This window comes from Shewanella mytili, from assembly GCF_046765975.1.
In the GTDB taxonomy this organism is placed as follows: Bacteria; Pseudomonadota; Gammaproteobacteria; order Enterobacterales; family Shewanellaceae; genus Shewanella; species Shewanella mytili.
Genome location: NZ_JBKOUD010000007.1, coordinates 114,919 through 167,776 on the forward strand (window position 1 = coordinate 114,919; position 52,858 = coordinate 167,776).

The following is a 52,858-nucleotide window of genomic DNA, read 5'->3' on the forward strand; positions in this document are numbered from 1 at the left end:
ATGCAAGGGAATGGCGTGCAACTGCAGACCACTGGCGCACCCTTGATATTTACCGTAAACCTGATTACAGTGTAATTCTGCAAAAATGAGTTCTTTTGCTAAAAAAGCTAAGGATATTCTATAGTTATAAAGTATAAGCCTCAGGGCTGATTAAAGTAAAAAAGGAGTGTGGCCTATGTCATACAAAGTAGACGGACATGAAATCACAGTAAACTTCCCTGTAGATTCAATTTCCATCAATAAAAATTCTATCGCCTTTACTGACAGAAAAGGCAAGAATAAAAGAACCTTCTCAAAGCGCAGTGAAGTCATCTCATTCATGAAATGGCTGGTCAGCGCCAACAAATAAACCGCGTTATCGCCCTTTCGGTAAATAATCCTCTCACCTACCGAATGCAGCACGCAGATTGGACCGATAAACACGTTCGGCAATCGGGCAAACATTACATTTGGCTCAGGCTGTCATCCGAATTCGGATAACTGCCTGACCAAATGGCAATTACCAACCATTCCGCATTTTTCAAAAATTGGCTCACATAAAAAATAACCGCGTTTTATACTGGACTTCCTGTTAACCACCGAGCCTACAATTGCACAAACCTGACTGCCACGATGCCATGGCACTGCTTATCCAGGAGATCCGGCGGCAAATTCCATTTCATCTGCCGGAAACGACGCTCTGTGCCGGGGATTGTCGCGGCTGCTCCAAAAAAATGCTGGAAATGCTGGATAGTGAAACCAGTTACTGGGAGTCCATGTTAACCCAGCAAATGCCTACCCTGCGGGATATTAGAAACCTGCAGGTGCTGGCACAACGCACCCATAAAATCCTTAAGAGAAACAAATTGTTGTAACGGGTAATCACTCACCAAACTTGCGCCGATACCTTGGCAACATGGAAGCGTTGCCCAATAACCCTCCCTGATGCAAATACAGCACGGGTTGTTGTGGGTGGCGCTTTTTATAATCCAGTAACAGCAGCCAACCTAAGGGATCATAAAGCAATTCAAATGCAATGCCCGTATGGCAAAGTTGCTGCCATATACGATAAAACTCTGGATACAATTTGCCAAAGTGGTACTTTTTCTTTGGGGTCAGTAACGTGGGGTAACATTCTGCCGTTTGGGATAACATGGCAAACTGCTGCTGCAAATAGTCATCACCGCCGACCACCGCACATGTAAGAACTTCTATATCCGCCTGTTGCTCGTAAAAATATGTGGCCAAATACAACGCGGTAGTACCAGTGCCCGATGGTAAAAACACCTTCAAACCTTTAATGCCAGAGCCCGTTGCCCATTGGCCGATTTCCTGAGCCAGTTGCCGCACACCATATTCGGCCTGCTGGCAACGTCCGCCTTCCGGTATGAAAAGTGCGCCCGGCAGACAAGGTAATATCTGTTGCTGCAGATATTCTCCCATGCCGAGTCCTTGCCTGAGCTGCGCAGGAAGCGCAATCACCTCTGCCCCCAAAGCCAGTGCCGCCTGATAATTTCCCGCCGGTGCCGCCTGTAGCCATTGCGGCAGATGATCCACATAAAAGCGTAACTGCCAGCCTTTTAATGCCGCCAGCGCCGCCATGGAATACAGCGAATTTGCCTGAGCTGAACCATACCCCACCAGCATTTGGGTACCGGGGAAATCATGCTCCAGGAAATAACGGAATTTACGGGCTTTGTTGCCACTAAATTGAGGATGTAACAGGTCATCCCGCTTCAGATAAAAATGAAACCCTGAAAACGTAAACGACATTACCGGAGTATGCGCCAGCTGCACGATTCACCGCCCTGTAACCACATGAAAAAGCCCTAAGGCGCCATTGTAAATGCCATGCCAAAAGGGGCAAATAGCAAACAGGCCATTAATTGGTGAATTTGCCCATTTATGGGAAATGCCATTCTAAAAAATCAATTTATTTAATCTAAAATCAATTAGTTACAAAGTGGCATAGTTATCGCATAACTCAGATAAGATTTGTATTGAACACTACCACGGGAACACAATATGGCTGTTTTGCGTTTACTTTTTAATATTGCTTGGTTCATCCTCGGCGGCTTTGTTATGGGGCTTGCCTGGTGGCTGGCAGGATTATTGTGCTTTATCAGCATCATCGGCATTCCTTTCGGCCGCGCCTGCTTTGTGATTGGAGAACTGGCATTTTGGCCCTTTGGTCAGGAACATGTCAGCCGGGAGCAACTGCTCGGTCGGGAGGATGTTGGTACCGGTGCTCTGGGGATGATTGGCAATATCATTTGGTTCCTGCTCTTCGGGATTTGGCTGGCAATCGGCCATATCACCCATGCATTGGCATGTTTCATCACGGTTATCGGCATCCCGTTCGGGATCCAGCATTTGAAACTGGCATTATTGAGCCTGACACCGATTGGGAAAACCGTGGTCAGTGCCCGTTGAACCTGCCATATTCCACACCTTGCCACTTGCCTTGAAGCAGATTTTCCCTCCGGTAAGTGGCAAATGACAACTACTTGCAAACATAAGCAATTTTTTTGATCTTGATCAGCATAAAAGGCCGTTCCCAATGGCAGGAATGGCTTTTACCTCTCACACTAACCCACTATGATGACGATTACTTTTCTCGGTCTGTAGAGGGACTTAAATGAAATATCCGGCATTATTACTGGCCATCTCCGCCGTACTGGGCTGTGGTGTGGCCAACGCTGCTGAACCCATCGAGATCATTCACCCGGCAAAGATGACTGAACCTGACAAAGTGGCGTTGGGTAAAATGCTCTATTTCGAACCTCGGCTGTCCAAGTCAGGCTTCATCTCCTGCAACTCCTGTCATAACCTGTCCATGGGCGGTGTGGATGCCCTGCCCACCTCCATAGGCGATCGCTGGCAACAGGGGCCGATTAACGCGCCAACCGTGCTCAATGCGGATTTTATGCTGGCGCAATTCTGGGATGGCCGGGCAAAAGACTTGCAAGAACAGGCCGGAGGCCCCATTGCCAATCCCAAAGAGATGGGCTTTACCCATGAGCTTGCCGTTGAAACCGTGGCTTCCATGCCGGCATATCGGGAACATTTCCGCAAAGTATATGGCAGCGACAAGATTGATATCGACCATATTACCGATGCCATTGCCGCCTTTGAAAAAACCCTGGTGACACCCAACAGCCCGTTCGACAAATACTTGGCCGGTGATCAACAAGCCATCAGTAGCGATGCCAAAGCCGGTTACGACATCTTTAAAAACCGTGGCTGTGTCGCTTGCCATAATGGACCGGCTGTCGGTGGCACCATGTACATGAAAATGGGCCTTATCAAACCGTTCCACACCAATAATCCGGCGGAAGGACGTAAAGGCGTTACCGGTAAAGAAGCCGATAAAATGGTGTTTAAGGTTCCCACCCTGCGTAATATTGAGCTGACATATCCCTATTTCCACGATGGCAGCGTATGGTCACTGGAAGAGTCGGTAAATACCATGTCAGATCTCCAGCTTGGGCAAAAATTCACGCCGGAAGAAACCACCCAAGTGGTGGCGTTTTTAAAATCACTCACCGGGGAGCAACCACAAATTACCCTGCCCATCCTGCCACCATCAACGGCTGCAACGCCCAAACCACAGCCGTTTGCAAACTAGCCAACGCCCCTGTCACTTGGACGCCATTCATATGGCGTCCTTTGCTTGGCTTATTGATTGGCCCATTATTTAGCGCTGCCAACACAGATGTACTGAATCAATTCATGAGTAGGGGCGCCTCACCACTTGGCCGTTTCCCTTCACGCTTTCAAGTGATTTTTTCAATCACCACCTGTGCTCATGAATCTTATTTTTCCTTTAAAAAAAACCTCAAATATCCATTCATTTTTCGCTGATATTTATTGCCAACATTTTACAGCATGCTCAGCGATAAATTTTAATGCTGTATTTTTGACGCCAAAAAAATGACTTTAATTGACAAAAATTAAAATAAATACTCTATTTTTAAAATCAGTTTTTAATATATATTTGGCATTTTTCAATTAGTTTTTTGTTATTAATTAAACAGTGTAATTATTTGTATTTTAATAATTTTTTTATTTTATCTCTTGATAAAGTCATACTTTTTTGTTTTATAAATAAAATTCACAAAACAATGATTGCCATTGAATAAAAAGCAGATATAAACTCGAAGAAAAATAATAAACAAAAAGCCACTCTCACATGGAAAAAATTATGAAATTAAAAACTGTAATTTCTGCCATTTGCATCGCTGTTTCATCGCAGGCTATTTCAGCCGAACTTTACGATAACCACAAAAATTATCCCGGCGGTTCTCAGGTATCCTTCAATGGTAATATCTATGAGGCCAAGTGGTGGGCCAATCCGGATCAATCTCCCGGCGCCAAGGTTGCCAATCCCTGGGAAACCCCGTGGGAACTCATAGCGGAAGGAGATGGTGCCACCCCGCCACCGGAGCCGGAGCCACAACCGGAAGAACCTGTCACACCACCTGCGCCGACACCGGCACCAGAAGGTGACTATGCCAATTACGCAGAAGGCACCCGTTATCAGGGCGGCGACATTGTATTGCATGAAAACAAACTGTATCGCTGTAAAAGCGGCGTGACCGTTCCATGGTGTGCCGGTGCCGCCTGGGCCTATGCGCCAGGCACTGGTACTGCCTGGTTTGAAGCCTGGGAGTGGGTATCAGAAGCGGACCTTAACGATGATCCCGTCACACCTGAACCCACGCCGACGCCTGAACCGACCCCTGAGCCAGAGCCGGAAAATCCATCTACCACGGATGGTTACCGCATCAGCCAAGCACAGCTGGATGCCACCGAAGCCTCGTTGACCGATGGTCCGGTACTTAGCGCCGTTAAAGAAGCCATTCGCACATTGGATAATGCCCTGGTTGAGCAGGTCACACCGCTGGCGGACACCAATCCTGACAACGTCAAACGGGTTGAAGGCATTATCAACGAGGCAGACTGGAATTATATGTTCCCGAAACGCGCGCCGGAATATACCTATCGCCATTTCTTGCAGGCTGTTGCCAAATTCCCGGCATTTTGCGGCAATTATGATGATGGCCGTGATGCCGAGGCCATCTGCCGTAAGTCCTTAGCCACCATGTTTGCCCACTTTACTCAGGAAACCGGTGGCCATACTGCCCATTGGGACGTTCCCCAATGGCGTCAGGGATTGGTACATGTGCGGGAGATGGGATGGAACGAGCAGATGCGCGGCGGTTATAACGGCGAATGCAATCCTGATGTATGGCAGGGGCAAACCTGGCCTTGCGGAACGTTTGCCAACGGCGAATTCAAGTCTTACTTTGGCCGGGGCGCCAAGCAGCTCAGTTACAACTACAATTACGGTCCGTTCTCAGATGCCATGTTTGGCACTGTCCGTACCTTGCTGGATAAACCCGAGTTGGTGGCCGATACCTGGTTAAACCTGGCCTCTGCGGTATTTTTCTTTGTTTACCCCCAACCGCCAAAACCTTCCATGCTGCATGTGATTGACGGCACCTGGCAACCCAACAATAGTGACCTGGCCAATAATCTTACCCCCGGGTTTGGCGTTACCACCCAGATCATCAATGGCGGCGTGGAATGTGGCGGTACGGTGGAAGTGGCACAATCCCTCAACCGTATCGATTACTACAGCAATTTTGCCCAATATCTGGAAGTCCGTGTGCCCGCCACTGAGATCCTGGGCTGTAAAGGCATGAAGCAGTTTGATGCTGCGGGGGCCGGTGCCACCAACATTTATTGGGAAAAAGATTGGGGCTGGTCTGCCGACACCCCTGACGGCGCGGCCTATGCCTGTAAACTGGTGAGTTACCAGACGCCATTTACCGCCTTTAAAGCCGGTGACTATGGCCGTTGTGTACGCAAGAACTTCCCCGATGTGCAGATAACGGAATAACCCTATCCTGGGATAATGAAAAAGCCAGCAGTGTTAATGCTGGCTTTTTCATGGGTATACAACAGCGGTTATCTACGGCTTCAGCGCTTTTTACAGGTTCCATAATATGTCACCCGGTCTTTTCCCCGAATGCCGTAATTCCAGGTAAACTCTTTGGTATGGGGGTTGATGGAAATCGTGTTGTCAATTTTAAACAGGGCACCGGTTTCATAATCAAATGACAGAAAATCACCTTCACGTCGCAAATCCCCGGTGTGTTGTGAGGTTTTTCCCTTCAGGTTGGTGAACTCGATTGTGCCTTCTTTGGCACTGTGGATCACCACCACTTCGCCGGGTTTGCCTTTTAAGGATTTATAATCGCAGTCATAAACCTTATCGCCAGCCCAAGCGGCACCACATCCCGTCGACAATACCAGCAACAGCAACATTTTTTTCATCATTCAGATCTCCTGACTGGGTAATAGCAGTACCCGAAAAAAACCATTACCGCATCTATATACGGCCAGATAACGCTATTGATACTAGTCACGATAAAAAATATCTGCCAACTTATTAAGATAAAAATAAGTTATGCCCCTACCCCATTGATATCCCGATGAAGTTCTTCATACATCAATTCCCGCATCCGAAATTTCTGGATTTTGCCGGTGACGGTCATGGGATACTGCTCCACAAACTTGATATATCGCGGCACCTTGAAATACGCGACTTTTTCAGTAAGGAAGTGGCGTATCTCGCTTTCAGACACTGAGCTGCCAGGGCGCACTTTAATCCAGGCGCACACCTCTTCACCGTATTTGTCACTTTGCACCCCAAACACTGCCGCATCCTGAATGTCATGGTGGGTATACAGCTTTTCTTCGATTTCCCTAGGGTAAATATTCTCTCCGCCCCGGATAATCATGTCTTTAATGCGCCCAACAATCTGTACATACCCTTCATCATCCATCACGCCCAAATCCCCCGAATGCAACCAGCCTTGGGGATCTATGGTGGCTTCGGTTTTGGCCGCATCATTCCAGTAACCTTGCATGACGCAATATCCACGGCTGCACACCTCACCGGGCTGGCCCACAGGTAAAATCTCTCCGAATTCATCCACAATCTTGACTTCGGTATGGGGCAATGCGCGCCCGACCGTTGTGACCTGTTTTTCAAACGCCGAGTCTATCTCGGTAATATTGTTGATGGGACTGCATTCGGTTTGCCCGTAGGCAATCACCACTTCGGTCATGTGCATCAGGGCATGCACCCGTTTCATGACCTCCTCAGGGCAGGTAGCACCAGCCATCACGCCGGTACGCAGACTACTCAGGTCATACTGGTCAAAGTCCGCCAGTTCCAGTTCCGCAATAAACATGGTGGGCACCCCATGCAATGCGGTGCAGCGCTCTTGTGCCACCACTTGCAAGGTAATGGCCGGGTCAAAGGCATCTGACGGGAATACCGCGGTGCCGCCTTTTGCCACACAAACCAGATTGCCCAGCACCATGCCAAAACAATGGTACAAGGGCACCGGAATGCATAAACGGTCATCCGCGCCAAAGCGCATGGCCTCCGCCACCAACATGCCGTTGTTGAGAATATTGTGATGCGTGAGCGTAGCGCCTTTGGGATTGCCGGTAGTGCCCGATGTAAACTGGATATTAATGGCATCATGAGGGGATAAACGGGCCCCGATGCCTTGCAAATCGGCATATTCCGTCGCACCGCCCAAATCGCATACCTCCGGGAAATTCAACATGCCGGGGGTTTTGTCACTGCCGGTTCGGATCACGCAGCGCAGCTCAGGCAACCGTTTGGCCTGCAATTTTCCAGGCTCGGCAAAGGCTAGCTCTGGCGCCAACTCCTGCAGCATGGAAAGATAATGGCTGGATTTGAATTGATCGTGGGTGATCAATGCCTTGCATCCCACGTTGGTCAGTGCGTATTCCAGCTCCTCCGGACGATAGGCAGGATTGATACACACCATGATGGCCCCGATACGGGCTGTGGCAAATTGCGTCAGGCACCATTCAATATTGTTAGGTGACCAAATTCCCACCCGGTCGCCGGGGCCAATCCCCAACGCCAGCAAACCAGTGGCAAGCCGATCGATTTCCTGCAGATAGCGGGCATAACTCCAGCGAATCTGCTGATGGTGCATGACCACCGCCGTGTTATCCGGAAAACGGGCACAAATATCATCAAGATACTGGCCGATGGTTTTATCAATCAGTGAAATATCGCCATTTCCCCTATAGTGGCTTTGGGAAAGCGGCAAGCAATTTTGCGGGTTACTTGTTGTATTGGCAGACATCTATGCCTCCATGCGCGGTGTTATCGTAATCGGAAGAGTCTGTCTTCTGAAACTCACCAAAGACGGCTGCAATGGCCAGGCTCATCGCCCAGCGCTTGGCAATAAGCGCCACCCCAGAACAATTTCAGAACTCACCTGACTGTAACGAATGATTTGTGCTAATAACAAGCAACACTAAAAGTTTTTAGACTAAAGAATGAGCCCTTTACGCAGGGTAAAGCCAGCAAAAGTATTTCTTTTAAATTCTTTTATTTTCAAATGGTAAACTTAAAAAACAAGCGAAAATACTGGCTTTATTGAAAAGCGTTGTCATGCTGCCGGTTTATGGGGTTTTTAGCAGGATACCAAGACATTGGCCTTCACCTTTGTGGTCAAGCAACCATAATATTCAACATCCTTGATATTATGGGAACTATCGACTATTCGTCATGGGTGTGAAAAATCCATCAACAGTTAATCCTGCAGGAGCGCATATGAAAACCAACGTTTTATCCCTTTTAGCGATAATGGCTGCCACAAGTTTGCTCTGCAGTGGCGTGGCGCAAGCCAAAGACAAGGAGCATCAAGCTCATGCCAGCGGGCATAAAAGCCTACCGCCCGGATTGCAAAAAAAAGCAGCCAAGGGACAGCCGTTACCCCCAGGGTGGCAAAAACGCTACAACAAGGGCGACATTCTGGAAACGGATATCTACCATCGCGGCGAGGTGACCGCACCGGCCAATCACGATGGCATCATTACGCTGAATGTGGACGGACAGCTATTCAAACTTGAAGAAAAAACCCGTAGGATCATTGATATCCTGACGGAATAGATCGGTGGGGCAACATACGTGACGCTTGTATGTTGCCCCCAAAAATCTCTCAACGGCCGTCTATCATGCGGCCAATACCGCCCAATACCGAGCCTTCGCCCCTGTCACTGCCACCGGCAGACGGTGCATGAGCCAAAATGCGATCCGCCATCCGAGAAAATGGCAAACTCTGCAGCCACACATCTCCATGACCGGACAAAGTGGCTAAAAACAACCCTTCCCCGCCGAACACCATGGACTTGAGCGAACCTGCACGTTGAATGTCGTAATCGATGCCACTGGTAAAGCCCACCAGACAACCGGTATCCACTCTCAGGGTTTCACCGTTCAGCTGTTTGCGGATCAGCGTGCCACCGGCATGAATGAATGCCATGCCATCGCCTTTCAGGCTCTGCAGAATGAATCCTTCGCCGCCAAAAAAGCCGGTGCCCAGACGTTTATTGAATTTCATGCTGACCTGAGTGCCCAAAGCCGCCGCCAGAAAGCTATCTTTTTGCAGGATGAGTTCACCGCCCACATCGGCCATATCAATGGCGAGTATGGTCCCCGGGTACGGGGCAGAGAAAGACACCCGCTGTTTACGGTTGCCCTGATTGGTGAAATGGGTCATAAAAATGCTTTCACCCGTCAACATCCGTTTGCCGGCGCCCATTAACTTCCCGAAAAAACCGGACTCAGGTTCCGAGCCATCACCCATCCTGGCTTCAAAATCAATGCCTTGCTCCATGTAGGTCATGGCACCAGCCTCAGCGATCACCGTCTCCCCGGGATCCAGCTCCACTTCCACCAACTGCATGCTTTCGCCTATGATTTCATAATCCACTTCATGGCAGCGTTTGCTCATATATCCCGTCCTCTTGTTACACCACTTAATTGATGATTCGGTTATCCGTATGCACTGGCACATACGGTTATCATTATCAGGTCACACATGGCGGCAAATGAGTGTGGCCACTGACATCATTATGGATTTTACCCCCAACATCAAACACTCCACGACAAAAACTTACCCATGGCGGCACTGGCCGTGAATTTGCCATAGGAATGCAAACACCCCGGTAAGTTCACCCAGCAGATGTGCAAACAAACCCTAATCAAACATCAGAGGCCTGCGCCTTGATAATCTGTGGCACAGGTAACGTCTTGCCAGGTTACAGATGACGGCACTTTATTTTTGGCTTATGCTAGATTGGATTTGTCGGGTAGTTGTGATGTCATCGCTTGTTCATCGGCCACTTTACCCCGATGATGCATGGAAAACTTATAACTCCGTCAACAGGAATTTTTCGGATGAAAATTGAGTACTCTCCCATTGGGATCATTCACAGCCCCTTCAAACAGCAAGCAGGCACCCCCGTTCAACCCTCCCGGGCCAATAATGCCGAAGGGCGTATCGAGCTGTTACCGCAATTCGTGGAAGGGCTCACCGATATCCATGAATTTTCCCATATTGTATTGCTGTGTCACCTGCACCAGTGCAGCGGCAATTTTCAGATGAAAGTCACCCCCTACCTTGACGATGCTCAACACGGCTTGTTTGCCACCCGCTCACCACGCCGCCCGAACCCCATCGGTTTGTCTGTTGTGGAACTCCTGGGAGTGGAAAATAACCTCTTGCATATTCGCAATCTGGATTTGCTGGACGGCACACCGGTACTGGATATCAAGCCTTATGTGGGAGAGTTTGATCAACGCCCCGGCGCCAAATTCGGCTGGTTTGAACGGGCCAAAAAGATTGCCACGGCAGATGACCGCTTTTGTGAGACTGAGCAGCATTAACCGTCACCAATAACGTGATGCCGCCGCATCAAAAAGGGGAGCATTAAGCTCCCCTTTTTACATTGGACTCACATCAACAATTACACCAAGATGCTGACAACGCCTTGCGTTTTCTCCCGCCATCAGCATCTACGGGCAAACATACCCGCAAGCATTGGTTAGAAAGGTGCGTCAATATCAACCACATCCACCAGTTTGTGGTTCACGAACTCTTTCAGCCCCAGACCCAACAGTTCACGGCCATAGCCTGAATGACGAATGCCGCCAAAAGGCAGATCCGCTTTCACCATGGTGGGATGGTTAACAAATACCATACCGGTGGAAATGCGATGGGCCACCTGCTCACCCCGTTTCACATCGGCGGTAAACACTGAGCCACCCAAGCCAAAAGGTGAATCATTGGCAATGCGCACGGCATCGTCTTCATCCTTGGCCCGCAGGATCATGGATACCGGCCCAAAGAATTCCCAATAATATGCTGGGTTATCCGGTGTCACATTGGTCAGGATGGTTGGCTGAACAAAGGCGCCCTGTGTTGGCACTTTAGGGCCCACTTCGGTAGCAGTTGCCCCGTGAGCCACGGCTTGGCGAATTTTCTCTTTCACTTCATCCGCTGCCGCTTGGGATGACAACGGTGCCAATGTGGTGGTTGCATCCATGGGATCGCCTGCTTTCAAGCCTGCCACCCCTTCGGTGTACTGACTCAAGAACTGATCGTAAACCTTATCCACAATAATCATGCGCTTGGACGATACACACACCTGCCCGCCGTTCCAGTGACGACCAAACACGGCCCACTTGACGGTTTTGGCCATTTCGGCATCTTCCAGCACCACAAAGGCATCTGCGCCCCCCAATTCCAGGGTGGATTTCTTCATGGCTTTACCTGCCTGGGCGGCAACAACCGCACCAGCACCTTCAGAGCCGGTCAGTGCTACACCATGCACGCGAGGATCATTGATGATTTTTTCAATCTGGGAGCGGGTAGCGTACAGATTCTGGAAAGCTCCTTGTGGCAAGCCGGCATCACGCATCAAGGCTTCAAAAGCGGCAGCGGCTTGAGGCACGTTGGATGCGTGTTTCAAAATAACCGTATTCCCGGCAGACAGTTGCGGCGCCAAAATACGGGCAATCTGGTAATAAGGGAAATTCCAGGGTTCAATGGCCAAAATGGTGCCTAACGGTTCATGCACCAATGTGGCTTGCCCTTCAGCAGGATCTGCCACCGGCAACTTTTCTGGCGCCAGCAGTTTTTCGGCGTTCTTTACATAGTACTCAATAATTTGTGCTGACAGTTCCACTTCACCTTCAGCTTCACCAATCACCTTGCCCATCTCCAGGGTAAGTATCTCGGCATATTTGCGCTTGTTGTCGCGTAAAATGGTGGCTGCACGCTGCAGTATTTCAGCGCGCTGGGCAAACGATGTTTCTTTCCATGCCACAAAAGCGGCATGGGCATCAGCAAGGGCTTGCTCTACTTGTTCATCGGTTGCATCTGGGAATTTTTTTACCAACTCGCCAGTGTAAGGGTTAACTGTTGCATAGCTCATAAATAAAACCTCCTAATACACATCCGTATTTTACGGAGTATGATTCCGTTACCTTTGGTAATCATTAAAGCCTCACTCAACCTTACTACTATCCCTCTTTAAAAGCTACTGTTTGAATAACAATAACGCCCATAAAATATACCCATGAAAAATGTACATAATTATAATGTTGACAATTTGTTAATTCTGTATTTTTACTCAGCATCCTTTTAAAAAACCTTATTGAAACAACCCATAGAATATAACTGACACATAAAATAAACCCATGAAAATCATGCCAACTTGTTGGATGTTTTCAATCTAAAACAAAAAAACAGACAGGAGAGACAAAAAATACAATATATTGATTTATATTCATTTTTATAAACTAAAATATAATGTCGATATTATTCCACAATAATGTTGTGAGTATTTACGTGACAATTTTACATTCATACCCAGCACCACAAGGAAAATACAAAAATGTTTGGTCAACATTTTCGTTATCCGGTTATACAACATTTACTTGTTTACATTAGATTAATAATGCTGTCACATTGGGTGTCATGATTAAAAATACAATCGGAATACTCTATAACCTTAAGTTATTTATTCTGTTTGACTTATAAAAAATTCCGTATGAATAAATGAAGAATAAAAACCTTGTTAATAATATTGGCATCACCCATTTGGCAGATATATCCACCACCACCCATTACCCTTAATAATATTTAAGATAAAACAGATACCAATCTTCATCTATTTTCCGGTACCCCACCGTATTATAAGGAAGCCCGCTTAAAGCCCGATCCAGGTGAGTGTATCGTGGCAAGGGATTGTGCGGACGATAAACATACCCTTTGGTACTGATGCCATTGGGCGTTGAGATGACCGAGCTCACAAACATCACCCCATGGGCGCCCCATGTGCGAATGCCCCCCTCCAGCGACAATTGTGTAAAGTGCTGCCGATATTGCTGCCAGCGCACCTTATCAATGGCCTTGTCAGGATCCATGAATTGGCTGTTAATGGAAAAAAGTTGGCCATCCTGACGAAACATGGCCATAAGTTGCATAAACCCTGACTGCTGCTCGGTAAGCGACGTTATCAGTTGTTGATCTGTCCGATGCCGTTTCACGGTAAAACCATCCGACATGCGCACAAACAACCACACCGCCAGCAACAGTGCCGCAACCATTAATAACCGGGTTATCCATTGCATCATACCAACATCCTTGTGGAACACAGCGACCACTTGTTACTCATCCTAAGTGAAATTACCGGGGCTGAAAGTTAGCGTTACAACTTTGGCTGTAAAAAATTGTAACCAATTGTAAATAATTCGGTCATACCAATAGACCAAAAAATAATCAATCAAATCAAGAAGAATGTTTTATCAGACAATGGCAGGAAAGCACCAGCTAACAAGCATGATCCAACGCTTAAAAACTGCAATTAAGTGATCTGAATCACTTAATAAGTCAGTGTATTTCCATTAGTTAATGTTCACTTTTATGGCACAAAAGTGACAATGGGAAAGTGCCTGTTTATGACCTTTTTTTGATGGCATTCCCCCATGAATGTGTTGTTTTTTTGCTCATTAAACCGTTTTTTTATCTGTGGTTTTAGGAACTTATTCCATTTTTCAGCGACTTGACAGAACACCTTGAAAGATAAAGAATCCTGCCACCTATTCTTGGACGAATGAGATAGATTGCCGTCATGCTGCTTACCCCTTCGGTAAGTTCCGGAGCCACCTCTGAGGTAAATTCCCGTGAGGAGACCCCCGTCGATGTACTGCTTATCGGCGGCGGCATAATGAGTGCCACCCTGGGTACATTTCTACAGACTCTGGAACCCGACTGGTCTTTGACCATGATTGAACGCCTGGATGGCGTTGCACAGGAAAGTTCCAATGGCTGGAATAATGCCGGTACCGGGCACTCAGCGCTAATGGAACTTAATTACACTCCCCAACAACCCGATGGCAGTGTCAACATCCAAAAGGCGATAGACATTAACGAAGCCTTTCAGATATCACGCCAGTTTTGGGCGTATCAGGTCAGCCAGAATGTGCTGCATGAACCCCATAAATTCATTAACAGCGAACCCCACATCAGCTTTGTATGGGGCGATGCCAACGTGAATTTCCTGCGGACACGCTACCGGGCACTGCAGTCGCACACGCTGTTTTCCGGGATGGAATACTCGGAAGACCACGAACAAATCCGCCAATGGGCCCCACTGGTGATGGAGGGACGCGACCCCCAACAAAAAGTGGCCGCCACCCGCACCGATAACGGTACGGACGTGAACTTTGGCGAAATTACCCGCCAGTTGGTGACATCACTGCAACAAAAGCCCAATTTCAGTTTGCAGCTCAATACTGAAGTGCGCGATTTGCAACGTGCCAGTGACAACAGCTGGACAGTGACAGTGGCCGACACCAAGGATCATGGTAATAAACGCACCATTCGCGCCCGCTTCGTGTTTATCGGTGCCGGTGGTGCGGCCTTGCGTTTATTGCAAAAATCCGGCATCCCGCAAGCAAGGGAATATGCCGGTTTTCCGGTAGGCGGCCAGTTTCTGGTAACCGAAAACGAAGCGGTTGTGAAGCTGCACTCGGCTAAAGTCTATGGCCGCGCTGAAGTGGGCGCACCGCCCATGTCCGTGCCCCATCTTGACACCCGCATTCTGGAAGGCAAAAAGGTGCTGCTCTTTGGTCCATTTGCCACGTTCTCCACCCGCTTTTTGAAAAACGGTTCATTGCTGGATTTGATGAAATCCATCAATGCTTCCAACTTGATGCCAATGATGCGGGTCGGGCTGGATAATTTTGATCTGGTGAAATATCTCATCAGCCAGGTACGGTTGTCTGACGATGACCGTTATGAAGCCCTGAAACAGTATTATCCCGATGCAGCGAAAGCCGACTGGCGCTTATGGACCGCCGGACAGCGGGTGCAGATTATCAAGCGTGATCCGCAAAAAGGTGGCGTATTGCGCCTTGGCACAGAAGTGGTCAGTGATGAACTGGGTACCATTGCCGCCCTGCTGGGGGCGTCACCTGGTGCCTCTACAGCGGCGCCCATCATGCTGCAATTGCTGGAAAAGGTATTTCCGGAAAAAGTGGCCTCGGCCTCATGGCGCAGCAAACTGCAGCAGATCATTCCGTCCTACGGCACACGCCTGGATGGCAATGAAGAGGCAACAGAGCAGGAATTGGCATACACCTGCAAAATGTTACAGTTGCGACGCCAAGTACGGGAAACCATGGCCAATATACCGGAGCCGGACAACCGTTACGTGATGCCGGCCAACAATATGGCGGATATCGCCCTATAGCGAGAGGTGTCGTTAACGGATAATCACCTTAACAATCGTCACCTTAAAAATAGTTGCCTTAAAAATGCCAAAGGGTTGTTTGCTGATGCAGACAACCCTTTTTGCTATAACGTGCAACACATTTACCTTAACCCAACGCCCACATGCCGCAAGGCCGCGACTTACACAAAGCGGTGCCGCAGCCTTAACGATGGCAATTCATCCCCTACCACCAGGTGGCATAAAATCCTATCAGGATAAGGGTTATCACCAAGGCCGAGATGCGATAGCCGCCATGGGTGCTGAAGTCGATGTCATGCAGCGGGATGCTGTGTTCATGATCTTTGCCCTTGCCTTCCAGCAGGGAGATGATCACCGCCAGCAGCAAACAGCAGACAAACACATAGCCGACCCGGTCCATAAACGGCACCTGCGGTAACCAGAATTTGGCCACAGCAGACAATACGGCAGAGCCAATGGCGGCTGCCAAAGCGCCGTTTGCCGTGGCTTTTTTCCAGAACATCCCCAGCACGAACAGCACCACGATGCCAGGGGTAAAGAAGCCGGTAAATTCCTGGATGAACTGGAATGCCTGTTCTGATTTGCCCAGTAGCGGCTGGGCGGTGATCAACGCTACCAGCAAGGCAACCACGCTGGCAATACGCCCTACTTTCACATAATGATGCTGGGTCTGATGCCGCCGCATCTGGGCATATAGATCCATGGTGAAAATGGTGGAAATACTGTTGGTCATGGAGGCAAGGCTTGAGAGGATGGCGGCCACCAATGCGGCAAAAATCAGCCCTTTAAGCCCGGTCGGCATCATGCCCATCAGCAGCGGGTAGGCTTGGTCCGGCCGCTCCAGCGGCGGCAACAGCAACACGGCTGCAATCCCCGGCAGCACCACCAGTACGGGCATCAGCAATTTCAAGAATGCGGCAAAGGCAATCCCGCGACGGGCCTCTTTCAAATCCTTGGCTGCCAGGGCCCGCTGGATAATGTACTGGTTGCAACCCCAATAAGACAGGTTCATCACCCACAGACCGCCGACGAGCACGGAAATCCCGGGCAAACTGGCATAATGAGGGTTGTCCGGCGTGAGGATCATGTCGAATTTTTCCGGCAGTTTCGTCATCAGGATATCAAACCCGGCAATAATCCCCTGGCCATCGCTGACCATCTGTAACGATACATAAGACAGGAACAAGCCCCCGGCCACCAGCAGCAATACCTGAATGATATCCGTCAGCGCCACCGCCTTAAGGCCACCATACAGGGAATAGGCAAGCGACAATAACGCCAACAGGCCCAGACTGGCCGTGATATTGAGCCCCGTCAGGGTGTTAATGGCCAGCGCCCCCAACCACAATACGGCGGTGAGGTTAACAAACACGTACACCGCCATCCAGAACAGCGCCATGGTCAACCGTACCCGGTTATCATAGCGGTGCAGCAAAAACTGCGGCATGGTGTAAATCTTGCGCTTGAGGAAAATCGGCAAGAACCAGGCGCCCACGATAATCAAGGTAATGGCAGCCATCCATTCATAGGATGCAATGGCCAACCCAATGGCATAACCGGAGCCGGACATGCCGATGACCTGCTCGGCCGAGATGTTGGACGCCACCAAAGAGGCCCCGATTGCCCACCAGGGCAGACTGTTTCCGGCCAGGAAATAATCGCTGGTATTTTTATCGTGCCCGGGTTTGTCCCGCGATACCCACCAGGCCAATCCTAACAGGATGACCACATAGGCCGCCAGAATGGCAAAGTCCAATGGGGCTAACAACATACAGCTTTCTCCTTGGAGTTTTTAAGGTTGAGCAACAACCTCGGCACCGGCCGCAGGCTGACAAACAAACACATCAGCCGTCAGGCCGCTGTGTTTAGGGTAATTGGTGGCAATTTGACTTTTGACTTCGGTAATCAGCGCCACGGGCATCAACGCCACCACGCAGCCGCCAAAACCGCCACCGGTCATGCGGACGCCCCCTTGGGAGCCCACAATGCTGTCCACCAGGGTGACCAGATAATCAACCGGGGGCACCGTAATGGCAAAATCATCCCGCATGGATGCATGAGACTGCGCCATCAGTTGGCTCATGGTAGCCATGTCACCATGCGCCAGCGCCTTGGCGGCCTGCAGCGTTCGGCAATTTTCCGTTACCACATGACGCACCCTGCGAGCGGTAACATCATCAAGCCTGGCGGCAATGTCACCGATATCCTCCGGGGTTAAATCCCGTAACGCCCCAACGCCATAGTGGGCCGCGCCAGCCTCACATTGGGCCCGGCGGGCGTTGTATTCGCTCCCCACCAGCCCACGTTGTACATTGGAGTTAATAATCACCAAAGCCCACTCCCGGGGAAAAGCCACCGGGGTGGCGCTCAAGCTGCGACAATCAATCAATAATGCGTGATGTGGCTGACCCTGCGCGGAAATCAGCTGGTCCATGATGCCGCTGTTACACCCAACAAAGCGGTTTTCCGCTTGCTGCCCCGCTTTGGCAAGCTGTAAGCGGCTTAAGGCGCATCCGGCTATGGTGGACAGCATCAGCCCCAAGGCAACTTCCAGTGAGGCTGACGAGCTCAGCCCGGCCCCTTTGGGAATATTGCCGCTGATCAGCAAATCGCATCCCACCAACGCCGCCCCCTGGGATTGCAGCATCAGCACCACACCGCGCACATAATTGGCCCAGGAATATTCGCCATGGTGCGTAATGGCATCATCCAGCAGGATGTCATCCCACTGCTGGTGATAATCGGCGGCCACCACCCGAATGCGGTTACTGCCATTAATGCGCCCCAGCACGTGGGTGGAAAAATCAATGGCGCAAGGCAGCACAAAACCGTCGTTATAATCGGTATGCTCGCCAATCAGATTCACCCGGCCCGGGGCCCTGACATGATAAGTGGCCCGCTGGCCGAAGCAGGACGCAAAAGATTGTTGCAACGCGTGGATGGCCAAGCTCATAAGCCACCTTTCGCCGCTTTGTAGTGAATGGGCGACTGCTGACGCAGCCGTTCTGCGGCCTGCTCAGGCGTCATGTCACGCTGGGCTTCGGCCATCATCTCGTAACCCACCATGAATTTTTTAATGGTGGCCGAGCGCAGTAACGGCGGATAAAAATGGCCATGCAGTTGCCAGTGACAACGCGCCGAGGCGTCGGCGTAATCGGCTGTGTAAGGCGCCCCATACCATCCCATGGAATACGGGAAAGCACATTGAAACAGGTTGTCGTAACGGATGGTGAGCTGTTTTAGGATGTCTGCCAAAGCCAACTGCTGTTGGGGCGACAACGCTTCCATGCGGGTGACATGCGCCTTGGGCAGCACCAGGGTTTCAAAGGGCCAGCAGGCCCAATAAGGCACCACCACCAGCCAGTGTTCGTTTTCCAGCACGGTGCGGGCGCCATCATCCAGCTCCCGCTGGGCATAGTGCACTAACAGGTTACGCCCATGCTGCGCCAGGTATTGCCGCAAGGCGGCATCGGTACGGGCCGGCAAGGTCGGAATGGCCGAGCTGGCCCAGATTTGCCCGTGAGGATGGGGGTTGGAGCAGCCGTTAATAACGCCTTTGTTCTCGAATATCTGCACCCACTGATAGTGCTGGGACAACTCCCGGTACTGGTTTATCCATTCGCCAATCACCTGCTGGATTTGCTCAACAGACAGCTCCGGCATGGTCAGGCTGTGATCCGGGGAATAACACAATACGCGGCTGGTGCCCTGCACGGAGGCGGCAACAAATAAACCATCATCATTTTTGCTGTCTGCCGGGCTATCCGGCTGCAATGCCGCAAAATCATTGGTGAACACATAAGGGGCTTGGTAACGGGGGTTGCTATCGCCATTCACCCGTTGATTTCCGGGGCAGAGAAAACAGTTGGCATCATAAGTGGGCACTTGCGCCAACGCCGGGGTTTCTCGCTGTCCGAGCCATGGGCGTGCCGCCCGGTGCGGTGACACCAGCACCCAGTCACCGGTTAACGGATTATAACGGCGATGGGGATGCTCTTTGACATTAAATGTTGACATATAGGCTTATTTTCATACCACGTTTACTGCGCTCATCGTCATCAACCGGCAAAACTCGCCCCGTTGGAACACAGCAGTTAACAATCGCCACCCTTATCGGTGCATGCTTGATATCCGGCAGGCGTGATGCCCGGACAAAATAACGCCGGATGATACCATTAAATTCAGCAGATGCACGGTTAACAACTCAACGATTGCTGAATAATGCTGCCGCGCAGGCTTAAAGGCCCACCAGCGCGACGTCAAAATGCGGGCAACGTTACCGTGCCCTTAAAGGGGCTGGGCGGTCATCCACAAGCCATAAAAAAACAGCAAGGCTCACGCCTGCTGTCCATACACATGCCCCGCTTAACGCCCCTGGCCAGATAGCCCAAAAGGCTGTGGTTATCACAGCCTTCAGCCCCGGCATCAGTGGCGGCGGGCACGCCCGTTAACTTTCGTCCTGATGATCTTCAAAGTAGGAGTCCGGGATCAGGTGCCCCAGCTCATGGGATTTGGTTTTGAGATAAAATTCGTTGTAACGGTTTTTGCCCACCTGCAATGGCACCCGCTCGACCACTTCAATGCCAATATCTTTCATTGCGGTCATTTTGCGGGGGTTATTGGTCATCAGTCGCACCTTGTGCACGCCGATTTTCTCCAGCATGGGGGCAATCATGTCGTATTTGCGCATGTCTGCCGGGAACCCCAGTTGCTCGTTGGCCTCCACGGTGTTCGCCCCCTTATCTTGCAGGGCATAGGCACGAATCTTGTTCAACAGGCCAATGCCGCGGCCTTCTTGTCGCAGGTACAAAATAAAGCCCCGTCCCTCGGCGGCAATGTTTTGCATGGCGGTTTGCAACTGAAAGCCGCAATCACAACGCAGGCTGAACAGGGCATCGCCGGTCAGGCATTCAGAATGGATACGTCCCAGCATCGGCTCATCGGCATTCAGCTCACCAAAAGTCAATGCCACATGTTCCTTGCCGGTTTCGGTATCTTCAAAACCGTGCATGGTAAAAATGCCCCAGGGAGTGGGCAACTTGGCGGTGGCAATATATTTAATTGACATGGATTAACCTTAACTACTGCTCTCATTCTATGAGACGGTTAATGTCTCTCAAGGCAGAGACTCACATACTTATGGATTCAGGCGGGTCATTTTAGGCGGTTTTATGGCGGATCGGAATACCCAGAAGCCTCAGTCTCAACATGAAAGCACTGTCATCACCGCCTACCTGGCACAACCGGCAGGCCGGGGAGTATAGCAAGTTGACGCGGAGACAACAGTGATTTACGGATAAAAGCGCCGTTTTCCTGCGGGGAGACCTATCCCTGCGGATGCTCATGCAGATGGTGCACCACCTGGTTGCTTGACCCCCGGTACAACAAGGACGGGTCGGCCAGCGACTGATCAAACTTGCCGTCAATCAGTACATCGATATAGGGTAAAACGGCACGCTGGGCGGGACTCAGCTCGCTGAGCTTATATCCGGTCCACAACCAGATATCCTTGCCCTGACACTCGGCGCGCACCCGTTTTAACAACTGCAGGATGGCCGGAACATTGGCCGGAAACAGCGGATCGCCACCGGATAATGACAACCCCCGGCGGTGAATGCGGGTATCGTTCAAATCCTGAATGATTTGATTTTCCAGCTGCTCATCAAATGGATGGCCGGAACGGGGATCCCAAGTAGACTGGTTATAACAACCACGGCACTGGTGTTCGCAACCGGAGACAAATAATGTACAGCGGGTACCGGGGCCATTTACCACATCTACCTGATAATAACGATGATAATTCATAAGGCTACCCTCAGGTGCGCCTTGGTGGCGCACCTTTGCTTTGTACTTACAGATGTTTTACCCGACGTTTGACTTCTTCCTGTTTGCCCTGGTTAAACGGCCGCGCATCCGGACTGCCAAGATACCCGCATACCCGGCGGATAACCGATACCCGCGCCGGATCGTGGTTACCGCATTTCGGGCAGACAAAGCCTTTGCTGGTACAGCTGAATTCGCCGGTAAAACCGCAATCGTAACACTCGTCAATGGGAGTGTTGGTGCCATAGTACGGCACCCGGCTGTAGCTGTAGTCCCACACGTTTTCCAGCGCTTCCACGTTATGCTGCATGTTGGGATATTCGCCGTAGCAAATAAAGCCGCCATTGGAGATTTCAGGGTAAGGCTGTTCAAAATCGATTTTATCGTAAGGGTTCACCGATTTTTCCACGTCCAGATGGAAACTGTTGGTGTAATAGCCTTTGTCGGTAACACCGGGCACCAACCCGAAGGTTTTGGCATCCAGTTTGGCAAAACGGTTACACAGGTTTTCGCTGGGGGTGGCGTACAGGCTGAAACCGTAACCGGTTTCCTCTTTCCAGCGTACGGTGGCCGCCTTGAGATAAGCCACCATATCCACGGCTTTCTGGCGCAGGGTTTCGCTGTCATAAACATGGGTAGCGGTGCCATACAGGGCATTGATGGCCTCATGAATACCGATGTAACCCAGCGAAATGGACGCCCGGCCGTTTTTGAAGATGTCCGCCACGTTGTCATCCGCCTTCAGGCGTACGCCACAGGCCCCCTCCATATAAAGAATGGGTGCCACCCGGGCCTTGACGTTTTTCAACCGGTCAATACGGCTATCGAGCGCCTTGCGGGCCACATCCAACCGTTTATCCAGCAGCTGATAAAACGCTTTTTCATCACCCTGGGCTTCCAGTGCAATACGCGGCAGGTTAAGGCTTACCACCCCAAGGTTGTTGCGCCCTTCGTGCTGCAACTGGCCGTCTTGCTCGTAGGCTCCCAGGAAACTGCGGCAACCCATCGGCGTTTTGAAAGAGCCGGTCACCCGCACCACTTCATCGTAATTGAGGATATCCGGATACATGCGCAATGTGGAGCAGCGCAGTGCCAGCTGTTTTACATCGTAATTGCAGTCACCCGGCTTGTGGTTGACACCGTCGCGAATGGCAAAAACCAGTTTGGGGAATACGGCGGTTTTATGGTTTTTACCCAAACCTTCCATGCGGATTTTCAAAATGGACTGCTGAATGAGCCGTGACTGCCAACTGGTGCCAAGCCCGAAGCCCAACGTGACAAAAGGCGTCTGGCCATTGGCGGTGTGCAGGGTGTTGACTTCATATTCCAGCGACTGGAATGCATCGTGGCACTCTTTTTCCGTGCGCTCTTCGGCATAGGCGGCCGCGTTTGCAATGCCCCACTTTTGCGCCACTTCCATATGCTTGTCATAGCTGTGGGTCACAAAAGGTGCCAGCACTTCATCAATGCGGTTAATGGTGGTGCCGCCGTAAATATGGCTGGCCACCTGGGCAATAATCTGTGCGGTAACCGCCGTTGCAGTTGAAATGGAGCGAGGGGTTTCAATTTCGGCGTTGCCCATCTTGAAGCCGTGATTGAGCATGCCGCCCAAGTCAATCAGCATGCAGTTGAACATGGGGAAAAATGGCGCGTAGTCCAAATCATGGTAATGGATTTCACCCCGGTCGTGAGCTTCAACCACTTCCTTGGGCAAAATATGATGTTTGGCATAATGCTTGGCCACAATCCCCGCCAGCAGATCACGCTGGGTAGGAATGACTTTGCCGTCTTTATTGGCGTTTTCATTCAGCAAAGAGGTGTTGGTCTGTTCCACCAGACCGCGAATTTCCAGACTCAGTTTGCTACCGGTTTCCCGGCAGATGTCCCGGTCATGACGGTATTCAATGTAGGCTCTGGCGACAGCTTTATACGGACCATCCATCAGCAGGTTTTCAACCCTGTCCTGCAGCTCCTGGATGACGACTTCCGCCTTGTCTTTTACCGCGGCAGAAACCACTGCAGCCACGGTTGCTGCATAGTCGACGTCGTTAATACCACAGTGCGTCGAGGCTGCCAGCACCGCATCCCGAATTCTGCTTTCATCGAACTGAGTACGGCACCCATCCCTCTTAATCACTACTGGCATAATCTTCACTCCGTTTTGTTATCACTATATATAGTGGTAGTTTTTTAACCAAATACTATATGTGGTAAGATTAGGCTACAAAACGGGGTTGGGGATATTGATCTGGATCATGTTATGAGAGTGCACCGGTCACTTGGCAAAAATTCTTGCTGTAACCCGCTGATTGTAACTAATTGCTACTTGACCCCATGGGCCGTTAGCGATAATGCACCGCCAAGATGAACGGAAAATGAAGCCGTCACTGCCATGACGAATGCTTGAAGCCAGTGCTGAAAAACATGCGCACCCAAGCCGTGTTCCCCCGGTGGCAACTACAATCCCAATGCCGCTTTGATCAGGGGCTCGGCCTGCTTGACCGCATCTTCGCCGGCGGCAATGGCCTCCTTGGCCCGATGAAACTCCATGGTGCCGATTTCCGACACCTTGGGCATCAGGCAGATATCCGGCGGGTCGCCAATCAAGCGCGCCCTTTTGTGCCGCTGCTCCAGAATGTCCATGGACTGGGACATCACCGCCAGCATGCCCGGCTCGGTTTTGTTGCCAAGGGAAAACTTGTTGGTGAGGCCGGCGATATAATCCTTTCCTTTGGCCAGCAAATCCATGAAGCCTGACTCATTATGCGCAGAAGTTTTGACAACCGTGTCGGCATCCACTGTCTCGCTGGCAGCTTTCTGGCTGTTAAGGTCCACCGGCAACACCTGGATTTTTTCCCGGCGGTAACCATGCAAATCCACCCCAATCACCAACTGGCAGCCCATGGCCCTGGCCACGGAAACCGGAATGGGATTGACCACCGCACCATCCACCAGCCAGCGATGCCCTTGCCTCACCGGCGACATGAAGCCCGGCATGGAGCAGGAAGCACGCACCGCCTGGCGCAAATCCCCCTGCCGAAACCAGACCTCCTGACCGGAGTACAAATCCGTAGCCACGGCAATAAACGGTTTTTTCAGATCTTCAATCAGCAACTCGCCAATACGGTTTTGAATGGCATCAAACACCTTGTCGCCGCTGATAAGCCCGCCACGGCGCCAGCTGATATCCATCAGCCCCAGAACGTCCCAGCTGGAGAAACTGCACACCCACTCTTCAAGCTCTTCCAGGCGGTTATTGGCATAGGCGGCCCCCACCAGCGCCCCCACCGAGCATCCGGCAATCCTATCCGGCGCTATGCCCATTTGCGCCAAGCCTTTGAGCACACCAATATGTGCCCAGCCTTTGGCAGCACCACTGCCCAAGGCAATACCGATAGAGGGTAACGCATCTTGCATCTGTGTCTGGCTCCTGTTCATCAGGTGGTGATTAAAGACTCAAGCCCTATCGCATACTATGGGGCAAATCGAGACAAACTCAAGCACTGCCCTAGGGGCTGACCAAGAAAAATCTCGGTTATCACGACAGTAAAACTGCCCAACACCATAAAAATCGCTATAATATGCCCCCGCTGAATTTTATGGAGACAACCTTTGCAATTTTCCGATTTTTCGTTGGATAAACGCCTGCTGCAATCCCTGAACCATCTTGGGATAACCCAGCCTACCGAAATCCAGGCCAGTGCGATTCCCGTTGCCTTGGCCGGACGGGATCTGATGGCGTCATCCAAAACCGGCTCCGGTAAAACCCTGGCGTTTTTACTGCCGGCATTGCAAAGGCTGATGTCCACCCGAGCCCTCAGCAAACAGGACCCAAGAGTGCTGATTTTGCTGCCCACCCGGGAGCTGGCCAATCAGGTATACAGTCAGCTGCGGTTACTGGTGGCCAACACCCAATACAAGGCCGTCAGCATTCTGGGGGGGGAGAACTTTAACGATCAGGCCAAAGCCCTGGCGCGCAATCCCCATTTCATTGTGGCAACCCCCGGGCGAATTGCCGATCACCTATTGCAACGCCACCTCTACCTTAACGGGCTGGAGCTGCTGATTTTGGATGAAGCGGATCGCATGCTGGATTTAGGTTTTGCCGCCCAGTTGCGCATCATTCATCGGGCAGCGGATCACCGCCGCCGTCAAACCCTGATGTTTTCGGCCACACTGGATCATGAACACATTCATGAACTGGCCGCCGAGTTGCTGAACAAACCGGAACATGTGGCCATCGGCTCCAGCCACGAGCTTCATCAGGACATCTGCCAGCGGGTATATCTATGTGATCATCTGGATCATAAAGAAGCACTGTTGCAAGCTCTGCTGCAACAGGAAACCCACAAACAGGTGATTATTTTCACCGCTACCCGGGATGATACTGAACGGCTGGCCACCAAGCTTACGCAACAAGGTTACAGTGCACTGGCACTGAGCGGCGACCTGAAACAAAGCGCACGCAACCAGATAATGGACCAATTCAGCCGCGGGCAGCAGCAAATCCTGGTGACCACCGATGTGGCCTCAAGGGGGCTGGATTTACTTAATGTGTCGCTGGTGATCAACTTTGACATGCCCAAATTCGCCGAAGAATACGTGCACCGCATTGGCCGTACCGGCCGCGCTGGTGCCAAAGGCGATGCCATCTCTCTGGTGGGGCCTAAAGACTGGGAAGCCTATCTTCGGATTGAAGCGTTTTTGGGCCAGTCACTGCCCCGCACGGTAGTGGAAGGACTGGCACCCAAGTTTACAGGGCTGCGCCCGCCCAAAATCTGGTCGCAACCTAAGCCTCGTGCCAAAGCTGCCACCCAGGTGAAAAAAGCGTCGAAAAAACCAGGCAAGGCGCCCTCCCGGGATAAACGTTTTCTCACTGCGGTTGATGCGGGAGATGCCCCCATCCGCCGTAAACCTGCGCCGGCAGCAATGCCGGACAATCAAGAATCTGAAGAATGAAACGGCAATGGCCGTTACTGGATGCAAGGATATTTATGCGAGTTTGTGGTGTTGAGTTAAAAGGTAGCGAAGCGGTAATCTGCATGGTGAGTTACAAGGGCGACAGTTACAACGTGCCCGAGTGCCGCCGACACTCGTTTACCCTGAGTGATCATGAAGGCCAGGAAGCCATCCGCGAATTTCACTTTGCCTTCCATAAACTGCTGGAAGACTACCACGTGGATGAAGTGGCCGTCATTGCCCGGGAATACAAAGGCAAACAAGCCGGCAGTGCCAGCAGCTTCAAGCTGGAAAGCGCCATACAGTTGGGTAATACGCCGGTGGTGATGATCACGCCCCAAGCCATCCGTGCCCAGAATAAACGCAACCCGCCGTTGGTGGATTTTGCCGTGCTGGAGCTGCGCAAATTCCAGCAACCGGCGTTTGAAGCCGCTTATGCCTATTTAACCCAGAAACGTTTTGCCAAAGACTGATGGGCATTGATTATCTGGCCCATTACAGTGATGCTGTACGCGCCCAGGTTGCGGCGCTGCAGCAACAGGGCCGGTTATCCGCCTGGCTGCTAAGCCGCCATCCAAAGACCCACCAAATCCGCTCCGACCGGGCGTTGTATGATTTCACCATGGCGCTCAAAAGCCGCTATCTGCGCCAATCGCTCCCGTTAGCCAAAGTGTGTTTTGATGACAAGATAACCCTGAGCCATCAAGCGCTGGGGCTGCACAGCTATGTGCCAAGGCGTCAGGGTAACCGCCTCAAAAGCAAAAATGAAATCCAGATTTCCTCCCGCCTGAAACGAGTACCAGAAGCATTTTTACGCATGCTGGTGATCCATGAACTGGCCCATCTGAAAGAAAAACAGCACAACAAAGCCTTTTACCAATTGTGCTGTCACATGGCGCCGGATTATCACCAACTGGAATTTGAATTACGGGTCTACCTGCTGTTGGCCGATGCCGGCAGTGACCCTTATAAAGAGACCCTCAGGCCGCAGGCAACGTAGCCTTATATCCCCATTACCGGGCAACCGTTGCGCTTTGTAATCTTTTTTCCTTTAAACTTAAACGCTTGTGTGAACTGTACACCTGCCGGGTTTTTCCATGACCGTCCACAAGAAACCCATCCATTTCCACCGACATGAATGTTGAGAGCGGATGGATTTCCAACCGGCCAAGCTCGCCAAGATTGGCCCCAAGCAGTGCCCGTTTACCATTGGCATAAAACGTTGAGTCCTGATCGCGACATTCCCCGTCAATATACAACTTGGCACCCTGACGCCAGTGATTCATGATTTTTACCTGATGATTTCCCAAGGTGAACTCAAATACCTTATACACGGTCACGCTCCTGTGTTATTCCTGCATTCCTGAAAACATTGCAACAGCAACTGCCCGCCTATTTAGCTTCATCCGCAATGATTTTGTCAAATCGGCTATCCCCGTGTAACGTGGCAAAATCCTTCTCGTCCTTGGCGGCTTCCGATAATGAAGCGCTATGTTCAATGGCCAGGGTAAGATCGGAAATCGCCTGATCCTCTGCCCCCAGACGGCTATAAGCACAGGCCCGCTGATACAGTGCATTGGCATTTTGCGGGTCCACTTCCAGTACCCGATTGCAAATGCTCAGTGCCCAGTGGTATTCATCCATTTCCATGGCGGCATCCGCCATATAGGTCAGGGCTTCCAAATCCCCCGGGCGGATTTTGAGGATTTCATTGTAAATATCGATTTTCTGTTCCGGTGTCGGTGAATGCTGCGCCCGGATCCACAGGTTATGAATTTCGTTAATACGCTCAATTTCTTTGTTGTTTTCACTGATAATGCGGGATTTTCGTTTCAACTCCCGTTCCATCTCCTGAAACTTCTTCTCATAGCGTTCAGCAATATCATCCAGCTTCTGGTTAGCCATGCGCTGGGTATTCACCCGAATGTCCCGCAATGACTGCCAGCCAACCAGTGCAATGAGCGAAGCGGCAGCCGCAATCAGGTAAAAGAAGTAGGTCACGGTGACATTGGCGTAATTCATGGATTTGTCCGCCACGGCCAGCTCCCGGTCGGTGATCTGACGAATGACGCGCTGTTCCAATGACTGCTGATCCTGTCGCAGGGATTTGAGCTCATCGAGCACGTAACGCTCCATCAGCGGTTTATCGTAAAGGCTTTGCTTGGCATAGGATGAAGGCGCCTCCGCCGCCATTCCCTGCCAGGGTATCAATAACAGTAGCAGTAAGAGTGCCAGGCGCATGCAACCTCCGGTGATGTGTCCACAATCACCTCAGACTAACAAATCCTTGTTGTGCCTGACAAATCCCGGGGCTGAAAGTAACAAGGGCCGCCAATGGCAGCCCTTGTATCCCCGGTGTGCACTTACCCCAGGTTCATGACCCGTTTGCGCATGGCCACCAGTTTTTCAAAGGTGCGTTTGTCTTGCGCTGACAAGTGACCTGCCATGGGGATTTTGGCGGTCATGGGATTTACCGGATGCCCGTTGATATGAAACTCGTAATGCAGGTGCGGGCCGGTAATTCTGCCGGTGGCCCCTGACAAGGCAATCACCTGCCCGCGGCTGACACGCTGCCCTTTATGCACTAGCGCTTTGGAGAGGTGCAGGTAACGGGTGGTATATTTGCTGTCATGTTCAATCACGACGTACTTGCCGGCATAAGGGTGATTGGTCACCCGGGTAACCACGCCGTCACCGGTTGTGACCACTTTGGTGCCGACGGGGGTGGCGAAATCCGTACCGTTATGGGGTGAGGTGCGCCCGGTCACCGGGTGATGACGATGACGGTTAAAGGCCGAGCTGATACGGTATTTTTTCAATAATGGCAAACGCTGGAAGGCCCGAACCAGACTCTGGCCGTTTTCATCATAGAAGTTGCCATCGCTGTTCTGGAACGCGGTAACGTGATGACGGCCCATATTGAGGCTGACGCCCAAGATACGGCTGACGCCGGTGGACTCACCCGCCACGAACTGATCGTTCAACAACACGGAAAAACTGTCACCGGCGCGCAAATCTCGGGCAAAATTCAGTTTGTCTTTCAACAACATTTCAATGCGCTGGATTTCGGCAGCACTTAAGCCCACTTTTTCGGCAGAACGGTAAAAAGAGCCATGAATGCTGCCACTGATGATGCGATCCTGCCAATCGCCGGGCAGGTTGATTTCCTTGACTTCATAGCCCCCTTCCGGATAGCGGCTGAAGACCACCTGCCGGGCGGCGTTGAAATGCAACTCCAGTTTGCTCAGGTTTCCCTGATCATCCAGCCAGAAACTGATGCGGTTACCGGGCATGAGGGTGTCAAGCGCCAGCACATCCAAATCCGCTTCCAGCACTTTGTACATGGTTTGCTGATCCACCCCGGCACGGGAAAACAGCGCGCTAAGGGTGTCGCCGGGGGCAATGGTCTGTACAAAGGAAGGCGCCATGATGGCAGGTGCCATCACCGTGGTGACAGGCTGGCTTAGGATACTGTCCACATCCAGTTGCAAAGGAACCCGTTGCGGACTGAACTGCTGGCTGCTGGGCCACAAAACAGCGGCGCCAATCAGCAGCACGCTGGCACACAATAAGGATTTGTGAATGGTCGGCAGCGCTTGCAAACGCATCATAGGATTCACGCTCAACCATGACATTTTCTCTGTTTGCACCCGTCTTCTCCCGTACAACTGCCGATAAAACCCCTGAAAAATTAGGGAAACGTCAACGTTATATCAAAAAAAAGCCCGGACACAAGCATTACATGCCAAACCTGTCACATTCGGTACAAAATTAGCGGATTCAGGCGTGCATCTTATGGAATGACCACCTGAATGGTACTGCCGCGTTGCTGTTTGTGGATGTCGATGCGGGCGCTCATCTGCTCTTTCATTTCCGACACATGGGAGATGACCCCAATCGTGCGGCCACCGGCCTGCAAATCGGTTAATGTGCGGATTGCCAGTTCCAGGGAGTCCTGATCCAGACTGCCAAACCCTTCGTCAATAAACAGGGTATCGAGCCGGATCCCACCGGCATAAGCCTGCACCACATTGGATAACCCCAGCGCCAACGCCAAGGCCGCCATGAAACTTTCGCCGCCGCTCAAGGTGGCCACCGGCCGCACCCTGGAGCTATAGGCATCTTCCACTTCCAGCTCCAGTCCGGAAGCCTTGTTACCCTTGGCACGCTCCTCTTTACGCAATAACCGGTAACGGCCTTTACTCATCAGCGACAAACGGTCACTGGCTTGCAGCAACACGTCATCAAGCAATACGCTCAACACAAAGCGTTGCAGGCTCAATTTGCTTTGGTTGTTGCCATTGGCCACATCCGCCAATGTGCCCACCACGGCGTATTGTCCATCCAGTGCCTGCAAGGCCTTGGCTTCTTGTGCCAGCTTGGCGGCAGCCTGCTTGAGATTGGCCATTTGCGTATGCAGCTGCTGCCACTGGGCCTCTGCCTGCTGCCATTGTTGCTGTTTGCCATCAAGGGCGGCTTGCAGCTGGCCAAGCTCGGGTTTTACCTGCGCCTGCAGTTTTTGCTGCAAGGCATCCAACTGACCGGTCAGCTGATCCCACTGTTTATCCCAGTCCCGCAGTTGCTGCTCCATGGTCGTCATGGCATGGCCATCGCGGGTTGCCTGCGCCAACGCTTCAAGGCTGGCAAACTCCGCTGCCTGCAGTTGCGCTTGCAATTGGCTTTTGGCCTGTTGCTGGCGCTCAATGGCTTGGGTCAGTTGCTGCTGGCAGTATTGCAATTCGCTGTCTGCTTGCGTCGCCGCGGTGCCGGCTTGCTGATAATGCTGCTGCACCTGGGCCATTTTGGCGGTAAGTTCGGCCAGCACCTGTTGCTGCTGGGTTTGTTGCTGCTGCACTTGCTTTACGGCTGCCGCCGGTGCCAGTGCTTGCAATGCCGGGGGCAATTGCCGCTGCTGCTCGCTGAGAATGCCTTGGGTGGTACCCAGTGCGGCCGACAGAGTGGAGGTTTGCAGCTGGCATGCGTCCAGTTGCTGCTGCAGCTGTTGCAACGCCAGCTCTGATTGGGCCAGGCGCTGCTGCTGCGCTTCATGTTCCGTGGTGGCATGGAGCGCCGCTTCCAGTGCCTGTTGATTACGCTGCTGCGCAGCCTGCAACTCGGCCAGGCTTTGCCACGGGCACTCGGCCAGCAGTTGTTGCTGCTCATGCAGTTGCTGTTGCAGCGGCTGCAATCTGTCCCGCAGGCTTTTGTATTCGCTGCGCAGATCATCATAAGCGCTACGTGCCTGTTCCAGTTGCTGCTGCGCCTGCTCCAGCTGTTCACTGCTCGGAAGGGATACTTCGCTTTTGGCTGGATCAGGATGCTGACAGCTGCCACATACCGGACACGGCTGCTGTGGTTGCAGCTCTCGGGCCAGAATGGCAGCCTGGCCCTGATGCCAACGCAGTTGCAACTCCTTATAGTGCGTTTCTGCCTGCTGTTTTTGCTGTTTAGCCTGCAAGCCCGCGCTTTGGGCACGCTCAAGGGCCTGTTGCAGCTGTTGCTGTTGCGCTGTCAGCGCATCCCGTTGCTGCCATTGCTCCTGCTGGCGGCTGAGCGCAAATTGCTGTTGCTGTAGCCCGCTCACGCTGGCGGCATGTGTTGCTAACTGGCGGATGGTGGCTTGCAGTGCCAGCCGTTGCTGTTGCTGTTCGGTCAATGCCTGGCGCTGGTGCTGCGCTTGTTGCTGTGCGGTGCCAAGCTGCTGTTGCTGCTTGTGCAGTTGTTGTTGCTGCCGTTCCAGCTCCGCCAGTAAAGGTTGCAACTGCTGCAATTGTTGCAACTGCAGCTGCCCTTGCTGCTGTTGCTGCTCCATTTGGGGTAACTGCGCCTGCGCTGCCGATGCCTGTTGCAGATGTACCTTGGCCTGATCATGTTGCAGCTCTGCCTTGTGCAATGCCTGCTGGGCCTGGGTTAACTCCTGTTGGCGTTGTTGCAGCTGCATAACCGCTGGGTTGAGTTTTTCCGCCCTCCGGGCTTGCGATAGTTGCTGCTGCAGCAACTGCTGTTGGGGCGCTTGGTGACTTAAAGCCGCTTTTTGCTGTTGCAACCGCTCACAGGCATCAAACTCCAAGGCCAGCGCTTTAGCCGCTTCCAGTGCGGTCAATGCCTGTTCTTTGCCATGTTGCGCCTGTTGTTTTGCCTTGGTGGCCGCTTCATATGGCGCACTGAGGGCGATGATGCCTTGCTCAAGGGCTTCGGGAGTTTCCACCCCAGCGGTTTCCAAAATGCCCTGTTGGCGCTGCTGCATGTCCCGGGCATTGGCTTTAATCTCCAGTGCCTGCTGTTTCAAGCGCTCTTCAATACGGCTGTAAATGTGGGTTTGAAACAGCTGGCTGAAAATTTTCTCCCGCTCTTTGGAGTCGGCCAGTAACAATTCCCGAAATTTACCCTGGGGTAACACCATCACCTGCCTAAACTGATCCACATCCAGTCCGGTAAGGTCTTGCACCATGGCGGTAGCGTCAGTGACCTTATTGGCCACCAGCAGCTCTTCGCGGCCATCGGCATGGATGCGCCACAATTGGGCCTCGCTTTTTTGTGGCGTAAAGCCCTCGCCCCGACTTTTGGCCCGCATCTGCTCCGGTACCCGGCGAATGCGGTAGCGCCGCTGTCCCAGCTCAAAGGTAAACTGCACCTGAGTGAGCAGCTCGTCATCAGCATAATCACAACGCATCTGACTGCCTTCGCGCTCGTTACCGGTGGTTTTACCGTAAAGGGCAAAGCAGATGGCGTCGAGAATGCTGGTTTTCCCCGCACCCGTAGGGCCATTTATCAAAAACAACGGATTATCGCCCAAGGCGGTAAAGTCAATCTGCTGGGTATCGGCAAAAGGGCCAAAAGCGGCCAGCGTCAGCGTCAGGGGTTTCATTGCAGCTCTCCTTTGTGCAATGTTTCTATCAGCGTGGTGATGGCCTGCTGCTGGGCTTGATTCATGGGCTCCCCGGCCACCTGACTGAAAAAGTCGCCGAACATCTCCAACTCCCCTTTTTTAATGCGCTCACGGCCTGAATTGTCCTGGCGCTGACGGGCCATCAATCCGGTACGTTCCAGATGCAACACATTGGGATAACGGCTGCGAAGACGCCCCATGGGATCCAGTAATGCCTGAGTATCGCTAAGACGCACCATCAGGTAGTCATCGGTGGCGGGGTCATTATCCGCCTGTTGCAGCAATGCTTCCAAAAACCCTTCGATAATCCGGACATCATGCTTGGGTGTGATGGGTAACAGGCTCACTTTGGCGCTTTGGCCCGGGTGCAGTTCCACCAGGGTGACCGATTTTTTTTGCCGAACTTCACTGAAAGAGTATTTGAGGGGTGAGCCGGAATAGCGGACATGCTCACTGCCCCGATATTGGGGGCCATGGAGATGCCCCAAGGCGGTGTAATCGAATGGCTCAAACAAGCCGGGGTCAATCCTGTCTGCCCCACCTATGCTCAGCGGCCGCTCGGATTCCGACTCACTGCCACCGTCCAGAAAGCAATGTGCCACCACCACTTTGGGCAATCCTTGGCTGTCATGGGCGCTCACTTGCTGCAGCAGCTTCTCCATGGCCTGTTGATGACTGCTGATGCTGTCATCCTGCAACAGATGCCGCACCATTGCAGGCTCTGCATAAGGGATGGGATAAAACCAGCAGTCCTTGATGCGCAGCCCTTGAATCTGAGGCTGCAGCGGGCCGCTGATGTAAAGGCCGCTCTGCGCCATTTGCGAGGCGCCAAATCCCAGCCGTTCATGGCTATCGTGATTGCCGGCAATCAGCAATACCGGAATATGCAATTGGCCGATGAAATCATCCAGGAAATTATTCAGCAGCGCCACCGTTGCCGCGGCGGGAATGGCACGATCATAAATATCCCCCGCCACCACCAAGGCATCCACCTGATGTGTAACGGCCAAGTCGCGAATTTGCGCCAGCATGTGCGCCTGCTCGTCCAGCAACGGCTCGTTATGCAGTTGCCGCCCCAGATGCCAATCAGAAGTATGCAGAAATTTCATCAGCCGTCCCTGTCATTGCGCGGTGATTAAAAGAAGTCCCAATGATATTGTTCGGCCAACAATTTAAGGCTCATGGCCAGTGACATGGTCACCACCAGGGGACGGATGATTTTGGTCCCTTTGGTGACCACCAGCCGGGAGCCCAGCGTGGCGCCTACCGCTTGCCCCGCCAACATCACCAGCCCCAATAACCAAACGACTTTGCCACCTAATGCGAAAAATAACAGCGATGAGATATTGGTGGCAAAATTAAGCACTTTGGCATGAGCTGTGGCCTTTGCCAAACCAAACCCCGCCAGCGTCACACAGCCCAGGGCAAAAAAGCTGCCGGTGCCTGGGCCAAAAAAGCCGTCATAAATCCCCACCCCCAGCGCTACCGTAAAGGCAAAGGCTGTAGGCTGCAGCACTCTGGCACGGTCACCTTCCGTCAGGTTTTTCGCAAACAAGAAATAGCAGCCAATGGCAAGGATCAAAAACGGCAATAACAGCTTCAGCACCCCGGCATCTACCATCTGCACCAGGATGGTGCCCACCGCCGCGCCGCACAGGGCGCACACGATGGACAACTTCATTTGACCGAGCTTGACCATTCCCTTGCGCACAAAATACACGCTGGCAAAAAAGCTGCCGCCACAGGCCTGCAATTTATTGGTGGCCAATGCGGCCGCTGGCGACAACCCCACCCACATCAAGGTGGGAATGGTGATCAGGCCGCCGCCACCGGCAATGGCGTCAATGAAGCCGGCCACCAGTGCCACCGTGAATAAAATGAGTGCTAGTTGTAAAGTGAATTCAATTTCCATTTTCAGTCGTTAAGGTTTCAGGCAAGTAAAAAAGTGCAGGCGGTTTTGCGCAAGCGATAAACACAAAAAGGCCGGGTGTGATGTCAAAAGCCACCCAAGGGGTGGCTTCTCATAACAGGCATCAGACGAGATTAATAGTGGCAGTGTTCGTCACACTCATGCTCATCATCTCCGGCAAATTCATCACCGTCTTGATGTTGCATCACGCCCCAACCGTCTGTCATGCCATCAAACTGCATGGCAAAATCATTAAGGGCCGTTTCCTTGGCCACAATGGCATCGTAACCCGGCACCATTTTGACTGACGCCGTGATTTCCCACTTGTCGATATCTTCATTGAAGTTCAGTTCAACTTCATGTTCAGCGGCAGCGGTTAAATCTTCCAGGGCCGATTCCGCATCGCGTTGCTCAGCAAACACCAGGAAAAAATCCACCACCAGCGCTTGGGACAGATCCATTCCGGCGTCCTGCATGGCCTGCAGCATCTGGCCATTATCATCATCAGGGAATTGCATTGATATCCTCTCTTAAACAGCCGCAACCACTTTGACCTGTTGCCCTTGATAGGACACCAGATCGCCTGCCAGCAGTTTTTTACGTTTACGGGTTTCAACTTCACCATTAACACTGACCAAACCTTCAGCAATAACATGCTTGGCTTCAGCGCCATCGCCGCTCAAGCCTTCGGCCTTGAGCAGTTTGTAAAGTTCAATGAAGGCTTCATCCGGCCTCAGGGAAAATTCAGATACGTGTGACACTTAAGGTTGCCTAATCAGAAAAACTGGGGAGATTATAGCAACCGCCGGTGCAGGCCGTCACCACGATTGGACAGCAATTCGGTAATCTTCGGCCAGCAGACCGAAATAACATTCATCCTGCCACTCGCCACGGAGCTGACAATGCTGCCGTAACACCCCTTCCTGCTGAAAGCCGCATTTTTGCAGCACACGGGCCGAGGCAACATTGGGCAGCACGCAACGCGCCACCACTTTATGCACTTGCTGGGTGGCCATAAGCCATGGCAGTATCAGCCTCATGGCTTCGGTGGCATAGCCCTTGCCTTGCTGATGGCCCATCAGCAGATAGCCCAATTCCCATTGTTGCAGCACATCATCAGTAAGACACAGACCGATAAGCCCGATAAAATCCCCGTGCAAAGATTCTATCACCAGCGCCTGCCACTCGCCTTCAGCCAAGCCAGGGCCTTGAGTACATAGGGCGAATCTTGCGGCAATAACGCTCTGTGGCTCAACTTCCCGGATATAACGATTTACCTGTACATCTTGATTTATCTGAAGAAACACCGGCCAATCCTGCGATGTTATCCAGCGTAAGTGAATGCGCTCACCGCAAAGGGACTCATGTGATGACACAACATGCCTCCATAAAAACGGCCATGCACATGCATGGCCGCGCTATGCCAAACGGCAAATATTAACTTTTACAATACATTAGGCTTTTGCTGGCTGGCAATCCAGCGGTTGATTTTTGCCTCAAGCACCGCCATGGGCAAGGAACCCGAGGTCAACACCTCATCATGGAAAGCCTTCAAGTCAAAACCATCGTCCAGCGCCTGCTCAGCCTTGTGTCGCAGCTCCAGTATCTTGAGTTGCCCCACTTTGTAAGACAGCGCCTGCCCAGGAATGGCCATGTAACGTTCCACCTCGGCGATAATATCGCTCTCAGCCAGTGGCGAATTGTCTTTCATATACTGAATGGCCCGTTCGCGGCTCCAGCCTTTGGCATGCATGCCGGTATCGACCACCAGCCGCATGGCCCGCAGCATCTCATCAGACAGTTTGCCAAAATACTGGTAAGGGTCCTGGAACAATCCCATTTCGATACCCAAGTATTCGGCATACAGCGCCCATCCCTCTTCAAACGCGGTATAGCTGCCAAAGCGCTGAAACTCCGGGATCCCTTGCAGCTCCTGCTTGATGGAAATCTGGAAATGATGACCCGGTGAGGCTTCATGCAGCGACAAAGTGGTCATGCCCCATTTGGGCTGGGCCTTGAGATTGAACGTGTTCACGTAAAAAATCCCCGGACGGGAGCCGTCCACAGCCGGCGCCTCATAGGAGGCGCCAGCCGCGGATTGCTGCCGGAAAGCTTCTACCGGTTTCACCACATAATCAGCTTTGGGCATGACATGGAAATACCGGGGCAATACGGCATTGATCCGCTGTTTTACGTCGCCATAGGCCTCGATTAATGCATCTGGCGTCTTGAAAAAGTACTGGGGTTCTGATGACAGGGCAGCAAAAAAAGCCTTTAAATCACCCTGGAATCCCACCTGACGGCGCACCCGGTCCATTTCGCCCAAAATCCTAGCGACTTCCTGTAACCCCATCTGATGGATTTCCGCCACCGGCATGGTGGTGGTGGTGTGGTAGTTGGCCAGATGCTGATACCAGGCTTGGCCGTCGGGCAAATCCCAAAAACCCGTGCTGTTACGGGCGGCCGGCAGATACACATCGTGGAAATAATCCCGCAAGGAGCGAAATGCCGGTAATAACTCCTCACTTATCATGCGCCGATAAGCAGCCGTAATGCTGGCCTGCTCCGCCTTGGAAAAGGAGGCCGGGAACTGTTTTACCGGGGCAAAGAAAATACTCTCTTGCGGTTCGGCCACCAACTGCGCATCCAATTGGGGAATAATGCGCTCCACCAGCACTTTGGGCAGTACCACATGGGCCGCAATCCCTTCATCCATACGCTGTTTGGCCAGGGTTAACCATTGCACGAATCCGCTGACCCGCTGCTGCCAATTGGCGTAATCTTCGAGGGTATTAAAGGGTTGGGCACTTTCAGCACTGCCCAGCTGCACCATGGTAATCACCGTGCTGTAAAACTGCGTTATCGGCATTAAATAATCCGGAAACCTGTCGCCCGCAAGCGCCATTTGCCGGTCATAAACAAACATGTCGTAACTCAGCTGCAATTGCGGCGATAACGCCTGGCGATCCAACGCTTGAACCTCAGCCAGATAGTGCTGGTTAAGGCGATGGCGGGCCTGACGGTACTCATCCGTCAAGTTGGTATCAAATTCAGCATTATACCGGTTAACCCCCACAAACGTGGCGTATAACGGCTCAAGCTGCAGATAATCCTTGAAATAACCCTCGGCAATGGCCTGATACTGTTGCTCAGGATTTTGCGCTTGAGCCTGCATGCCGGCATCTGGCACGTTACTGCCGCTTCCCGCTTGATAGCTGCAGGCCGTCATGCCCAATACGGAAATCATGACCGTTGATAACAAAAAACCACGTTTCATTCTGTTAATTCTCCCAAGGCTGCTCCCAAATGTGCCAGCTTCACTATACTTTGCCAATAGCCCTTAATGAGCCATTATCCATGATCTATTCATTCAGCAACTCCGGTTTTCGGGATCCGGAAACCGGCGTCTACAACCAAACATATTTCATGGAAGTATTTCACCGGGAATGGTATCGGCATTTACGGGAACAGCAAAGTCTGGCGCTGGTGTATTTATTTCCATTAGTGCCCGGCATGGTCAACCATCCCCATCTATTGGATTTTTTTGCCGGCAGGGTGCAGTCTTCTTTGCTAAGGGCCACCGATATACTCGCCAGAATCAATCAGCAGTGCTTTGCCATTGGCCTTTTCAATGTGGATGAAACCGGTACCCACACGGTGATTGACCGAGTCACAAGCCAGCTGCAGGCATTTTCAGCTGAATATCAACAACATCATGGCGTGGCACTGGATTACCACATGGCAGCCTGTTTATGCCGCCCTTCTGCCGATAAAAAACCGGAAGAGATGTTTAAACAGGTAGAAAGCAGCTGTGCCACGGGTGAATATAAACTGGCTGCCGACAAAAAAATCCCCGTTACTATTCAATAAATCCAGCTTCAGTACAAGTGCGGCACGCCCATAAAAAAAGCCCCTTACGTTATATATAGTAACTTAAAAGGTGTATATTGTGTATTAAGGTAGAGAAATCTGCCTTTTTATTGACCGAGGCGCTATATAGGAATATAGTGTATTGTATGTTTAATGTGTACACGGAAGGTTGGTTTGTCATCAGTAAAAGTCAGAGCGACGATTGTCGAAGACAACACAGGAATTAAAAGCCAACTGCCTATCTTGCTAACTGAGCAAGGAGAGTTAAGGACGGTCACGGACTACCTACTCAAGCTAGAGGCGGACGGTGTGAGTAACTCCGTCATGAATGGATTTCTTCAAGCAGTGTCCTTGTTGCTGGATTACATGGAAGCCAATAGAGGGATGTTTGACCATCCGAAGTTGCTTTTCCAGACCTTTTCTAAGCGGTTGTACACAGGAACGATTGGTGAGGATGGACTTGACCCCTCTGGTTTGTATTGGGTGCCAAGCTCAACCAGTAACGTGAATAAACATATTCACCGACTGACGGCATTTACCGACTGGTTGGCAGACAAGCAAAGCACTGTGTCAATGAACCCCTTGCGTGATGCCACCCCTCATGAGCAGCGATTGAACTACGCCGCATGGTATCGAAAAAACCAAAATGACTTCCTTGGTCATATTGAAGATAAGACCGTCAATAAAACCATCCGTAAGGCACGAACTATTAAGGGGCGCACACCACTCACCAAAACCGAAGATGATGCTATCGCCTTTCCTGAAAAGCATTGGGAAGATTTTTATATGAATGGCATCGGTGGAGCGAGCGATCCACGCGTGGCACTCAGGGACAAATTAATACTCCTGCTCATGCACGGTGGTGGGTTACGCGAAAGTGAAGCTTTAACACTTTGGGTGACAGATGTGTTTGAAGACCCCTATAACCCAGATAGTGCAATTGTTCGAATTTACAATGAAGTCGATGGCAAAGCGCCAAATGACCCTGAAGTTCGTTCTAAAAATCAAAATAGAGAGACGTACTTAAAAGAAAAGTATGCGCGTATCCCTCGCCAGCGTATGAAAGGCACCGCGCATCTTGGTTGGAAGAACCGTGTGGCTGACCATAAAGACAACTACATACAGGTTCAGTGGTTTCCCACCGACTATGGCAAAGTGTTTATGTCACTTTGGAAAAACTATCAAAAGTACCGCGTCAGCATCGACTGTCACCATCCTTATGCGTTTATTTCGTTTCATCACAGCGCGTTAGGCAACCCTTACACCATCAACGCTTTCCATGATAACTACGCCAACGGCTTGAGGCGCATAGGTTTAGAACCAAGCAAGGCTGAAGGTAAAGACCCTCACGGGCATCGTCATAATTACGGTAGACGATTAGAACGCTCTGGATTGAACCCGTTGGTGATTCGACGCTGTATGCACCATAAGTCTTTAGATTCACAAATCCCCTACACAGGCAAAGGTCAGCAGGAAATCTCTGATGAACTGACCCAAGCCACACTGCAACTGGCAAACCCTAACTCCAAAGTCAAAGCATTGGATTGGAAAACACTCGCAGAATATGGTTTTGATGACATCGACCCGCAGGGTTATTTCACTGGTAAACATCCCAAATTGAGAGGTAAATAATGGCGCGAGTTAAAGGCAAAAAACAGGACGGACGTTCATCGGATTTAACCTTCTCTTGGATGATTACCACGTACGGTGCGGAATGGCAGCAATGGCAGGAACTGGCAGCAGAGTGGATGGCGACACAAAAATCTGGCGTTCAGCACAAGCGGAAGGCGTTAAGCACCTTCTTTGAGTCCTATGTTGCTGAATATGCACCCTATGCCATTGGCAATATAGATTTGTTTTTTAAGGGCTACCAAGGGCATCAATGCTCTGGTGAGGAGTTGACAGCACTGCTTGAAACTACACTAAACGACCCTGCTACGCTCCAAAAGGGCGTGAATTATCCATGTAATTTCATCGATTTTGTTATTGAAAAAATATTCTCGGAAGAAGATGACAATGGCTATCTAGTGCCGCTGTTTCAAAATCCGATCAACAAAATCAAAAGACAAAACTCCGCTACCGAAACTGTGCGTAACCCTTTGCCGTATCGCTACATTCAGGATTTGCGCCAAATCCTTTGTCCACTGCCTGACAAAGTTGAACTGACCGTCATTGAGCAAAATCTTAAAGAGGGTGAAACCCTGCTGCCTGCCTATCACTATCGCCACTTCAAGCACTGGACATGGGCGCAGCAGCAGACAGGTCAAACAAATGTAGGTCGCAGTAATGGTGATTGGTTTGAAGTGGAGCCTGAGCTGATTGATAAATCCGACCCTGATTGCGTGTGGCGCAGCAAAGAAGTGACTCGCTATATTAAAGGTGATGGGAACAAGAAAATAACCGTTCACCAACTTTGGTCGCCCGTCAAAGCGATGGTTATTTTCATGAAGCTCCATCTGCCTCTACGTACCTATCAGGTGCGGATGCTCGACAGTGGTGAAGCGGATACATGGCGTTATGACCAAGGTCAATGGGTAGTGAATACCAAGCATGATTTTGCACTTGGTAGTGAAAAACGCCCGTTCGGTAAAGGTATCTTCCGCCGCATTCACGACACCATGACAGGACTGTATTCTACAGGCTTGTATATAAACACCAACAAGACCGCTGACCAGAACAAAAACGAACTAGAGCGTGGTTACATCATCCCTTGGCAAAACGAGGAAGTGCTATATTGGCTAGAAAAACTGCGTAATTGGCAAGAAAAATACAACCCGATTGCAAAGCCCACCGATTGCACCACACTGCTGAACAAGCACACTCATGATAAGAAATCGAATACGCAGCTAGAAAGCATGGGCGAGATTGCGTTTCTGTTTCGTGATGCATCAGAAAAAGGCGAAGATAAGCATAAGCCAATAGTGTTTAGTGGAATTCCAACTTTCTGGTATCAACTCCTATTGACGCTAGAAAACCAACTGGCAGATCAAGGAAATACACTTGATAACGGCGAGCGCTTAAAACTAGTTGTGGATTATCCAGAGGAAACCAAGGAAGGCAATAAGACTGCCACACTCTTTCCTCTGCACAGTTTGCGTGTCTCACTCATCACGGCGTATACGATGGACACGCGATTGCCATTACCTGTGATTTCTAAATTACTGGCGGGACATACGCGCCTGTTGATGACCATCTACTACAACAAGATTACACCGTCTGTGATGGCAGAAAAAATGGACGAGGCGCATGAAGAGCTAGACGCGAAATCCAAACAATCGGTGCGCAACTTCCTCAAAGACGCCTCGATGGAGCAAATCCAATGCAAGATGGTGTATCACAGTGAGGACAGCATTCAGGCGGCACTGGTCAATCGTAATCCGATTGGTTGGGAAGAACGTTCGTGTGGTCTGTGTTTGGTTGGTGGTAACACCGTCAAATCGGATGAAGTCAGCACTCTTGGCGGTTGTTGGAACGGTGGTGAGCTGATTCAAGATTCAAAAGTCGTCGCAAATCGTATTTATGGTAGCGTGCCACATGGTCCTGAAAACTGTCCTCGCTGCCGCTGGTTTATTACTGAAGCTTATTATCTTAAGCCACTCAATGCCCAGTTCAATCAACTGAGTTACAAAGCGCATCAAGCCGCTAACCTATCTATGGAAATCGAGGGTGAACTGGAAGCGTTGAAAGACGAGCAGTTCTTCTGTGAAGAGCAAGGCAAAGCGTTTATCAAGCATGATGAACTACAAGTCCTACAGCGACGCTGGGAAAAACAGCAAGTCGAAGCCGATGAATACGCAAAAGATTGGATTGCGTGCTTTGAGGTTATCAACAAAATCATGCGTGTCGAAGAAGCCAGAAATGACGATGACACCAAAGATAAACTGATTGCAGTTGGCTCTGAGCAAGATGTGAGTCATGCCCTGAAGTTTATTGAAACCGACTCAGAGTTGCTGCATCTATCACTGCTTTGTGACGATGCCGAATTCTACCCTGATTTGCAGGACGAACTGCGCAAAACCCCTGTGATTCAAAAGCGTTCAATGCAACTTAGCCGTGTGCTGATGAAAAAAGGCTTTGAACCAATTTTCATGGAAATGGACGACAAACAACAACTCATCGCTGCCAATGCCATGCTGCGTCATATGGCAAAAATCGCTGACCCTGACGACAAGCTCGAAGGCTTCCGCAAAGTGGCGAGCTACATCGAAGCGGGTGAATACCTGACTGATAACAAGCTGTTCACTCAGGGTATTCATGCACTGACTGATAAAGCCATTAATCTAGATGGCATAGCACTACCGAACTTATTGGAGGACTAATGGAACTTGATATTGGTGTCATTCTGGCTGACTTAAAAGATGGCAAAGTACCTCGCACGCAGCAAAACCTCGATAAACTCAACGACACGCTGAAAGCCTATGCGGAATCAGGTCAGCGCGACTTCTCCATTACGCAAATTGGGCGAGTTTCTGCCGAAAATGGCGGATTGGCGTATGAGGCTTTGCGTGCAACCCGTAACAAGCACTACCGAACACTCATCGAAGCATGGGCGGCAAAGTACAATACCAGTATCAAAAAACCGCTATCGAACACCTCACGGTCTAAATCCATCCCTGCGGATAATAAACTGTTAGAGCGCATCCCAGACCCTGCGGTACGCGCCTTGTTTGGTCAAATCATTGCCGAGCGTAACCGTTACCGCAAAGAGGTTAATTTGCTCAAGCAACACGCCAATATTACCATCGACAAACGCCCTGTGCGCCAGTTTGACACCACCGCAGAGCCAAGCGTGGAAGTACTGCCATCCCTATCAGGTGTACTCACCGAATCAGAGAAAAAAGCCTTAGCGTATGCCATTTCTGACGAATGCATGGAAAAGAACGACTGGCAATATACTCAGGCAGGTCAGGTAAAAGACATGGAATACAACAGCGAAGTATTCCCAAGAGGCTTTGTCACAGGGCTTCGCAAGCTATTGGGTGAGGTAGATGATTGATGGCAAGTGGGCAACAGAAAGCGCAACAAAACCTTGATGCATTTGAGGTCTGGAAAGCCACACAAACGGACGATGACTTTAAACAAATCGTATTCAGAGGTCAGCTTAATCGTATTGAAGTGGCAAAGGGTATCGGTTGTGGAAAATCAGCGTTAAACCAAAATCCTGCCCTCAAAAATGCACTCAAAGCCTTAGAAGATGAGCGAGACTATAAAATTTTCTGTGTAAATGGCTGTTTATCACAACGATACACGGTCACCGTACATGATCATAAACTGCGTCATAGCAGGCTTCCAATCTCGCAGTGGCATTGTCCACTTTTTAGCAATCTGGTGTAAAGCCAGATACAGCAACTTCAGCACCGCATCATCACTTGGGAATGACCTTCTAGTCTTGGTGATCTGACGCAGGCTGGCATTGAGTGATTCGATGGCGTTGGTGGTATAAATGACTTTGCGTATCTCCGGCGGGTAGTCGAAGAACACGTTAAGCCTTGTCCAATTGTCGCGCCACGATTTGCTGATGCTAGGATGCTGGTTATCCCACGTTTCGGCAAATTGCGCTAATGCCTGCTCAGCCTGTTGCAACGTGGCCGCACCATAAATGGTTTTAAGGTCTGCCGCGACGGCTTTACGCTCTTTCCAGCTAACGAAGCGCAGGCTATTGCGGATTTGATGCACGATGCACAGTTGTACCTGCGTTTTAGGATAAACCGCCTCGATGGCATCCGGGAAACCTTTGAGGCCATCGACACAGGCAATCAAGATATCTTCCACACCGCGGTTTTTCAGCTCGTTCATCACTGACAGCCAGAACTTAGCACCTTCGGTCTGTGCTATCCATAAGCCCAGTAGCTCCTTCTCACCATCGGTGTTCACGCCAAGGGCCAGATAAACGGATTTGTTTTGGATGCTGCCGGAATCGCGGCTGCGCACCACTAAACAGTCCAGATACACTATCGGGTATACCGGGGCTAACGGCCGCTGCTGCCAGGCTTTAACCTCGTCCAGTACGGCATTAGTGACCTGAGAAATAAAGGTCGGCGAGACGTCAATGCCATAGGTTTCTTCAAAGTGGGCCTGGATATCTCGGGTAGACATACCTCTGGCATACAGCGAGACAATACGCTCATCAAAGCCACCGAGCTGTTTCTCGCCTTTCTGGATGAGCTTAGGCTCAAAGCTGCCATTGCGGTCACGCGGTGTTTCAAGCTCAATGTCGCCGTGAATACTGCGAACTGATTTTCGGCTTTTACCGTTACGGGAGTTGCCGCTGTTTTTACCGGCGGCATCATGTTTGGCATAACCAAGATGCTGCTCCATCTCGGCTTCAAGCGCACGTTCGGCAAGCTTTTTGGTCAACTGCTTCAAGATACCTTGCTCACCAAGCAAGTCTTCAGGGGATTGGTAGTCAGCTAATAACTGATCGATAAGCTGGTCTGATATTGGCATTCGTCATTCCTTTAAAGTTCATGAGAAGAATGCCACTTACACAGATTTTTTTACACTCTCAGTATTTAAAAGCCAGTATTCGGGCGAAGGCAGAACACCCGTTCCGGATCATCAAATGTCAGTTCGGCTTTATCAAAGCACGCTATAAAGGGCTAACGAAAAATGACTCACAGTTAGCCATGCTATTCACCTTGGCGAACCTGTTTAAAGTAGACCAGATGTTACGACGACAGCCAAGATCTGCCTGAAATCCGGGAATAGCCCGGAATTAGGTCGAAATTCGGCCTGAAACGGCAGTATATTGGCGAAAATTGAACAGTTAGCGTTCAAAAATCAGGCGATACCTAAATTGCAGGACTTGTTCGCAGTTTCCCTAAGCCTATCGCTTAACTAATGAGTGTCCGTTTTAATTGGGGGCTATTACACTTTATAGGTTGTAATTATCATTCCGATTTTGTTATCGTACGCCCATATCTTCACACCGTGGACATTAGCTATTGAGAACATCGTCGTGCTCCCATAGCAACATCAAAGTGGTTATTGCCGCCTTGATGATTTTGTCACAGCTGCTGTTAGCTACTTTTGACGTCTTTGCCGACACCACTATCAGCGATGCAGAAACGGTGGCGCATCATGTTGCTTGCACCTCGGACCAAACTATCTGTCAAGACAATGACGAGACCAGCAGCGATTGCGATCATTGCTGTTTATGTCACGGCCATCTCCCCCATTTAGTGATTCTAACGCCGCATCTGTTTCCAGCTGCGCAGTTCACTCCCACCAAACACCCCATGTTAGCCTCAGTGGCTGACTCAGCCGTTAATTCAGGAATCGAACGCCCGCCTAAAGCCTAATCCTTTTCATTGATTTTTTTATTAATTGATAAGGAATTAGCAAATGTTTTCTATAGGTAAACAGCAACGCCGTAATTGGCGCGTGCTTGTTGCCGCTTGTGCATTTATGCCGATGTTCAGCTTTGCTGCAGCAGAGGTATCAACACTTAAACAAGCACTAGCGCTGACATTACAGCAATATCCCGAGCTACAAAAATTTTCTTGGCTCATTAAAGCACAGCAAAGCGAGCAAACCATTGCTGCGCAATCTCCCGAATACCGCGTCGATGTCGGTGTCGAAAACCTATTCGGTACAGGTGCGGCAGCGGGTGTCCAAGGTGCGCAAACCACGCTGTCACTCTCATCGGTGATCGAGTTAGGTGACAAACGAGCGCTGCGCAAGCAACTCGCGGCAGCAAACTTAGCCGCGACAGAAGCAGCGCAATTAACTCAAACACTTGAGGTAATGAGCACGGTCACTCAGCAGTATATTCACACGTTAGCTCAGCAGCAGCGCGTCACACTCAACCGTGAATCGGTTGAACTAGCTCAACACGCGCTGGCGATTGTGACCAAACGAGTGAGCAATGGCGCCGCCAATAACGCTGAACAACTGCAGGCGCAAGCGGCCGTCAGCCAAGCGCAATTAGCATTGAGTAACGAGCTAACGATGTTGGCGGTCATGAAACAGCAACTTGCCGCCTTTTGGCGTGCAGACGCGGACGCGATTAGCCAGTTATCTGGCACACTGACACCACTCACAGGCGCCCCCAATTTTAGCGCCCTCTATCGACAATTTTTAATCTCTCCCTACATGGCAACGCTGTCGCAATCAGTGGCAACCAAAGACGCCGAACTCAGCCTCGTCCGCAGTCAGGCGCGTCCTGACATTGGTTGGAGTGTTGGTGTGAGTCGCCAGCAAGAGCAGCAAGACACTTCACTGGTCGCCAATGTTTCGATTCCACTCTACTCCGCTGCGCGCAATCAGGCACGAACGCAAATTGCCATTGCCAGTAAGCACACAGTTGAACTGCAACGTCAGATGAAGTTGCTTGAATATAAACAATATATTTATGAAGCCAGCCAATATCTCCACGACAATCTTGCGGCGATTGAGCAATTACAGTCCACTATTTTGCCCAATCTAACGCAAGCAATGCAGCTATCGCTTAGCGCATATCAGCGAGGCAGCTACGGCTATCAAGACTACATTGCCGCCAGAGAAGCGTTATTGCAGGCAAAACGTCAACAGCTCGATCTCCTTGAAGCAGCGCTCATCAACCAGACATTGCTCGAACAATGGACTGGTGCGCCACTCTCTGTCTCCTCGCAAGCCTATTAGGAACCCGATATTTCATGAGAATTTTTAAGCTATCACTCAGTCTTGTATTACTGTTGCTATCAACTCCACTGTTGGCCGATGAGGAGCATGCTACGCCTAGCAGCGAGTCTGCAGTTTTCCAGCAAGGCCCCGTAACCGTGAGCTTACATCTTGAAGAACAATCGCAAGGCGCGTACTTGTGGGTCAAGGTAAGCCAGCAACAACAGCTAGCAACACCCACAAGCTTGAGCGCCGAGTTAATGCGGGTCGGACGCGCGCCAGTGTCGATTCAGTTTGAGCAGCAGCGAGACCAATGGCGTTCACGCACACCGATCAGTGAGCCCCATTCTTTTGCGCTGACAATACAGATGACCTTGGACAACAAGCATTATCAGTGGCCGTGGCAACGCTACGAAAACAGTACGGAGATTGATGCCAACTATGCCGAGAAAGCTGGAATTACCTCGGCAATCGCGACGGCGGGCATCATCGAGCAACATGTCACACTCTTGGGACGGTTAGTGGTGCCTCCACGTAACAAAGCCTCGGTCAGCGCTCGATTTCCCGGCGTGATTACCGCGCTCAATGCCGATATCGGTCAACAGGTAGCGGTGGGGCAACCCCTAGCGCAGGTAGAGGCCAACGAGAGCTTGCAGCGTTATGCCGTAAAGGCGCCAATCAGCGGCGTTATTTTACAGCGCATGGCGAACATTGGTGAGGCAACCAATCAAAATGCGATTTATGAGATTGTTGATACCACCACTCTGTGGGCTGAATTGAAAGTCTTTCCATCGCAGCGAATGGAGATCAAACGCGGTATGCCAATCCATATCGAACGTCAGCAACAACGTGTCGAAGGCTTAGTGCAACAGATTATTCCCTCTTCAAACAACCAACCTTTTACCCTGGCGATTGTTGAAATCAGCAATACTACTAGCCAGTTATCACCTGGCGATCTGGTGACAGGCCTCGCCGATGCCGAGCGCGTAACAGTGCCAGTGCGGGTCGAAAACCGCGCTATTCAGACTCTTGATGGGCAACCCGTCGTGTTTATTCAGCAGCAGAATCGTTATCAAGCGATGCCAGTTGAGCTGGGTCGAGCGGACGATCAGTATACCGAGATTATCGCAGGCCTGCTGGCGGGTGACCGCTACGTGGTGGATAACAGCTATCTGATAAAAGCCGATATCGAAAAATCCGGCGCCGCCCATAGCCATTAACCAATAGGAGCGCGATATGATCGATCACATTGTGCGCTTCGCTGTGGAGCGCAGATATTTATTGCTGGCGTTAACCATCATATTGATTGGTATTGGCCTATGGAGTTATCAAAAACTGCCGATTGATGCGGTGCCCGATATCACCAACGTGCAAGTACAGATTAATACCGAGGCGCCAGGTTACTCTCCATTAGAGACCGAGCAACGCATCACCTTTCCTGTGGAAACGGCGTTATATGGATTGCCACATCTGCAGTATACCCGTTCTATTTCACGCTACGGCTTGTCACAAGTGACCGTAGTTTTTGATGAAGGCACGGACATCTATTTTGCCAGAAACCTGCTTGACGAGCGTTTAGCCAGCCTGCAAGCCTCGCTGCCCGACGGAGTAGAACCGCAGCTAGGGCCGATTGCGACGGGTTTAGGTGAGATTTTTGTTTACACCCTACGCGCCAAAGCGGGCATGACGCTACCTGATGGCTCGGCCGTCAGCGCGATGGATCTGCGTGAGTTGCAAGATTGGCTGATTAAACCGCAGTTGGCACAAGTCAAAGGTGTGGTGGAAATCAACACCATTGGCGGCTTTGATAAGCAATTCCATGTCACACCCGATCCGCTCAAAATGCTGGAGCTAGGTGTGACGATGCAAGATGTCACTGCTGCACTTAAAAATAACAATAACAGTATCGGTGCGGGTTACATTGAGCAAAATGGTGTGCAACTGCTGGTACGTTCAGCTGGTTTATTGCAGTCGTTCGCCGATATCGAAAGTGTGGTGGTGAGCAATAACGGGACTGTTCCTATCACCATTGCCGATGTGGCAGACGTTGCAATCGGCAAAGAGCTACGCACTGGCGCTGCGACCCTCAATGGCGAAGAGACGGTCATGGGCACAGTGATGATGCTGATGGGCGAAAATTCGCGCAGCGTTGCCGCGGCTACCGCCGACAAACTGGCCAAAATCGCGCCTTCGTTACCGCAATGGGCAGAACTGCAAACGGTTTACGATCGCACTACGTTGGTAGATAAAGCCATAAATACAGTGCAGAAGAATCTTGTCGAAGGTGCACTGTTAGTAATCGCGGTGTTATTTGTACTGCTGGGTAATATTCGTGCCGCACTGATCACCGCAGCGGTGATTCCGGTCACCATGATGATGACCATCACCGGCATGGTGCAGCGCGGTGTTTCGGCCAACCTAATGAGTCTTGGCGCACTCGATTTTGGACTGATAGTCGATGGCACCGTGATCATCGTCGAGAACTGCATTCGTCGCTTAGCTGAAGCGCAGCGTCATAGCCAAAAACCACTGCCATTAACACAACGCCTGCACGAAGTGACTCAAGCCACCACCGAAGTGATTCGTCCGAGTTTGTTTGGTGTCGGTATTATCACTATGGTTTACCTGCCCATTTTTGCGCTCACTGGCGTTGAAGGCAAAATGTTCCATCCGATGTCGACAACAGTCGTGATTGCACTTATGGCCGCCATGCTGTTATCACTCACAGCGGTGCCGGCAGCTATCGCGGTGTTTATGGGCGGCAGGATCAGTGAACAGGAGAGCGTGATTATTCGCGCTTGCAAAGCTGCCTATCGCCCACTGTTACAACTGACGCTGCGCTTTAAGTCATTGGTGTTAACCGCGGCTAGTGGTCTGGTGTTGCTGTGTGCTTGGCTCGCCTCGACCATGGGCACCGAGTTTATTCCGCAGTTGGATGAGGGCGATATTGCGCTGCATAGCATGCGGATCACTGGCACGGGCATCGAGCAATCGCTGCAGATGCAGCAACTGCTGGAGCAAACCATTCTCACCTTCCCTGAAGTCGCCATGGTTTACGCCAAAATTGGCACGCCAGAAGTGGCTACCGACCCAATGCCCCCCAATGTGGCGGATAACTTTGTCATGCTGAAACCGCGGCAACAGTGGCCAAATCCTGACAAGTCGAAACAGGATTTGGTCGCTGAAATAGAACAGGCCATCAACCGACTGCCGGGCAATAATTATGAGTTCACACAGCCAATTCAGATGCGCTTTAACGAGTTAATCTCCGGCGTACGGGCGGATGTCGCCATTAAGGTGTTTGGCGATGATTTAACGGAATTGCTAAACAGCGCTAATGAAATCGCCGCAGTGGCGCGCACGATCGAAGGTGCATCGGACACTCGTGTCGAGCAAGTTGATGGGCTGCCAATGTTATCGATTACGCCAAATCGACAGGCAATGTCGCGTTATGGGCTCAGTCTCGACGAGGTGCAATCACTCATCGCCACCGGCATCGGTGGTGAACAGGTAGGTCAAATATATCAAGGTGACCGCCGCTTTAAATTGGTGGTGCGCCTAGCTGAGTCACTGAGAACCGATGTCAACCAACTGAAAATGTTACCCGTACCAACCGCCGATGGTTTTGTGCCGCTGCAAGAGGTTGCCGAGCTAGAAGTTAAGCCTGCTCCAGCACAAATCAGCCGTGAGAATGGCAAGCGCCGCGTGGTAGTAACTAGCAACGTTCGTGGCCGCGATCTCGGCAGTTTTGTCAGCGAATTGGAGCAAAAAATCCGCCAGCAAGTAAACCTCAAAGACGGTGATTGGCTTGAGTTTGGCGGCACTTTTGAGCAGTTGGAATCCGCAAGCCAACGCTTGAGTATTGTGGTGCCGATTACTCTACTGCTGATCATCATGTTACTGGTGATGGCGTTTGGCTCGATAAAAGACGCGTTAATCATCTTCACGGGCATTCCGTTAGCCCTGTGTGGCGGCGTGTTGGCACTGTGGCTGCGCGACATGCCGCTGTCGATTTCGGCGGGCGTAGGCTTTATTGCGCTGTCCGGTGTCGCGGTACTGAATGGCTTGGTGATGGTCGCCTTTATCAGACAACTCTGGCAGGAGAAAAAAGATCTCTATCAAGCCGTTATTGAAGGCGCGACCATCCGCCTGCGCCCAGTACTAATGACCGCACTGGTGGCAAGTTTGGGGTTTGTACCAATGGCACTTAATACTGGCACTGGCGCCGAAATACAGCGGCCGATCGCCACAGTGGTGATTGGTGGCATTATCTCATCAACCTTGCTGACACTCTTTGTGTTACCACTGCTCTACCATTTGATCCATAAAGTACGTCGCTAACACAAGCGCCCATCTCGAATACTCGAGATGGGCTTAATGTCGTGGTGGACGCTCCTCCCTAAGCGCAAGTTCCTGGCTTACTCCCACATTACAACGGCACAGAAAATCTGGAAACCCTTACAATGCTTAGGGAAGATGCGAATAAGTCCCTGATGTGAGATCATAGCTACATAGTAAATCACAGCCATTACCGCCCATGAGCCAACAGTTAACTTTTGCCGATAGTGTAGTGGTCAAGTCATTTTGGCCACATCGTTGTAGCTATTCCAGTAACGTTTCTCCGATTCATTTGGCGTTAAACCACCGTTGTACGAATGCGGTCTCAGTCGGCTGTAATAGCCATGAATATAATCACCTATCTTCTGCTTTGCTTCCGTGAAGCTCCCGTAACCTGTAGTTGGGATCCATTCAGTTTTAAGGCTTCTGAAGAAGCGTTCCATAGGACTATTGTCCCAACAATTTCCTCTGCGACTCATGCTTTGCGTTAAGCGATAGCGCCAGATTAACTGACGGAATTTACGGCTTGTGTAGTGACATCCTTGGTCGCTATGGAACATCACGTTCTTTGGCTGTCCACGATATTCAAATGCCATTGTAAGTGCCTGACAGGTCAGGTTGCTGTCAGGCGAATAACTCATTGCCCAGCCTACTGGTTTGCGGGCAAATAGGTCGATTACCACAGCTAGATAAGCCCAGCGGTTGCCCGTCCAGATAAAGCTGACATCGCCGCACCAGACCTGATTTGGTGCAGTAACAGCGAACTGCCTGTCGAGTAAGTTAGGAATAGCAACATGTTCCTGAGTAGCTTTCCTGTAAGT

General features: G+C 51.0%; 44 protein-coding genes and 1 pseudogene. 20 read left to right on the top strand and 25 right to left on the bottom strand.

The annotated features are described in order from the left end of the window. Positions 1 to 175: 175 nt before the first annotated feature. Positions 176 to 349 carry a hypothetical protein gene (locus tag ACIDEJ_RS08890; protein ID WP_411987715.1) on the top strand — a complete coding sequence of 58 codons (174 nt, stop codon included), beginning with the start codon at positions 176 to 178 and terminating at the stop codon, positions 347 to 349. Between the two features lie 241 nt (positions 350 to 590). Next, positions 591 to 854, top strand: coding sequence for a hypothetical protein (locus tag ACIDEJ_RS08895; protein WP_411987716.1), 264 nt, complete (start codon positions 591 to 593; stop codon positions 852 to 854). A gap of 7 nt (positions 855 to 861) precedes the next feature. On the opposite strand, the gene ACIDEJ_RS08900 is transcribed toward ACIDEJ_RS08895, so the two are convergent. After that, on the bottom strand, positions 862 to 1,752 hold the full coding sequence (locus ACIDEJ_RS08900; RefSeq protein WP_411987717.1) for a pyridoxal-phosphate dependent enzyme: 891 nt from the start codon (positions 1,750 to 1,752) through the stop codon (positions 862 to 864). A 252-nt stretch (positions 1,753 to 2,004) separates the two neighbouring features. Between ACIDEJ_RS08900 and ACIDEJ_RS08905 the strand changes: the two genes are divergently transcribed. The 3 genes from ACIDEJ_RS08905 to ACIDEJ_RS08915 all read left to right on the top strand — a co-directional run bounded on the left by ACIDEJ_RS08905 (position 2,005) and on the right by ACIDEJ_RS08915 (position 5,884). Next, positions 2,005 to 2,412 (top strand): YccF domain-containing protein, encoded by a 408-nt coding sequence (locus ACIDEJ_RS08905; protein ID WP_411987718.1) that lies wholly within the window; start codon positions 2,005 to 2,007, stop codon positions 2,410 to 2,412. A gap of 205 nt (positions 2,413 to 2,617) precedes the next feature. Next, positions 2,618 to 3,607, top strand: coding sequence for a cytochrome-c peroxidase (locus tag ACIDEJ_RS08910; RefSeq protein ID WP_411987719.1), 990 nt, complete (start codon positions 2,618 to 2,620; stop codon positions 3,605 to 3,607). Between the two features lie 576 nt (positions 3,608 to 4,183). After that, positions 4,184 to 5,884: a glycoside hydrolase family 19 protein gene (locus ACIDEJ_RS08915; protein WP_411987720.1), complete on the top strand. Its 1,701-nt coding sequence runs from the start codon at positions 4,184 to 4,186 to the stop codon at positions 5,882 to 5,884. Between the two features lie 80 nt (positions 5,885 to 5,964). On the opposite strand, the gene ACIDEJ_RS08920 is transcribed toward ACIDEJ_RS08915, so the two are convergent. Further along, positions 5,965 to 6,324, bottom strand: coding sequence for a hypothetical protein (locus tag ACIDEJ_RS08920; RefSeq protein WP_411987721.1), 360 nt, complete (start codon positions 6,322 to 6,324; stop codon positions 5,965 to 5,967). 128 nt (positions 6,325 to 6,452) lie between these two features. Further along, entirely contained in the window at positions 6,453 to 8,183 is a 1,731-nt protein-coding gene (locus ACIDEJ_RS08925) for an AMP-binding protein (RefSeq protein ID WP_411987722.1), read from the bottom strand. A gap of 473 nt (positions 8,184 to 8,656) precedes the next feature. Here ACIDEJ_RS08925 and ACIDEJ_RS08930 point away from each other — a divergent pair, with 473 nt between their 5' ends. Beyond that, on the top strand, positions 8,657 to 8,995 hold the full coding sequence (locus ACIDEJ_RS08930) for a hypothetical protein (protein WP_411987723.1): 339 nt from the start codon (positions 8,657 to 8,659) through the stop codon (positions 8,993 to 8,995). 49 nt (positions 8,996 to 9,044) lie between these two features. Here the strand turns inward: ACIDEJ_RS08930 and ACIDEJ_RS08935 are convergent, their stop codons facing one another. After that, positions 9,045 to 9,839, bottom strand: coding sequence for a TIGR00266 family protein (locus tag ACIDEJ_RS08935; protein ID WP_411987724.1), 795 nt, complete (start codon positions 9,837 to 9,839; stop codon positions 9,045 to 9,047). Between the two features lie 446 nt (positions 9,840 to 10,285). On the opposite strand from ACIDEJ_RS08935, the gene tsaA reads away from it, so the two are divergent. Next, entirely contained in the window at positions 10,286 to 10,774 is a 489-nt protein-coding gene (gene tsaA / locus ACIDEJ_RS08940; protein WP_411987725.1) for a tRNA (N6-threonylcarbamoyladenosine(37)-N6)-methyltransferase TrmO, read from the top strand. A gap of 158 nt (positions 10,775 to 10,932) precedes the next feature. On the opposite strand, the gene ACIDEJ_RS08945 is transcribed toward tsaA, so the two are convergent. Next, positions 10,933 to 12,324 carry an NAD-dependent succinate-semialdehyde dehydrogenase gene (locus ACIDEJ_RS08945; protein ID WP_411987726.1) on the bottom strand — a complete coding sequence of 464 codons (1,392 nt, stop codon included), beginning with the start codon at positions 12,322 to 12,324 and terminating at the stop codon, positions 10,933 to 10,935. 700 nt (positions 12,325 to 13,024) lie between these two features. After that, a complete protein-coding gene (locus ACIDEJ_RS08950) occupies positions 13,025 to 13,528 on the bottom strand; it encodes a hypothetical protein (protein ID WP_411987727.1) in 504 nt (167 codons plus the stop codon). 497 nt (positions 13,529 to 14,025) lie between these two features. Here ACIDEJ_RS08950 and mqo point away from each other — a divergent pair, with 497 nt between their 5' ends. Further along, positions 14,026 to 15,648, top strand: coding sequence for a malate dehydrogenase (quinone) (gene mqo, locus ACIDEJ_RS08955; protein ID WP_411987728.1), 1,623 nt, complete (start codon positions 14,026 to 14,028; stop codon positions 15,646 to 15,648). A gap of 205 nt (positions 15,649 to 15,853) precedes the next feature. On the opposite strand, the gene ACIDEJ_RS08960 is transcribed toward mqo, so the two are convergent. The 7 genes from ACIDEJ_RS08960 to rssA all read right to left on the bottom strand — a co-directional run bounded on the left by ACIDEJ_RS08960 (position 15,854) and on the right by rssA (position 24,888). Then, entirely contained in the window at positions 15,854 to 17,419 is a 1,566-nt protein-coding gene (locus ACIDEJ_RS08960; RefSeq protein ID WP_411987729.1) for a sodium/sugar symporter, read from the bottom strand. A gap of 21 nt (positions 17,420 to 17,440) precedes the next feature. Then, positions 17,441 to 18,601, bottom strand: a complete 1,161-nt coding sequence (gene galK / locus ACIDEJ_RS08965) for a galactokinase (RefSeq protein WP_411987730.1) — start codon at positions 18,599 to 18,601, stop codon at positions 17,441 to 17,443. After that, positions 18,598 to 19,665, bottom strand: a complete 1,068-nt coding sequence (locus ACIDEJ_RS08970) for a UDP-glucose--hexose-1-phosphate uridylyltransferase (protein WP_411987731.1) — start codon at positions 19,663 to 19,665, stop codon at positions 18,598 to 18,600. The genes galK and ACIDEJ_RS08970 overlap by 4 nt, the downstream gene beginning before the upstream one ends. Positions 19,666 to 20,095: 430 nt before the next feature. Next, positions 20,096 to 20,716 carry a GTP cyclohydrolase II gene (gene ribA / locus ACIDEJ_RS08975; protein ID WP_411987732.1) on the bottom strand — a complete coding sequence of 207 codons (621 nt, stop codon included), beginning with the start codon at positions 20,714 to 20,716 and terminating at the stop codon, positions 20,096 to 20,098. 257 nt (positions 20,717 to 20,973) lie between these two features. Next, the gene (nrdG, locus tag ACIDEJ_RS08980) at positions 20,974 to 21,453 is read right to left on the bottom strand and encodes an anaerobic ribonucleoside-triphosphate reductase-activating protein (RefSeq protein ID WP_411987733.1); all 480 of its coding nucleotides are present in this window, start codon (positions 21,451 to 21,453) and stop codon (positions 20,974 to 20,976) included. 46 nt (positions 21,454 to 21,499) lie between these two features. Then, the gene (gene nrdD / locus ACIDEJ_RS08985) at positions 21,500 to 23,617 is read right to left on the bottom strand and encodes an anaerobic ribonucleoside-triphosphate reductase (protein WP_411987734.1); all 2,118 of its coding nucleotides are present in this window, start codon (positions 23,615 to 23,617) and stop codon (positions 21,500 to 21,502) included. A 311-nt stretch (positions 23,618 to 23,928) separates the two neighbouring features. Next, a complete protein-coding gene (gene rssA, locus ACIDEJ_RS08990) occupies positions 23,929 to 24,888 on the bottom strand; it encodes a patatin-like phospholipase RssA (protein ID WP_411987735.1) in 960 nt (319 codons plus the stop codon). A 195-nt stretch (positions 24,889 to 25,083) separates the two neighbouring features. On the opposite strand from rssA, the gene ACIDEJ_RS08995 reads away from it, so the two are divergent. From ACIDEJ_RS08995 to ACIDEJ_RS09005, 3 genes are read left to right on the top strand one after another with little or no spacing between them, the layout of a single operon-like run. Then, on the top strand, positions 25,084 to 26,430 hold the full coding sequence (locus ACIDEJ_RS08995) for a DEAD/DEAH box helicase (protein WP_411987736.1): 1,347 nt from the start codon (positions 25,084 to 25,086) through the stop codon (positions 26,428 to 26,430). A gap of 35 nt (positions 26,431 to 26,465) precedes the next feature. After that, positions 26,466 to 26,903, top strand: coding sequence for a DUF3010 family protein (locus ACIDEJ_RS09000; protein ID WP_411987737.1), 438 nt, complete (start codon positions 26,466 to 26,468; stop codon positions 26,901 to 26,903). After that, positions 26,900 to 27,430, top strand: coding sequence for a M48 metallopeptidase family protein (locus ACIDEJ_RS09005; RefSeq protein WP_411987760.1), 531 nt, complete (start codon positions 26,900 to 26,902; stop codon positions 27,428 to 27,430). The genes ACIDEJ_RS09000 and ACIDEJ_RS09005 overlap by 4 nt, the downstream gene beginning before the upstream one ends. A 13-nt stretch (positions 27,431 to 27,443) precedes the next feature. On the opposite strand, the gene ACIDEJ_RS09010 is transcribed toward ACIDEJ_RS09005, so the two are convergent. From ACIDEJ_RS09010 to ACIDEJ_RS09055, 10 genes are all read right to left on the bottom strand, one after another. Next, entirely contained in the window at positions 27,444 to 27,764 is a 321-nt protein-coding gene (locus tag ACIDEJ_RS09010) for a hypothetical protein (protein WP_411987738.1), read from the bottom strand. 58 nt (positions 27,765 to 27,822) lie between these two features. After that, entirely contained in the window at positions 27,823 to 28,671 is an 849-nt protein-coding gene (locus ACIDEJ_RS09015) for a TPR end-of-group domain-containing protein (RefSeq protein WP_411987739.1), read from the bottom strand. A gap of 122 nt (positions 28,672 to 28,793) precedes the next feature. Then, a complete protein-coding gene (locus ACIDEJ_RS09020) occupies positions 28,794 to 30,080 on the bottom strand; it encodes a peptidoglycan DD-metalloendopeptidase family protein (protein ID WP_411987740.1) in 1,287 nt (428 codons plus the stop codon). A 143-nt stretch (positions 30,081 to 30,223) separates the two neighbouring features. Further along, entirely contained in the window at positions 30,224 to 33,298 is a 3,075-nt protein-coding gene (locus ACIDEJ_RS09025; RefSeq protein ID WP_411987741.1) for an AAA family ATPase, read from the bottom strand. Then, entirely contained in the window at positions 33,295 to 34,428 is a 1,134-nt protein-coding gene (locus ACIDEJ_RS09030; RefSeq protein ID WP_411987742.1) for an exonuclease SbcCD subunit D, read from the bottom strand. Before ACIDEJ_RS09030 ends, ACIDEJ_RS09025 begins: the two co-directional genes overlap by 4 nt. Positions 34,429 to 34,454: 26 nt before the next feature. Beyond that, on the bottom strand, positions 34,455 to 35,231 hold the full coding sequence (locus ACIDEJ_RS09035; protein WP_411987743.1) for a TSUP family transporter: 777 nt from the start codon (positions 35,229 to 35,231) through the stop codon (positions 34,455 to 34,457). Between the two features lie 131 nt (positions 35,232 to 35,362). Next, complete coding sequence (locus ACIDEJ_RS09040; protein ID WP_411987744.1) at positions 35,363 to 35,746, bottom strand: ribonuclease E inhibitor RraB; 384 nt, start codon at positions 35,744 to 35,746, stop codon at positions 35,363 to 35,365. Between the two features lie 12 nt (positions 35,747 to 35,758). Further along, complete coding sequence (locus tag ACIDEJ_RS09045) at positions 35,759 to 35,989, bottom strand: RNA-binding S4 domain-containing protein (RefSeq protein WP_411987745.1); 231 nt, start codon at positions 35,987 to 35,989, stop codon at positions 35,759 to 35,761. 57 nt (positions 35,990 to 36,046) lie between these two features. After that, positions 36,047 to 36,604, bottom strand: a complete 558-nt coding sequence (locus ACIDEJ_RS09050) for a GNAT family N-acetyltransferase (protein ID WP_411987746.1) — start codon at positions 36,602 to 36,604, stop codon at positions 36,047 to 36,049. Between the two features lie 68 nt (positions 36,605 to 36,672). Next, positions 36,673 to 38,505 carry a DUF885 domain-containing protein gene (locus ACIDEJ_RS09055; RefSeq protein WP_411987747.1) on the bottom strand — a complete coding sequence of 611 codons (1,833 nt, stop codon included), beginning with the start codon at positions 38,503 to 38,505 and terminating at the stop codon, positions 36,673 to 36,675. Positions 38,506 to 38,585: 80 nt separating this feature from the next. On the opposite strand from ACIDEJ_RS09055, the gene ACIDEJ_RS09060 reads away from it, so the two are divergent. The 5 genes from ACIDEJ_RS09060 to ACIDEJ_RS15245 all read left to right on the top strand — a co-directional run bounded on the left by ACIDEJ_RS09060 (position 38,586) and on the right by ACIDEJ_RS15245 (position 44,432). Then, a complete protein-coding gene (locus ACIDEJ_RS09060) occupies positions 38,586 to 39,098 on the top strand; it encodes a GGDEF domain-containing protein (RefSeq protein WP_411987748.1) in 513 nt (170 codons plus the stop codon). 174 nt (positions 39,099 to 39,272) lie between these two features. Then, positions 39,273 to 40,730 carry a gamma-mobile-trio recombinase GmtY gene (gene gmtY, locus ACIDEJ_RS09065; RefSeq protein ID WP_411987749.1) on the top strand — a complete coding sequence of 486 codons (1,458 nt, stop codon included), beginning with the start codon at positions 39,273 to 39,275 and terminating at the stop codon, positions 40,728 to 40,730. Continuing rightward, entirely contained in the window at positions 40,730 to 43,417 is a 2,688-nt protein-coding gene (gene gmtZ, locus ACIDEJ_RS09070) for a gamma-mobile-trio integrase GmtZ (RefSeq protein WP_411987750.1), read from the top strand. Before gmtY ends, gmtZ begins: the two co-directional genes overlap by 1 nt. Continuing rightward, entirely contained in the window at positions 43,417 to 44,094 is a 678-nt protein-coding gene (gmtX, locus tag ACIDEJ_RS09075) for a gamma-mobile-trio protein GmtX (protein ID WP_411987751.1), read from the top strand. The genes gmtZ and gmtX overlap by 1 nt, the downstream gene beginning before the upstream one ends. After that, on the top strand, positions 44,094 to 44,432 hold the full coding sequence (locus tag ACIDEJ_RS15245) for a VPA1267 family protein (protein WP_459382714.1): 339 nt from the start codon (positions 44,094 to 44,096) through the stop codon (positions 44,430 to 44,432). Before gmtX ends, ACIDEJ_RS15245 begins: the two co-directional genes overlap by 1 nt. On the opposite strand, the gene ACIDEJ_RS09085 is transcribed toward ACIDEJ_RS15245, so the two are convergent. Further along, positions 44,334 to 45,545: an IS256 family transposase gene (locus tag ACIDEJ_RS09085; RefSeq protein ID WP_411987752.1), complete on the bottom strand. Its 1,212-nt coding sequence runs from the start codon at positions 45,543 to 45,545 to the stop codon at positions 44,334 to 44,336. The genes ACIDEJ_RS15245 and ACIDEJ_RS09085 overlap by 99 nt on opposite strands. A 59-nt stretch (positions 45,546 to 45,604) precedes the next feature. On the opposite strand from ACIDEJ_RS09085, the pseudogene ACIDEJ_RS09090 reads away from it, so the two are divergent. The 4 genes and pseudogenes from ACIDEJ_RS09090 to ACIDEJ_RS09105 form a co-directional block, all read left to right on the top strand. Then, a pseudogene (locus tag ACIDEJ_RS09090) lies at positions 45,605 to 45,793 on the top strand (transposase); the annotation flags it as partial. Positions 45,794 to 46,442: 649 nt separating this feature from the next. Further along, positions 46,443 to 47,720 carry a TolC family protein gene (locus ACIDEJ_RS09095; RefSeq protein WP_411987753.1) on the top strand — a complete coding sequence of 426 codons (1,278 nt, stop codon included), beginning with the start codon at positions 46,443 to 46,445 and terminating at the stop codon, positions 47,718 to 47,720. Between the two features lie 14 nt (positions 47,721 to 47,734). Next, entirely contained in the window at positions 47,735 to 48,919 is a 1,185-nt protein-coding gene (locus tag ACIDEJ_RS09100; protein WP_411987754.1) for an efflux RND transporter periplasmic adaptor subunit, read from the top strand. Between the two features lie 16 nt (positions 48,920 to 48,935). Next, positions 48,936 to 52,040, top strand: coding sequence for an efflux RND transporter permease subunit (locus ACIDEJ_RS09105; RefSeq protein ID WP_411987755.1), 3,105 nt, complete (start codon positions 48,936 to 48,938; stop codon positions 52,038 to 52,040). Between the two features lie 233 nt (positions 52,041 to 52,273). Here ACIDEJ_RS09105 and ACIDEJ_RS09110 read toward each other — a convergent pair. After that, a partial coding sequence (locus ACIDEJ_RS09110; RefSeq protein ID WP_411987756.1) for an IS3 family transposase occupies positions 52,274 to 52,858 on the bottom strand: 585 nt, incomplete at its 5' end.

Coding starts and splice junctions, on each gene's coding strand:
- ACIDEJ_RS08890 (WP_411987715.1), top strand. CDS start 176: ATGTCATACAAAGTAGACGGACATGAAATCACAGTAAACTTCCCTGTA.
- ACIDEJ_RS08900 (WP_411987717.1), bottom strand. CDS start 1,752: ATGTCGTTTACGTTTTCAGGGTTTCATTTTTATCTGAAGCGGGATGAC.
- ACIDEJ_RS08905 (WP_411987718.1), top strand. CDS start 2,005: ATGGCTGTTTTGCGTTTACTTTTTAATATTGCTTGGTTCATCCTCGGC.
- ACIDEJ_RS08910 (WP_411987719.1), top strand. CDS start 2,618: ATGAAATATCCGGCATTATTACTGGCCATCTCCGCCGTACTGGGCTGT.
- ACIDEJ_RS08915 (WP_411987720.1), top strand. CDS start 4,184: ATGAAATTAAAAACTGTAATTTCTGCCATTTGCATCGCTGTTTCATCG.
- ACIDEJ_RS08920 (WP_411987721.1), bottom strand. CDS start 6,324: ATGATGAAAAAAATGTTGCTGTTGCTGGTATTGTCGACGGGATGTGGT.
- ACIDEJ_RS08925 (WP_411987722.1), bottom strand. CDS start 8,183: ATGTCTGCCAATACAACAAGTAACCCGCAAAATTGCTTGCCGCTTTCC.
- ACIDEJ_RS08930 (WP_411987723.1), top strand. CDS start 8,657: ATGAAAACCAACGTTTTATCCCTTTTAGCGATAATGGCTGCCACAAGT.
- ACIDEJ_RS08935 (WP_411987724.1), bottom strand. CDS start 9,839: ATGAGCAAACGCTGCCATGAAGTGGATTATGAAATCATAGGCGAAAGC.
- tsaA (WP_411987725.1), top strand. CDS start 10,286: ATGAAAATTGAGTACTCTCCCATTGGGATCATTCACAGCCCCTTCAAA.
- ACIDEJ_RS08945 (WP_411987726.1), bottom strand. CDS start 12,324: ATGAGCTATGCAACAGTTAACCCTTACACTGGCGAGTTGGTAAAAAAA.
- ACIDEJ_RS08950 (WP_411987727.1), bottom strand. CDS start 13,528: ATGATGCAATGGATAACCCGGTTATTAATGGTTGCGGCACTGTTGCTG.
- mqo (WP_411987728.1), top strand. CDS start 14,026: ATGCTGCTTACCCCTTCGGTAAGTTCCGGAGCCACCTCTGAGGTAAAT.
- ACIDEJ_RS08960 (WP_411987729.1), bottom strand. CDS start 17,419: ATGTTGTTAGCCCCATTGGACTTTGCCATTCTGGCGGCCTATGTGGTC.
- galK (WP_411987730.1), bottom strand. CDS start 18,601: ATGAGCTTGGCCATCCACGCGTTGCAACAATCTTTTGCGTCCTGCTTC.
- ACIDEJ_RS08970 (WP_411987731.1), bottom strand. CDS start 19,665: ATGTCAACATTTAATGTCAAAGAGCATCCCCATCGCCGTTATAATCCG.
- ribA (WP_411987732.1), bottom strand. CDS start 20,716: ATGTCAATTAAATATATTGCCACCGCCAAGTTGCCCACTCCCTGGGGC.
- nrdG (WP_411987733.1), bottom strand. CDS start 21,453: ATGAATTATCATCGTTATTATCAGGTAGATGTGGTAAATGGCCCCGGT.
- nrdD (WP_411987734.1), bottom strand. CDS start 23,617: ATGCCAGTAGTGATTAAGAGGGATGGGTGCCGTACTCAGTTCGATGAA.
- rssA (WP_411987735.1), bottom strand. CDS start 24,888: ATGCAAGATGCGTTACCCTCTATCGGTATTGCCTTGGGCAGTGGTGCT.
- ACIDEJ_RS09000 (WP_411987737.1), top strand. CDS start 26,466: ATGCGAGTTTGTGGTGTTGAGTTAAAAGGTAGCGAAGCGGTAATCTGC.
- ACIDEJ_RS09015 (WP_411987739.1), bottom strand. CDS start 28,671: ATGCGCCTGGCACTCTTACTGCTACTGTTATTGATACCCTGGCAGGGA.
- ACIDEJ_RS09025 (WP_411987741.1), bottom strand. CDS start 33,298: ATGAAACCCCTGACGCTGACGCTGGCCGCTTTTGGCCCTTTTGCCGAT.
- ACIDEJ_RS09030 (WP_411987742.1), bottom strand. CDS start 34,428: ATGAAATTTCTGCATACTTCTGATTGGCATCTGGGGCGGCAACTGCAT.
- ACIDEJ_RS09035 (WP_411987743.1), bottom strand. CDS start 35,231: ATGGAAATTGAATTCACTTTACAACTAGCACTCATTTTATTCACGGTG.
- ACIDEJ_RS09040 (WP_411987744.1), bottom strand. CDS start 35,746: ATGCAATTCCCTGATGATGATAATGGCCAGATGCTGCAGGCCATGCAG.
- ACIDEJ_RS09055 (WP_411987747.1), bottom strand. CDS start 38,505: ATGAAACGTGGTTTTTTGTTATCAACGGTCATGATTTCCGTATTGGGC.
- ACIDEJ_RS09060 (WP_411987748.1), top strand. CDS start 38,586: ATGATCTATTCATTCAGCAACTCCGGTTTTCGGGATCCGGAAACCGGC.
- gmtZ (WP_411987750.1), top strand. CDS start 40,730: ATGGCGCGAGTTAAAGGCAAAAAACAGGACGGACGTTCATCGGATTTA.
- gmtX (WP_411987751.1), top strand. CDS start 43,417: ATGGAACTTGATATTGGTGTCATTCTGGCTGACTTAAAAGATGGCAAA.
- ACIDEJ_RS15245 (WP_459382714.1), top strand. CDS start 44,094: ATGGCAAGTGGGCAACAGAAAGCGCAACAAAACCTTGATGCATTTGAG.
- ACIDEJ_RS09085 (WP_411987752.1), bottom strand. CDS start 45,545: ATGCCAATATCAGACCAGCTTATCGATCAGTTATTAGCTGACTACCAA.
- ACIDEJ_RS09095 (WP_411987753.1), top strand. CDS start 46,443: ATGTTTTCTATAGGTAAACAGCAACGCCGTAATTGGCGCGTGCTTGTT.
- ACIDEJ_RS09100 (WP_411987754.1), top strand. CDS start 47,735: ATGAGAATTTTTAAGCTATCACTCAGTCTTGTATTACTGTTGCTATCA.
- ACIDEJ_RS09105 (WP_411987755.1), top strand. CDS start 48,936: ATGATCGATCACATTGTGCGCTTCGCTGTGGAGCGCAGATATTTATTG.